General features: G+C 72.4%; 44 protein-coding genes, 3 tRNA genes and 1 pseudogene (1 of these 48 only partly in view). 27 read left to right on the forward strand and 21 right to left on the reverse strand.

What is annotated here, in order from left to right; translation table 11 throughout:
- Positions 1–107: 107 nt before the first annotated feature.
- Positions 108–473 (forward strand): annotated as a pseudogene (locus ACFV2J_RS12145) (TetR family transcriptional regulator C-terminal domain-containing protein); the annotation flags it as partial.
- Positions 474–616: 143 nt separating this feature from the next.
- Here ACFV2J_RS12145 and ACFV2J_RS12150 read toward each other — a convergent pair.
- Genes ACFV2J_RS12150 through ACFV2J_RS12160 form a run of 3 tightly spaced genes read right to left on the reverse strand, consistent with a single transcriptional unit; the run spans position 617 to position 2204 of the window.
- Positions 617–955 (reverse strand): YrdB family protein, encoded by a 339-nt coding sequence (locus ACFV2J_RS12150; protein ID WP_385093011.1) that lies wholly within the window; start codon positions 953–955, stop codon positions 617–619.
- Between the two features lie 25 nt (positions 956–980).
- Positions 981–1379: a RidA family protein gene (locus ACFV2J_RS12155; protein ID WP_385093008.1), complete on the reverse strand. Its 399-nt coding sequence runs from the start codon at positions 1377–1379 to the stop codon at positions 981–983.
- 9 nt (positions 1380–1388) lie between these two features.
- Entirely contained in the window at positions 1389–2204 is an 816-nt protein-coding gene (locus ACFV2J_RS12160; protein ID WP_385093006.1) for an NAD(P)-dependent oxidoreductase, read from the reverse strand.
- A gap of 49 nt (positions 2205–2253) precedes the next feature.
- On the opposite strand from ACFV2J_RS12160, the gene ACFV2J_RS12165 reads away from it, so the two are divergent.
- Together ACFV2J_RS12165 and ACFV2J_RS12170 are read left to right on the forward strand one after the other, a co-directional pair.
- Positions 2254–3186 carry a LysR family transcriptional regulator gene (locus ACFV2J_RS12165; protein WP_385093003.1) on the forward strand — a complete coding sequence of 311 codons (933 nt, stop codon included), beginning with the start codon at positions 2254–2256 and terminating at the stop codon, positions 3184–3186.
- A gap of 162 nt (positions 3187–3348) precedes the next feature.
- On the forward strand, positions 3349–4623 hold the full coding sequence (locus ACFV2J_RS12170; protein ID WP_385093019.1) for a pyroglutamyl peptidase: 1275 nt from the start codon (positions 3349–3351) through the stop codon (positions 4621–4623).
- A 48-nt stretch (positions 4624–4671) separates the two neighbouring features.
- Here ACFV2J_RS12170 and ACFV2J_RS12175 read toward each other — a convergent pair whose 3' ends face one another.
- Together ACFV2J_RS12175 and ACFV2J_RS12180 are read right to left on the reverse strand one after the other, a co-directional pair.
- Positions 4672–5487, reverse strand: a complete 816-nt coding sequence (locus ACFV2J_RS12175; protein WP_385093001.1) for an EI24 domain-containing protein — start codon at positions 5485–5487, stop codon at positions 4672–4674.
- 74 nt (positions 5488–5561) lie between these two features.
- Entirely contained in the window at positions 5562–6425 is an 864-nt protein-coding gene (locus ACFV2J_RS12180) for a hypothetical protein (protein ID WP_385438396.1), read from the reverse strand.
- Positions 6426–6700: 275 nt separating this feature from the next.
- Between ACFV2J_RS12180 and ACFV2J_RS12185 the strand changes: the two genes are divergently transcribed.
- Positions 6701–9268, forward strand: coding sequence for a M14 family zinc carboxypeptidase (locus ACFV2J_RS12185; protein ID WP_385438399.1), 2568 nt, complete (start codon positions 6701–6703; stop codon positions 9266–9268).
- Positions 9269–9370: 102 nt separating this feature from the next.
- On the opposite strand, the gene ACFV2J_RS12190 is transcribed toward ACFV2J_RS12185, so the two are convergent.
- Positions 9371–9790, reverse strand: coding sequence for an organic hydroperoxide resistance protein (locus tag ACFV2J_RS12190; protein WP_385098022.1), 420 nt, complete (start codon positions 9788–9790; stop codon positions 9371–9373).
- A gap of 105 nt (positions 9791–9895) precedes the next feature.
- Complete coding sequence (locus tag ACFV2J_RS12195; RefSeq protein WP_385098019.1) at positions 9896–10915, reverse strand: NADP-dependent oxidoreductase; 1020 nt, start codon at positions 10913–10915, stop codon at positions 9896–9898.
- A gap of 127 nt (positions 10916–11042) precedes the next feature.
- On the opposite strand from ACFV2J_RS12195, the gene ACFV2J_RS12200 reads away from it, so the two are divergent.
- Positions 11043–11477 carry a MarR family winged helix-turn-helix transcriptional regulator gene (locus ACFV2J_RS12200; protein WP_385098016.1) on the forward strand — a complete coding sequence of 145 codons (435 nt, stop codon included), beginning with the start codon at positions 11043–11045 and terminating at the stop codon, positions 11475–11477.
- A 245-nt stretch (positions 11478–11722) separates the two neighbouring features.
- Here ACFV2J_RS12200 and ACFV2J_RS12205 read toward each other — a convergent pair whose 3' ends face one another.
- Positions 11723–12535, reverse strand: coding sequence for a hypothetical protein (locus tag ACFV2J_RS12205; protein WP_385092102.1), 813 nt, complete (start codon positions 12533–12535; stop codon positions 11723–11725).
- Between the two features lie 265 nt (positions 12536–12800).
- On the opposite strand from ACFV2J_RS12205, the gene ACFV2J_RS12210 reads away from it, so the two are divergent.
- From ACFV2J_RS12210 to rox, 9 genes are all read left to right on the forward strand, one after another.
- The gene (locus ACFV2J_RS12210; RefSeq protein WP_356804896.1) at positions 12801–13958 is read left to right on the forward strand and encodes a mandelate racemase/muconate lactonizing enzyme family protein; all 1158 of its coding nucleotides are present in this window, start codon (positions 12801–12803) and stop codon (positions 13956–13958) included.
- Entirely contained in the window at positions 13955–14959 is a 1005-nt protein-coding gene (locus ACFV2J_RS12215) for a zinc-binding dehydrogenase (protein ID WP_385092098.1), read from the forward strand. The genes ACFV2J_RS12210 and ACFV2J_RS12215 overlap by 4 nt, the downstream gene beginning before the upstream one ends.
- A gap of 116 nt (positions 14960–15075) precedes the next feature.
- The gene (locus ACFV2J_RS12220; RefSeq protein WP_385092096.1) at positions 15076–16044 is read left to right on the forward strand and encodes a hypothetical protein; all 969 of its coding nucleotides are present in this window, start codon (positions 15076–15078) and stop codon (positions 16042–16044) included.
- Between the two features lie 139 nt (positions 16045–16183).
- A complete protein-coding gene (gene chvE / locus ACFV2J_RS12225; RefSeq protein WP_385092093.1) occupies positions 16184–17302 on the forward strand; it encodes a multiple monosaccharide ABC transporter substrate-binding protein in 1119 nt (372 codons plus the stop codon).
- Between the two features lie 32 nt (positions 17303–17334).
- Complete coding sequence (mmsA, locus tag ACFV2J_RS12230) at positions 17335–18885, forward strand: multiple monosaccharide ABC transporter ATP-binding protein (RefSeq protein ID WP_385092090.1); 1551 nt, start codon at positions 17335–17337, stop codon at positions 18883–18885.
- Positions 18882–20126 (forward strand): multiple monosaccharide ABC transporter permease, encoded by a 1245-nt coding sequence (gene mmsB / locus ACFV2J_RS12235; protein WP_385438406.1) that lies wholly within the window; start codon positions 18882–18884, stop codon positions 20124–20126. The genes mmsA and mmsB overlap by 4 nt, the downstream gene beginning before the upstream one ends.
- 56 nt (positions 20127–20182) lie before the next feature.
- Positions 20183–21331: an aldose epimerase family protein gene (locus ACFV2J_RS12240; protein ID WP_385092087.1), complete on the forward strand. Its 1149-nt coding sequence runs from the start codon at positions 20183–20185 to the stop codon at positions 21329–21331.
- A gap of 184 nt (positions 21332–21515) precedes the next feature.
- A complete protein-coding gene (locus tag ACFV2J_RS12245; RefSeq protein ID WP_385087880.1) occupies positions 21516–23270 on the forward strand; it encodes a pyridoxal phosphate-dependent aminotransferase in 1755 nt (584 codons plus the stop codon).
- 271 nt (positions 23271–23541) lie between these two features.
- The gene (gene rox, locus ACFV2J_RS12250) at positions 23542–24990 is read left to right on the forward strand and encodes a rifampin monooxygenase (RefSeq protein WP_385087878.1); all 1449 of its coding nucleotides are present in this window, start codon (positions 23542–23544) and stop codon (positions 24988–24990) included.
- 26 nt (positions 24991–25016) lie between these two features.
- On the opposite strand, the gene ACFV2J_RS12255 is transcribed toward rox, so the two are convergent.
- Positions 25017–25496 (reverse strand): ATP-binding protein, encoded by a 480-nt coding sequence (locus tag ACFV2J_RS12255; protein WP_385087877.1) that lies wholly within the window; start codon positions 25494–25496, stop codon positions 25017–25019.
- 126 nt (positions 25497–25622) lie between these two features.
- Here ACFV2J_RS12255 and ACFV2J_RS12260 point away from each other — a divergent pair, with 126 nt between their 5' ends.
- From ACFV2J_RS12260 to ACFV2J_RS12270, 3 genes are all read left to right on the forward strand, one after another.
- Positions 25623–26462: a Scr1 family TA system antitoxin-like transcriptional regulator gene (locus tag ACFV2J_RS12260; RefSeq protein ID WP_385087875.1), complete on the forward strand. Its 840-nt coding sequence runs from the start codon at positions 25623–25625 to the stop codon at positions 26460–26462.
- Positions 26459–26707 (forward strand): DUF397 domain-containing protein, encoded by a 249-nt coding sequence (locus ACFV2J_RS12265; protein WP_385087873.1) that lies wholly within the window; start codon positions 26459–26461, stop codon positions 26705–26707. Before ACFV2J_RS12260 ends, ACFV2J_RS12265 begins: the two co-directional genes overlap by 4 nt.
- A 102-nt stretch (positions 26708–26809) precedes the next feature.
- Positions 26810–29791, forward strand: coding sequence for a beta-galactosidase (locus tag ACFV2J_RS12270; protein WP_385087871.1), 2982 nt, complete (start codon positions 26810–26812; stop codon positions 29789–29791).
- 79 nt (positions 29792–29870) lie between these two features.
- On the opposite strand, the gene ACFV2J_RS12275 is transcribed toward ACFV2J_RS12270, so the two are convergent.
- Both ACFV2J_RS12275 and ACFV2J_RS12280 read right to left on the reverse strand, forming a co-directional pair.
- Entirely contained in the window at positions 29871–30755 is an 885-nt protein-coding gene (locus tag ACFV2J_RS12275) for an SMP-30/gluconolactonase/LRE family protein (RefSeq protein WP_385087869.1), read from the reverse strand.
- The gene (locus tag ACFV2J_RS12280) at positions 30752–31528 is read right to left on the reverse strand and encodes an IclR family transcriptional regulator (protein ID WP_385087868.1); all 777 of its coding nucleotides are present in this window, start codon (positions 31526–31528) and stop codon (positions 30752–30754) included. Before ACFV2J_RS12280 ends, ACFV2J_RS12275 begins: the two co-directional genes overlap by 4 nt.
- A gap of 191 nt (positions 31529–31719) precedes the next feature.
- Here ACFV2J_RS12280 and ACFV2J_RS12285 point away from each other — a divergent pair, with 191 nt between their 5' ends.
- Positions 31720–32325: a hypothetical protein gene (locus ACFV2J_RS12285; protein ID WP_385087866.1), complete on the forward strand. Its 606-nt coding sequence runs from the start codon at positions 31720–31722 to the stop codon at positions 32323–32325.
- Here ACFV2J_RS12285 and ACFV2J_RS12290 read toward each other — a convergent pair.
- From ACFV2J_RS12290 to ACFV2J_RS12300, 3 genes are all read right to left on the reverse strand, one after another.
- Positions 32306–33226: a RimK family alpha-L-glutamate ligase gene (locus ACFV2J_RS12290; protein WP_385087864.1), complete on the reverse strand. Its 921-nt coding sequence runs from the start codon at positions 33224–33226 to the stop codon at positions 32306–32308. The two genes, ACFV2J_RS12285 and ACFV2J_RS12290, sit on opposite strands and share 20 nt — an antisense overlap.
- Positions 33227–33312: 86 nt before the next feature.
- On the reverse strand, positions 33313–34527 hold the full coding sequence (locus tag ACFV2J_RS12295; protein WP_385438415.1) for an MAB_1171c family putative transporter: 1215 nt from the start codon (positions 34525–34527) through the stop codon (positions 33313–33315).
- A gap of 6 nt (positions 34528–34533) precedes the next feature.
- Positions 34534–35073: a toxin-antitoxin system, toxin component family protein gene (locus tag ACFV2J_RS12300; protein ID WP_385081794.1), complete on the reverse strand. Its 540-nt coding sequence runs from the start codon at positions 35071–35073 to the stop codon at positions 34534–34536.
- A gap of 791 nt (positions 35074–35864) precedes the next feature.
- Between ACFV2J_RS12300 and ACFV2J_RS12305 the strand changes: the two genes are divergently transcribed.
- Both ACFV2J_RS12305 and ACFV2J_RS12310 read left to right on the forward strand, forming a co-directional pair.
- Complete coding sequence (locus tag ACFV2J_RS12305) at positions 35865–37433, forward strand: acyl-CoA synthetase (protein WP_385081789.1); 1569 nt, start codon at positions 35865–35867, stop codon at positions 37431–37433.
- Positions 37426–38766, forward strand: a complete 1341-nt coding sequence (locus tag ACFV2J_RS12310; RefSeq protein ID WP_385081787.1) for a carboxyl transferase domain-containing protein — start codon at positions 37426–37428, stop codon at positions 38764–38766. Before ACFV2J_RS12305 ends, ACFV2J_RS12310 begins: the two co-directional genes overlap by 8 nt.
- A 64-nt stretch (positions 38767–38830) precedes the next feature.
- Here the strand turns inward: ACFV2J_RS12310 and ACFV2J_RS12315 are convergent, their stop codons facing one another.
- The gene (locus ACFV2J_RS12315) at positions 38831–42463 is read right to left on the reverse strand and encodes a S8 family serine peptidase (RefSeq protein WP_385081786.1); all 3633 of its coding nucleotides are present in this window, start codon (positions 42461–42463) and stop codon (positions 38831–38833) included.
- 615 nt (positions 42464–43078) lie between these two features.
- Between ACFV2J_RS12315 and ACFV2J_RS12320 the strand changes: the two genes are divergently transcribed.
- From ACFV2J_RS12320 to ACFV2J_RS12330, 3 genes are all read left to right on the forward strand, one after another.
- On the forward strand, positions 43079–44116 hold the full coding sequence (locus tag ACFV2J_RS12320) for a rod shape-determining protein (protein ID WP_153290745.1): 1038 nt from the start codon (positions 43079–43081) through the stop codon (positions 44114–44116).
- A gap of 57 nt (positions 44117–44173) precedes the next feature.
- On the forward strand, positions 44174–45640 hold the full coding sequence (locus ACFV2J_RS12325) for a GAF domain-containing protein (protein ID WP_385081783.1): 1467 nt from the start codon (positions 44174–44176) through the stop codon (positions 45638–45640).
- Positions 45641–45816: 176 nt separating this feature from the next.
- A complete protein-coding gene (locus ACFV2J_RS12330; protein ID WP_385081782.1) occupies positions 45817–46566 on the forward strand; it encodes an SDR family NAD(P)-dependent oxidoreductase in 750 nt (249 codons plus the stop codon).
- 428 nt (positions 46567–46994) lie between these two features.
- Here ACFV2J_RS12330 and ACFV2J_RS12335 read toward each other — a convergent pair.
- From ACFV2J_RS12335 to ACFV2J_RS12345, 3 genes are all read right to left on the reverse strand, one after another.
- A tRNA-Ile gene (locus ACFV2J_RS12335) sits at positions 46995–47068 on the reverse strand.
- A 165-nt stretch (positions 47069–47233) separates the two neighbouring features.
- Positions 47234–47306, reverse strand: a tRNA-Asn gene (locus ACFV2J_RS12340).
- Positions 47307–47311: 5 nt separating this feature from the next.
- Positions 47312–47384: transfer RNA gene (locus ACFV2J_RS12345), tRNA-Asn, on the reverse strand.
- Between the two features lie 145 nt (positions 47385–47529).
- Here ACFV2J_RS12345 and ACFV2J_RS12350 point away from each other — a divergent pair.
- The 4 genes from ACFV2J_RS12350 to ACFV2J_RS12365 all read left to right on the forward strand — a co-directional run bounded on the left by ACFV2J_RS12350 (position 47530) and on the right by ACFV2J_RS12365 (position 53307).
- Complete coding sequence (locus ACFV2J_RS12350) at positions 47530–47835, forward strand: YtxH domain-containing protein (protein ID WP_385081780.1); 306 nt, start codon at positions 47530–47532, stop codon at positions 47833–47835.
- A 152-nt stretch (positions 47836–47987) separates the two neighbouring features.
- Positions 47988–49442, forward strand: coding sequence for an FGGY family carbohydrate kinase (locus tag ACFV2J_RS12355; protein WP_385081779.1), 1455 nt, complete (start codon positions 47988–47990; stop codon positions 49440–49442).
- Between the two features lie 203 nt (positions 49443–49645).
- The gene (locus ACFV2J_RS12360; RefSeq protein WP_385081777.1) at positions 49646–51379 is read left to right on the forward strand and encodes an ABC transporter ATP-binding protein; all 1734 of its coding nucleotides are present in this window, start codon (positions 49646–49648) and stop codon (positions 51377–51379) included.
- Positions 51379–53307, forward strand: a complete 1929-nt coding sequence (locus tag ACFV2J_RS12365; RefSeq protein WP_385081776.1) for an ABC transporter ATP-binding protein — start codon at positions 51379–51381, stop codon at positions 53305–53307. The genes ACFV2J_RS12360 and ACFV2J_RS12365 overlap by 1 nt, the downstream gene beginning before the upstream one ends.
- A 160-nt stretch (positions 53308–53467) precedes the next feature.
- Here the strand turns inward: ACFV2J_RS12365 and ACFV2J_RS12370 are convergent, their stop codons facing one another.
- From ACFV2J_RS12370 to ACFV2J_RS12380, 3 genes are all read right to left on the reverse strand, one after another.
- The gene (locus ACFV2J_RS12370) at positions 53468–54766 is read right to left on the reverse strand and encodes an RNA polymerase sigma factor (RefSeq protein ID WP_385081774.1); all 1299 of its coding nucleotides are present in this window, start codon (positions 54764–54766) and stop codon (positions 53468–53470) included.
- A gap of 247 nt (positions 54767–55013) precedes the next feature.
- On the reverse strand, positions 55014–56924 hold the full coding sequence (gene dnaG, locus ACFV2J_RS12375; RefSeq protein WP_385081773.1) for a DNA primase: 1911 nt from the start codon (positions 56922–56924) through the stop codon (positions 55014–55016).
- 46 nt (positions 56925–56970) lie between these two features.
- On the reverse strand, positions 56971–57671 hold the 3' portion of the coding sequence (locus ACFV2J_RS12380; RefSeq protein WP_385081772.1) for an NAD(P)/FAD-dependent oxidoreductase. It continues 565 nt past the right edge of the window; the window shows 701 of its 1266 coding nt (coding positions 566–1266); its start codon lies off the right edge, out of view; it ends in the stop codon at positions 56971–56973.

Genomic DNA, 57671 nt, shown 5'->3' on the forward strand with positions numbered 1-57671 from the left:
GGACGCGCGGCCCCCGCGCGGCGCGGGGGCGCCCACCCCCCCCGCGGGCTCTACACAACCCCCCCCACCCCCCCCCCCCCGGCGGGGCCGCCCCCCCCCCCCCCCCCCCCCGGTGGGACGCCGTGCCCGACAGCCAGTGGCGGCTGGACCTGCTGGCCTCGCTCGCCGACTACAACGCGATGCGGCCCGGCATCGTGCAGACCTTCTCGGCGCTGCTCGGCGAGAGCGTCACCGAGGGGCATCCCGCGCGCGAGTTCTTCACCCGGCGGTACGTCGCCGTGCGCGCGAGCATGGCTCAGGTGCTGCGCGCCGAGTACGGGGAGCGGCTGCCGAGCGGGCTCACGCCGGAGCGCGCCGCCCCGCTGCTGGTGGCGGTGATGGACGGGCTCCAGTACCAGTGGCTGCTGGACCCGGAGTCGGTGGACATGCCCGCCGCGTTCCGTGACTTCCTGGTCCTGCTGGGCGAGGCCTGAGCCCCGGCCGCGAACAGGTCGGCCCACCGCCGACGCCCCGCCGTCATCGGCTCACCGTCACCGCCCCACCGCGTCGCCCCACCGCGTCGGCCCACCGCGTCGGCCCACCGCGTCGGCCCACCGCGTCGGCTCACCGCGTCGGCTCACTGGTGCCAGACGACCGCCAGGGTCTTGCTCACCACGCAGACGGCGGCGAGGGCGACGGCCCAGCCCGGGGCCCCGGCGAGGGCCAGCGCGGCCACGCCCGCCCCGAACCAGAGCAGTTCGAAGCCGGCGCGGACCGCGCCACGGGTCTTGTGGCGCGACTTCGGGGAACCGAACAGCGCCCACAGCACGATCAGTACGGCCGGGGCGCCGATGCCGAGCAGCCAGGTCACCGGCGCCGCCGTGTCCCCGCTGAACCCCCCGTACCCGGCGGCCGCGAGGACGGCGAGCTCCAGCAGGAACAGGACGCCGAGGTTCGCCGCCTTGATGACCTTCATGCGCGGCAGTATCACCCGGAAGGAATCACTCCGGCCCCCGGGCGGCGGGAACGGCGGCCACGACCTCGATCTCGACGAGCGCCTCCGGCACGAAGAGGCGGGAGACCTCGAAGGTCATGCTGGTGGGCGGGGTGCCGGTGAGGTACCGGGCGCGTACGGCGCCGTACTCGGGGAGCCCGGTGATGTCCGTCAGATACGTACGTATGTTGATGACGTCGGCGAGCGTCGCGCCGTGTGCCCTCAGCAGCGCGTCGATCGTCTCGAAGACACCCCGGCTCTGCTCGGCCAGGCCGGCACCGTCGGCGACCTGACCGGAGAGGTACAACAAGGCACCGCCGCCCGCGAGTTCGACGCGCGCCACCTGGGAGTAGTAGCCGTTGGCGGGCCCGGGCGCGCCGGCCGGGTTGTCGAGGGTGATCCGCACGTGGTCTCCTCAGGCCGAATTCCGGCGGATGCGTTCGACGGCCTGCGCGATGTCCGCGCCGGCCACGGCGGGATCGGCCGCCGCCTGCCGGTAGTGGTCCAGTACCGCCTCCATGGCAGGGAGCCGGGCGGTCTTCGTGGCGAGGGCGACGTCCTTCACCGCGAGCGAGGTGCCGAAGTGCACGTCCTCGGCGAAGGCGCGGCCGACGGCGCCGCCGAGCGGACCGCCCGCGAGGGAGGCGCGCACGGTGTCCTCGTCGAGGCCGAGCGCGTCCGCGAGGACCATGGCCTCGGCGACGAGGGCGACCCCGCCGAGCACGGCGGTGTTGACGACGAGCTTGAGCGCGGCGCCGGAGCCGGACGGGCCGGTGCGGGTGACGGTGCCGAGAGGGGCGAGCACCCGCTCGACGCCGGCCACGTCACCGCCCGCGAGAATGCCGAGCTGCCCCGCGGCCGCCTTGTCCGTGCTGCCCGCCACGGGCGCGTCGACGAGCCGCACGCCCTCCCCCAGCCGGGCTGTGAGCTCCTTGACCACGTCCGGGCCGACGGTCGACATCTCCACCCAGTACGTCCCCGGGCGCAGCTGCGGCACGACGGCGTCCGCGACCTCACCGAGCGCGGCGGGGTCGGCGAGCATCGTGATCACCACATCGGCGTCCCGTACGGCCTCGGCCGGGGACGCGGCGAGCGTGGCCCCGGCGGCGACCAGCGGCTCCGCCTTCGCGGCGGTACGGTTCCAGACGGTCAACGGGTGCCCGGCGTCGAGGAGTCGGCGCGCCATCGCGGCGCCCATGTGACCGAGTCCGAGGAATGCGATCTTTTCCATGGCCTCGACGCTAGGCGCGCCCGGTCGATGCGGCAAGCGAATGTCTAGCATGGGTCCCATGCCCAACCCGCATGACGTACCCGGCCTCTCGACCACCTGGCTGCGCGTCTTCCTGGAGGTGGCCGGGCACGGCTCGTTCACCGTGGCCGCGCGGACCCTGGGGTGGACGCAGTCCGCGGTGTCCCGGCAGATCTCCTCCCTGGAATCGGCGCTCGGCGGGGCCCCGCTCTTCGACCGGCTGCCCCGGGGCGTCCGGCTGACGGAGGCGGGACGGGTCCTCGTGCCGCACGCCGAGACGGTGGTCGAACGGCTGCACGGCGCCGGACGCGAACTGGCGGCGCTGCGCGAGGCGGCGGCCGGGCGGCTCCGCTTCGGCGCCTTCGCCACGGCCGACGCGGCGCTGGTGCCGCGTGCCATCGCCGCCTTCCGCACCCGCCGTCCGGAGGTACGGCTCAGCCGCGAGGAGGGACTGACCCCCGCCCTCCTGGACCGGCTGTCGGCGGGCCGTCTCGACCTGGCGATCGTCTCGACGACGGGGCGCGCCCCCTTGGAGGCCCACGCCCTGCACCACCTCCTCGACGAGTCCCTGTACGTCGCCGTGCCCGCCGGTCACCCGCTCGTCGCCGAGGCCTCGGTGCGGTTGCCCCAACTCGCCGACGCCGACTGGATATCCGGCTCCGGCCGCCCCGAGGGGACGCTTCTGGAGGCGGCCCTGCGGCACGGTTTCCGTCCGCGCGTCGCGCATGTCGTGGCAGAATGGACCGCCAAACAGGGGTACGTCGCCGCCGGCCTCGGGGTGACCCTGGTCCCGGCGCTCGCCGCCGAGTCCGTGCGCCCGGACGTCGTCCTGCTCCCGCTCCGCGACGAGGAGGCGCCGGCCCGGGCGGTGTACGCGGCGACGGCACGGGGCCGGTCCCTGACACCGGCCACGGAGGCGTTCCTGGGCGCGCTGCGGGAGGCGGCGGCACGCATCCCCGTATGACGGAGGTGCCGTACGACCGCCGCACCGCGCGTCACCGCTCATGGCGTACGCCCCCTCCGGCACGCGATACTGCGGCCGTCCGGCAGCACCCCACGGCGACGGAAGGCATGAACTCCCTTGACCTACACAGGCGTTCGGATCGGCTTACTCGCACTGACCCTGATGGCGGGTTCGGCGGCGGTCCCCACCGCGTCGGCCGCCGCGCACCCCCGCACCGCGGGCCCCGGCATCACGGACTCCGGTATCACGGGCTCCCGCACCGTGGAGGAACAGCGTCTCGACCAGGCCGCGCCCCAGGAGATCCTGCGGCGTTCCGGATTCGACACGGTGGCACCGGAGTTCGCCCGGGTGCTGGAACGGTCGGGCTCGTACGCGCGGGCCGAGCAGGTGGTCGCCCGGCAGGGTGCGCGGCTGTGGCGGCGGGCGGTGGACCGGGCGCAGGGACGCGGCCCCGCGGGCGGCGACCTGAGCCGCGACGACGACCGGCCGCTGTACTGGGCGCGGCTCGGAATGACCCGCGAAGTGCGGCAGTGGGCACCCGGGTTCGGGCTGACGGACACGCAACGCACCCGCCTGCTGGATGCGTTGGAGCGGACCTCGCGCGGCGGGCAGGACATCCACTTCCCGCGCGCCAAGGGTGTCAAGCGCATCCTGGTCACCGGGTTCGACCCGTTCACCCTCGACCGGGACGTCCGGATCTCCAATCCGTCCGGGGCCACGGCCCTCGCGCTCGACGGCACCACGATCCGGACGGCGGACGGACCCGCGCGGGTCGAGACCGCCGTCTTCCCCGTCCGCTGGCAGGACTTCGCCGACGGCACGGTGGAGCGGACGCTGCGGCGGCAACTGCCGCGCGTGGACCTGTTCACGACCGTGAGCCAGGGCCGCGTCGGCCGCTTCGACGTGGAGCGGACCAACGGCGCCTGGCGGGGCGGCTTCCCGGACAACGAGAACGTGTCCCGGACCGGGACGGTCCCGGTCACCGATCCGGCCTCGCAGCCGCAGTGGACGACGACGACCCTCCCGTACGCGCGGATCGTGGCCGCGGACACGGGCCGTTTCCCGGTGTACGACCACACGTCGGTGACCGAGGTCCCGGCGGGAGGGACCGATCCGGTCGTCCGCCCGGACGGGCCCACCCCGGGCTCGACGGCGCGTGCCGGGGGCGGCGGGGACTACCTCTCCAACGAGATCGCCTACCGCGCGACGCTGCTGCGCGACCGCCTCGGTCTGCACGACAGCCTGCCGGGCGGCCATGTCCACACGCCCGTGCTCGAGTTCGGCACCGGCAACACGGACCCGGCCACCGGGACGGTCACCGATCCCGGATTCGTACGCAACCGGCTGGACATCATCGCCCAGGTCCGCTCGATCCTGACGGTGGCCGCCGACGCGGGCGCACCGGGTGTCAGTGGGACGGCGCGAACGCGAGACTGACGCCGGGACCGGCCGGGACGGTGATGACGGCTGCCGGGAGGACCCGGTTCACGCCGTGGCCCCCAGCTCACGGTCTTCCTGGTCCCCCCGGTCCGCCCGGTCCGGGTCCGGCTCGCCCGTCTCCTCGCCCAGCAGGTCGCGGGCCATCAGCGTGGCGCCCGCGACGGCGCCCGGCATCAGGAAGACGGCGACGACGGGGACCAGGAAGGCGAGGCCCAGCGGGGTGCCGAAGCCCCAGACCAGCATCTTGCGGGAGCGGAGCAGGGCGAGGCGGGCACGGAGTTCGACGCGGCGGCGCTGGAGGGCCACCGCGGTCAGTTCCTCGGTGAGGAAGAAGCCGGTGACGAAGAAGCCGATCACCGGGACGACCGTCTGGCCGACGACCGGGACGAAGCCGAGGGCGAAGAGGAGGACGCCCCAGACCAGTGCCCGTACGAGGATACGGAGGCTGTCGCGTGCGGAGATGAGAAGCTCCCGCCAGAGCGGCAGCCCGGATTCGGGGGCGGTGCCGTCCGGGGAGACGTCACGGTCGACCCTCTCGGACAGCGACTCGTAGAAGGGCTGTCCGACGAGGAGTGTGACCGCGGTGAAGGTGATCACGGCGAGCAGGAGGGCGAGGGCGAAGAGCACGGCGGTCAGGAGTCCGCGGAAGACGCCCTGCCAGGGGCTCGTCCAGTGGTCCGCGAAGGGGGTGGCCCAGATGACGAAGTCCTCGCCGTAGAGGGCGAGGGCGATGAGTGCCGCCGCGTACAGCACGAGGGTGATCAGCCCCGGAAGCAGGCCGAACCCGTACTGCTTCCCGTGCCGCGCCACCCATCGCTGGCCCTGTATGAGGTAGTTGAAGCCTGCCCCGAGATCACGCATGCGGGCCACCTTACCGGCGCTCCGGCCGCCTTCCCCCGTCCCGGCGTCCCCGGACGTGTGGGCCCCTGGCGGGCCTACGCCGGCGTCACCGCCACCACCACGCCTCCGTCCGCCGCGGGCGACACCGCCGCCGACACCCGGACCGCCGCCGCCCGCGCCAGCCGCCCCGCCCTTGACGCCGAGGCCAGCAGCAGCGGCTGGAGATGTTCGAGGCCGGAGACGAGGAGCTCCTCGCCGGCGACCAGGACCGGACGGACGGCGTCCGTCGCGGCGGCCGCCGCCTCCGTGAGGTCGGCCAGCGGCGGCAGCGCGGCCCGTACCACCCCCGCCCCCACCGTGGCCGCCCGCTCGGCGAGCGCCACCTGCGGCGGCAGCAGCGGAGCCGCCGCCGCGGTCAGCGCGTCGGCGATGCGCCGGAGTTCCGGGGACGAGTCGCGCAGGACGTCGGCCGCCGCGCGGATCGCCGGCGCCGACACCAGCAGCATCCCGGCCACCACTCCCGCCGCCGCCGGCAGCAACGGCGACCCCGCCTCCAGCAACTCCCCCAGCGCGGCGGCCGCCTCCTCCACCGCCGGCTCCACCGCGTCGAGGACCGGCAGCAGGCTGTCGCCCACCGCGGCCAGCAGCACCCGCGCCGGTTCGCTGACGGGATGCGTCGCCAGCGGCGCCCCGGTCGTCCCCAGTCGCGTCAGCGTGTCCACGGCCCGGTAGAAGGCCGCCTGCGCCTGCGGCGACGCGCTCGCCTCGGCCAGTTCCGCCGTGGTCTCCCGGAGCACCCGCAGCGCCTGCGCCCCGGACCCGTCCCGGGGGTCGAGGGTGTTGAGCGCGATTCTGGTGATGTTCCCGGCCGTGTCGAGGAGTTGGCCGGTGATGTCGGTCGTCGTGCGCGCCATGCGCAGCACGTCGTCCCTGCTGGGGAGCGACGGAATCGGGGACATGGGCCCTCCTCGCCACGCGCGGCACATCGGCCGGGAGCCCGCACGGCCCTCCGCCGCGCCGGCGCCCACCTCCAGCATGCCCGCTGCGACCCGCCGGGGATGCGCCATCCGTGGCATTGGTGACGGCGCGGCCCCCTCGGTACGGGAAGGTCGGGCGGATACGCCTCGCCCCACCGACCCGTAGGCGTTTCCGAAGAGCCCGTCCCCGAAGAGCCCGTCCCCGAAGACCCCTTGCGCCGGGCCGGTCCCCGGCTCCCCCCACGGAGGTACGACGCGTGCGCCCACCGAGACCCGTCCTGATCGCCGTCGCCGGCGTCACCGTGACCGGATCGCTTCTCCTCGCCCCGCACGACGCCCTCGCCGGCCGCAGACCCCCGGTCCGCGAAGGGTCCGCCCGCGACCGCGGCGCCGCCGCGACCCCCCTGAGCGCGGCCCGGCAGGCCCTGACGGCCCCGGTCACCGCCTTCCCGTCCGGCCTCTCCTCCGGCCTCCCGCCCTCCGCTTCCTCCCCTCGGGGCTACCCCCGCGAGCAGCTGCTCGCCCCGGACCCGGAGAACCCGAGGGACAAGTCGATCAAGCTGGGGCTCATCCCGTACCACGCCGTCGCGCCGCGGCTGAACGCCCTACAACGGCTCGGCGACCGGGTGAGCGTGGAGGTCACGGGCCGTTCGGCCGGCGGCCACCGGCTCTACCTCGTCACCGTCACCGCTCCCGAGTCCGCCGGCCGGACCCGCGCCCAGGAGCGGATGCGCGCGCTCATCGAGAACGCGCCCGCAGCGGCGGCCGCCGACCCCGCGGTCAGGACGGACTACAAGATCCCCGTCTTCTTCGACAGCAACATCCACGGCGACGAGTGGGAGGGCGCGGACGCCTCGCTGCGGCTCATCGAGCGGCTGGCGAAGGCGAAGGACCGTGCCACCGCCGACCTGCTGGCCCACAGCCGCCTCTATTTCGACATCACCGCCAACCCGGACGGCCGCATCGCGGGCACCCGCGCCAACGCGAACGGCTTCGACCTGAACCGGGACTTCGTCACCGCCTCCCAGCCCGAGGTGCGCGCGGTGCGGCAGACCGAGATCGACAAGCAGCCGGCGGTGATGCTCGACCTGCACGGCTACGTCAACGGCACCCTCATCGAGCCGGCCACCCCGCCGCACGGCGAGAACTACGAGTACGACCTCTTCCTCAAGAACACCTACGCCAACGCCCTCGGTATGGAGGCCGCCGTCAACGGCCTCGGCCGCACGGCCGCGAAGGACGGCGTCGAACCCGCCCAGATCCCGTTCCGCGACCAGCGGGAGGGCTGGGACGACTGGCCGCCGGTCTTCGCACCGCAGTACGCGGCCTTCCACGGCGCGGTCGCCGCGCACACGGTCGAGCTCCCGCTGGCGGTCGGCAACGCGGCGTACGCGTCACTGCCGGTCCGTGAACTGCGCCGCCGCGCGGCCGTCAACGTGGACGTGGCGGAGGCGGCGATGCGCGCGACCCTCGCCTTCGCGCGTACCCACCGCACCGCGCTCGTCGCCGACCAGATCGAGGTCTTCCGGCGCGGTGCGAGCGGCGCCGCGCAGGTGCCGGTCTCCGCCGCGACGGTGCCGGGCGTCGCGGGCATCGGGCCGAAGGACGTGTACACCACCGACTTCCCCCGCGCGTACGTGATCCCGGCCGGGTCCGCGCAGCGCTCCGCCACGGCCGCCGCCCGCCTCGTCGGCCATCTGCTCGCCAACGACGTACGCGTCACCCGCGCGGCCCACGGCTTCCGGCTCGCCGGACGGTGGTACGCGCCCGGCTCGTACGTCGTCGACCTGCACCAGCCCAAACGCGGTCTGGCGAACGTGCTGCTGGCGGACGGCCGGGACATCAGCGACAAGGTCTCGACGATGTACGACATCTCCGGCTGGAGCCTGGGGCGGCTGTGGGGTGCCTCGGTCGTACGGGTGCGGGCCGGCGACCTGCCGGCGGCGACCGCGGCCGGCGCCGCCCGTACGGTGCGCGCGGCCGCACCGACCGGGTACGTCGCCCCGCACGGCGACCTGCGTCTGGGTCTCGACACCCCCGAAGCGATCGCGGCGCTCAACTCCCTGCTCCGGCAAGGGGTTCCGGTTCGGCGGCGGGCGGACGGCAGCGCGGTCGTGCCCTCCTTGGCACGGTCGCGCGCCGCCTCTCTCGCCCGGAGGTACGGCGTCGCCTTCGACGCGGCCCCGGACGGCCGGGGAACTCCGCTGCACCGGGTCCGGGTCGCCGCGGCGGTCACGCCGGGTGAGCTCTTCGCGCTGCGCGAGATGGACTTCGACGTCGTCCCGGTCTCGACGGCCGTCCTCGACGCGGGCTTCGACTGGTCCGCGGCGGACGTCCTGTTCGTGTCGGCGGGACTCGATCACGCCCGTCTGAACCCGGCCGCGCGGGCCGCTCTCGACGCCTTCCTGGGCGCCCACGGGCTGGTCGGACGCGGCGTGTCCGGGGCCGCGCTCAACAGCGCGACGGGCCTGCTCACGGCAGAACCGGTGGAGGGCGACGAGGACGCCAACGGCGTGGTGCGCGTGGTGAATGCGGGGAACGGCGGCATCACGTCCGGCGCCCCGGACCACAGCTTCGTCTACGCGCCCGTCTGGTTCACCGGCCTCGGCCCCCACGTCCGCGTCGAGCAGGCGTACGCGCCCGGCGACCCGCTCCTCTCGGGCCACTGGCGGCCGACGGCGGGCGGCGGCCCGAGAGCGGCCGGCGGTCACGCCTGCGTCATCAGCGGGCCGCACGCGGTCCTCTTCGGTACCGAGCCCCTCTTCCGCGACCACCCGAAGGGCGAATTCCCGCAAGTGGCACGGGCGTTGCTGTCGGTGTCCTGAGGCGGTGCGAGGTCGCCCGCCGCCCGCCCCAGCGCGGCGCGGGCCGCGCCCCGTTCCCGGGCCCCGCCGCCCCCCCCCCCCCCCCCGCGGTCGGTGCGCCCGTCAGGCGAGCGTCACCGTGACGTCGCCGCGGGTCGCCTTCGAGTACGGGCAGACCCGATGGGCCTGTTCGAGCAGGTCCCGCGCCGTCTCCGCGTCCACGGCCGGGATGGTCGCGGAGATCTCGACGATGATGCCGAACCCGTCGTCGTTCTTGCCCAGACCGACCCTGGCGGTGACCGTCGAGCCGGTCAGGTCGGCGTTCCGGCCGCGGGCGACGACGCCGAGCGCGCCCTGGAAGCAGGCGCTGTACCCGGCGGCGAAAAGCTGTTCCGGATTGGTCCCGGCGCCGCTCCCGCCCAGTTCCTTCGGCGGGTTCACCACGACGTCGAGCCTGCCGTCGTCGGTGGCGACACGGCCGTCACGGCCGTTGTGCGCGGTGGCGACGGCGGTGTAGAGGACATCGGACTGCTGGATGGACATACGGTGCGTTCCTCCCTGGTCCGCCGCGACTCGCGCCCACGATCGCGACGACTTCGGAAAGAAGTTACCGTATGCCGGAAGTCCAGCAGAAGCCCCGACGGAACCTCAGACCTTGACGATCATCTTTCCGGTGTTGTCGCCGCGCAGCACGCCGAAGAACGCCTCCAGGTTGTTCTCGATGCCCTCGACGACGGTCTCGCTGTACTTGAGGTCACCGGAGCGGACCCAGGCGCCGACCTCCTGGACGAACTGCGACTGCAGGTCGTAGTGGTCGCCGACCAGGAAGCCCTGGATGCGGCCACGGGTCTGGATGAGACGGGCGAGGTTCCGCGGGCCGGGAGCGGGCTCGGTGTTGTTGTAGACGGAGATCATGCCGCAGACCGCGATGCGGCCGTCCCGGTTCAGCCGGCCGATGGCGGCCTCCAGGTGGTCGCCGCCCACGTTGTCGAAGTAGACGTCGACACCGTCGGGGGCGGCCTCGCGCAGCTGCTCGGCCACCGGGCCGTTCTTGTAGTTGAACGCGGCGTCGAAGCCGTACTCCTCGACGAGCAGCTTCACCTTCTCGTCGGAGCCAGCCGACCCGATGACCCGCGAGGCGCCCTTGAGCCTGGCGATCTGTCCGACCTGGCTGCCGACGGCGCCGGCCGCACCCGACACGAAGACGGAGTCGCCCTCCTTGAAGGAGGCGACGCGCAGGAGGCCCGCGTAGGCGGTGAGACCGGTCATGCCGAGGACACCGAGGTACGCCGAGAGCGGCGCGGCCTCGGGGTCGACCTTGACGGCCTGCTTGGCGTCCACCACGGCGTACTCGCGCCAGCCGAGGAAGTGCAGGACGTGGTCACCGGCCTCGATCCCCTCGGCGCGGGACGCGACGACCTCGCCGACCGCGCCGCCCTGCATGACCTTGCCCAGCTCGTAGGGGGCGGCGTACGACTTGGCGGCGCTCATCCGGCCGCGCATGTAGGGGTCGACGGAGACGTACTTGTTGCGGACGAGGACCTGACCCTCTCCGGGCTGCGGAACCTCGGCCTCGACCAGGGCGAAGTCCTCGGGCTTCGGCCAGCCGACCGGGCGGGCGGTCAGGTGCCATTCGCGGCTGACGGAGGGGAGCTGGGTGTCGGTCATGAGGGTGTGTGCCTTTCCTGCATGCATGCACGCTTGCCTGCGCACTACGGCTCTAATGCTTCACTACCTGAAACAACCATGCTCCTGAATATTTCATGATGTCAAGTAAGGGAGTAGCCTGGAGGCCATGGCCACCCAGAAGACGCACCGGATCGACCCTCTCACCATGGAGGTCGTCGACCTCATCGGCACGGTCGTGGCCCGCTACCACGAGGACTACGAGGACGCCGCCGCCGAGCACACCCTCACCGGGGCGCAGGCGCGGCTGCTCGGTCTGCTGTCCCTGGAGCCGCTGCCGATGCGGAGGCTGGCGCAGAAGCTCAAGTGCGAGCCGTCGAACGTGACGGGGATCGTGGACCGGCTGGAGGCGCGGGGGCTCGTGGAGCGGCGGCCGGACCCCTCCGACCGGCGGGTCAAGCTGGCGGCCGCGACCGAGGAGGGGCGGCGGGTGGCGCACTCCCTGCGGGAGTCACTGCGATTTGCCCGGGAGCCGTTGGCGGGGTTGTCGCGTGAGGAGCGGGTGTCTTTGCGCGATCTGCTCCAGCGCATGCTGACGCCGTAACCGCCGGTTCCTTCGCCCCCGCCGCCCCTACCCGACCCATCCCTGGGGCTCCGCCCCGGACCCCGCCAAGGGGCTGCCGCCCCCTGGACCCCCCCCATCGCCCGAAGGGCTCGTCCTCAAACGCCGGACGGGCTGAGGATCTCCGGCGCGGGCCCGCACCATCAGCCCGTCCGGCGATTGAGGACAAGGCCCTCAAGGCCGGACGGGGGTCTGGGGGCGGAGCCCTCAGGTAGGGGCGGGAAGACCTACGTGCACCACCACAGGAAACGATTGCACGTGTGCGTCGGCGAAGCCGTCGGAGTCGCCGGTGCCGACGTCGGCGCGGCCGGCGGAGTCGTGACGGACCGCGTCGGCTCCGAAGAGGCGGGCGCCGACGCCGGGGCCCCACCCCCCGTCCCCGCCGTGGCCGACTGCCCCTGAGTGCCCTTCTTGTCCCCGTCCTTGGACTTGTCCCCCTTGGCGGACTCGGACGCGGAAGCGGAGGGCGACGCCGAGGCACTCGGCGAGCCCGTGGCGGTGGGCGCGCCGCCCCCGGAACCCCCGGTGTCACCGGCCGGCGCCGAACTCTCCGCGGAGGTGCCCGACCCGCCGTCGGCGGACGCGTCCGCACTGGCCGCGTGCGGAGTCACCCCGGGCGCCTCGATACCGAGTTCGGCGAGGCTCAGGCCACCCGCGGCGAGCAGCAGTCCCGCCCCGGCGAAGAGCACCCTGCGGCGCCTCCTGCGGTGCGCGGCGGCCTTCCGGTCGCGCCGGCTCGCCCCGCCCGCGGCGGCTCCGCGTCCGCGCCGCCGGCCGCCGGTCCGGCGACCCCGACGACCGCCCTCGCCGTCGTCCTCGTCGTCCTCGCCGTCGTCACCTTCCTCGTACGCGTCCTCGCTCCCGTACGCGTCCTCGCTCTCGTACGTGTCGTCGGAGTCGTACGGGTTCGTACCCGCGTCCGGTTCCGGGTGCGCCCCGGTGCGGCCCGCGGAGGGGCGGAGCTGTTCGGCTGAGGTGCCGCACCCCGGGCAGGCAAGGGCGCCGTTGAGGTGCCTTCGGCACGGGTCGCAGTAGTCCATGACGCCGGAAGACTAAGTTCCTCATGCGTCACGTTGATAGTCACGGCTGTGAAAGTTGTGTGGTGAACCACCCGTTCCGGCGCGTCGCGCGCCCCGTTCACAGCGGCACGTGTGCGACGACCCGAGGCATACCGCCAAAATCCGCCGCCGGGCATCGCGTTCGAACCATTGACACTCCAGGGCCCGCGTCCTTACTGTCACGCCAGCATTTCGAACGTGTGACGAAATTTCGAACAGAGTCGCAAGAGCACAGGGGGCAACTGCCGTGCGCATCACGGGAATCAGCACACACGTGGTCGGGACGCCCTGGCGGAACCTGACCTACGTCCAGGTGCACACCGACGAGGGCCTGACCGGAGTCGGCGAGACCCGCATGCTGGGCCACACCGACGCGCTGATCGGCTATCTGCGGGAGGCGGAGGCCAATCACATTCTCGGTTCCGACCCGTTCGCTGTCGAGGACCTCGTCCGGCGCATGAAGTACGGCGACTACGGGCGCGCCGGCGAGATCGTGATGTCGGGCATCGCCGTCATCGAGATGGCCTGCTGGGACATCAAGGGGAAGGCGCTCGGCGTCCCCGTGTGGCAGCTGCTCGGCGGCAAGGTCACCGACCGGGTCAAGGCCTACGCGAACGGCTGGTACACGACCGAGCGGACCCCGGAGGCCTACCACAAGGCCGCTCAGGAGGTCGTCGCCCGCGGGTACCGTGCCCTCAAGATCGACCCGTTCGGCACCGGCCACTTCGAGCTCGACCACGAGGCCACGCTCTACTCCGTCTCGCTCATCGAGGCGGTGCGCGACGCGATCGGCCCCGAGACCGAACTGATGCTGGAGATGCACGGCCGGTTCTCGCCCTCGACCGCCGTCCGGCTCGCGCGCGAGCTGGCGCCCTTCAAGCCCGCGTGGCTGGAGGAGCCGGTGCCGCCGGAGAACCTGAAGGCGCTGGAGAAGGTGGCCGCCAAGGTCGACATCCCGGTCGCCACCGGCGAGCGGATCCACGACCGCATCGAGTTCCGCGAGCTGTTCGAGAGCCAGGCCGTCGACATCATCCAGCCCGACGTCGGTCACCTCGGCGGGATCTGGGAGACCCGGAAGCTGGCCGCGACCGCCGAGGCCCACTACGTGCTCGTCGCCCCGCACAACGTCGGCGGGCCGGTCCTCACCGCGGCCTCCCTCCAGGTCGGCTTCAGCACCCCCAACTTCAAGATCCTGGAGCACTTCAACGACTTCGCGGACGCGGAGATCAAGAAGGTCGTGAAGGGCGCCCCGCAGGTCGTGGACGGCTACTTCGAGCTGTCCCACGAACCCGGTCTCGGTGTCGAGCTGGACGTCGACGCGGCGGCCGAGTTCCCTCAGCAGCAGGCCCGCTTCGACCTCTGGGCGGACGGCTGGGAGCAGCGCAGGCCGAAGGGGGCGCAGTGAGCACCGCGGTCGTCGTCGACGCGCCGGGCGAGCACCGGCTGACCGCCCACGAGCCGGTGTCGCCGGCCGCGGGGGAGGCACTGGTCCGGGTGCACGCCGTCGGGATCTGCGGCAGCGACCGCGAGGTGTACCAGGGCAACCGGCCCGAAGGGTACGTGCGTTATCCCCTCACCCCCGGCCACGAGTGGTCCGGGACGGTGGCGGAGGTGGGTGCCGGGGTGCCCGCGGGTCTCGTCGGCCGCAAGGTCGTCGGCGAGGGTTTCCGCAACTGCCAGGTCTGCGACCGCTGCCACGCGGGCGAGACCACGCTGTGCACGGCGGGGTACGAGGAGACGGGCTTCACCCAGCCGGGTGCGATGGCCACGACCCTCACCCTGCCCGCCCGGCTGCTGCACGTCCTGCCGGACGACGCCGACCTGACGGCGGCGGCCCTCCTGGAGCCGGCCGCCTGCGTCGCGGCGGCCGCCCTCAAGGCGAACGCGCTCCCCGGTGAACGGGTCGCGGTGGTGGGCACGGGGACGCTCGGGATGTTCGCCGTCCAGTTCCTGCGGGCGGGTTCGCCCGGGGAGCTGCTCGTCGTGGGCACCCGCCCCGACCGGGACAAGCTCTCGCGGACCTTCGGCGCCACCGACTTCCGCACGAAGGACCAGGAACTGCCCGACGACTTCGACGTCGTCATCGAGACCGCCGGGTCCGCGTCCGCCGCGCGCACCGCCGCCTCCCTGCTCAGGCGCGGCGGGCGCCTGGTCCTCACGGGCATCCCGGCGCCGGGCGCCGAGGGGCTCGACCCCACCGATCTCGTCGTACGGCAGCTGGAGGTGCACACCGTGTTCGGGGCACCGCCGGCGGCCTGGGCGCACACGGTGCGGGTGTTCGGCGCGGGGCTGCTCAGCCCCTTGCCGCTGGTCACGCACGAACTCCCGCTCACGGGGTTCGCCGAGGCCATCGAGTTGGCGGGGTCCGGTGATCCCGCGGTCGGCAAGGTCCTGCTGCGTCCTTAGCCGTACGCCGGTACGGAGTCACCTGACGGCTCCGTACCGGCGTACCACCCGGCCGCCGCGCACCCCGAGCCGCGAACTCCGTCCGAAATCACGAACATGAACATGAAGGACAGCCAGTGACCGACCCCTCTCCCACGGTTCCCCGTCGACCCGGTGAGCAGGCACTCGCCGCGCTCGGCCTGGGCGCGCCCGCCCTCTCTCCCGCCGACGCCTCGCCGCACAGCTTCCCGGAAGGCGGTCGCTGGCGCACCGAGGTCCCGTCCGTGGAGGGTCCCGAGGCCCTGGCCGTGGTCCTCAAGGAGTCCTCGCGGCTCGATGTGCCGATCCACCGCATCAGCCAGGGCAGCGGCGTCTGGATGCTGACCGACGCCGAGATCACCGAGATGGTCGAGGCCACGGCCGCGCGCGACATCGAGCTGTGTCTGTTCACCGGTCCACGCGGCACCTGGGACATCGGCGGGTCGGTACGCTCCGACTCCCGCGGCGGCGGACTGCGCGCCCGTGGCCACGACGCGGTGGCCGGCTGCGTCGAGGACGCCGTCAGGGCGACGGAGTTGGGCGTCAAGTGCCTGCTCGTCGCCGACGAGGGCGTGCTGTGGACGCTGCACCGGGCACGCGTGGCCGGGATCATCCCGGCCGACACGACCCTCAAGCTCTCGGCACTCGTGGGGCCGGTCAACCCGGCCTCGTACGCGGTATACGAAAGGCTCGGCGCGGACTCCGTCAACGTGCCGAGTGATCTGACGCTCGATCACCTCACGGAGATCCGTCGGGTTTCGGCCGCACCCATGGACATGTACATCGAAGCCCCCGACGATCTCGGCGGGTATGTCCGGATGTACGAGGTGGCCGAGCTGATCCGGCGCGGCGCACCGATCTATCTGAAGTTCGGCCTGTCCAAGGCCCCCGGGATCTATCCGTACGGTCACCACCTGCGGGACCTGACCCTGAACACCGCCCGGGAGCGGGTGCGGCGCGGCAGGCTCGCCCTGGACCTGCTGGCGCGGCACGGAGCGGACGGCGACATGGCGCCGCTCGGCTCGCGAACTCCCGGTCCGATGTCGCGTTTTGACACCTCCTCATAACGTTCCGACCAACTCCCCTTCACAAAAGCCGACACGGCCGCGCACAATCCCACACACCTCTCCTCGGTCTTTTCTTCGCACCGCCCCGCGGAGCGTCCCCGCATCGCGAGCCCGAGTCCGGTCCACGACATCAAGGAAGATGATCATGCGCAATCGCAGAGCCGCCCTCACCGCCATAGCCGGCGCCGCGTCCCTCGCCCTGTCCCTGTCCGCCTGCGGCCAGAGCAGCGACGGAGGCAGCAAGAGCGACAGCAAGGACATCAAGGGAGCCACCATCGGCATCTCGATGCCGACGAAGTCCTCCGAGCGCTGGATCGGGGACGGCAACAACGTGGTCAAGGACCTCAAGTCCAAGGGGTACAAGACCAAGCTCGCCTTCGGTGAGGACGACCCGGACCAGCAGGTCTCGCAGATCGAGAACATGATCACGCAGGGCGTGAAGGCGCTGATCATCGCGGCCATCGACAACAAGTCGATGAACAACGTGCTCCAGCAGGCCGCCGACGCCAAGATCCCGGTCATCTCCTACGACCGCCTCATCCTCGGCACCAAGAACGTCGACTACTACGCGTCGTTCGACAACACCAAGGTCGGCGAGCTGCAGGCCGGTTACATCGTCGACAAGCTCGGTCTGAAGGACGGCAGCAAGAAGGGCCCGTTCAACATCGAGCTGTTCGCGGGCTCGAACGACGACAACAACACGAAGTACTTCTTCCAGGGCGCGATGAACGTCCTCCAGCCGTACATCGACAAGAAGCAGCTCGTCGTCAAGTCCGGCCAGACCCAGCTGACGCAGGTCACCACGCTGCGCTGGGACGGCGGCACCGCGCAGAAGCGCATGGACGACATCCTCACCTCGGCGTACAAGACGGCCCACGTGGACGCGGTGCTCTCGCCCTACGACGGCATCTCCATCGGCATCCTCTCGTCGCTGAAGTCGGACGACTACGGCTCCAAGAGCAAGCCGCTGCCGATCGTGTCCGGCCAGGACGCCGAGCTCGCCTCGGTGAAGTCGATCATCGCGAACGAGCAGACGATGACCGTCTACAAGGACACCCGCGAGCTGGCCAAGGTGGCCTCGAACATGGTCGACGCCGCGCTCAAGGGCAAGAAGCCCGAGATCAACGACGACAAGACCTACGACAACGGCACCAAGGTCGTCCCCGCGTACCTGCTCCAGCCGGTGAGCGTCGACAAGACCAACTACGAGAAGGAACTGGTCGCCACCGGCTACTACAAGGACAGCGACCTCAAGTAACCGCCACCTCCTAGTGATTGGAAGGCACGACCATGGCGGGACCCGTCCTGGAAATGCGCTCGATCGTCAAGACCTTTCCCGGCGTCAAGGCGCTGTCGGACGTCACTCTGACCGTCCAGCAGGGCGAGGTCCATGCCATCTGCGGGGAGAACGGCGCCGGCAAGTCGACCTTGATGAAGGTCCTCTCCGGCGTTCACCCGCACGGGAGTTACGAAGGGGACATCCTCTTCGAGTCGGAGGTCTGCACGTTCAAGGACATCAGGGCCAGTGAGCAGCACGGCATCGTGATCATCCACCAGGAGCTGGCCCTGGTGCCCTACCTCTCCATCGCGGAGAACATCTTCCTCGGCAACGAGCACGCCACCCGCGGGCTCATCAGCTGGTCCGAGACGCTGCGGCACGCGTCCGAGCTGCTGCGGCGGGTCGGGCTCGACGAGAACCCGCAGACCCGGGTCGCCGACATCGGCGTGGGCAAGCAGCAGCTCGTCGAGATCGCGAAGGCGCTGTCGAAGAAGGTGAAGCTGCTCATCCTGGACGAGCCGACCGCCGCCCTGAACGACGAGGACAGCGGCAAACTCCTGGATCTCATCCTGGAGTTGAAGAACCAGGGGATGACCTCGATCATCATCTCCCACAAGCTGAACGAGATCGAGCGGGTCGCGGACTCGGTGACCATCCTGCGCGACGGGCGGACCATCGAGACGCTCGACGTGAAGGCCGCGGAGACCACCGAGGACCGGATCATCAGCGGCATGGTCGGCCGCGACCTGGAGCACCGTTTCCCGGAGCGGACCCCGCACCACCCGGAGGAGGGCGCCGCGCCCGCCCTGGAGATCCGCGACTGGACCGTGTTCCACCCGATCGACCAGCAGCGCAAGGTGGTCGACGACGTGTCGATCTCCGTACGGCGCGGTGAGATCGTCGGCATCGCCGGGCTCATGGGCGCCGGGCGCACCGAACTGGCGATGAACGTCTTCGGGCGCGCCTACGGCCGCTACGCGAGCGGCACGGTGCTCAGGGACGGCAAGGAGATCCGGACGAAGACCGTGTCCGAGGCGGTCGGGCACGGGATCGCGTACGTCACCGAGGACCGCAAGCACTACGGCCTCAACCTGATCGACACGATCAACCGCAACATCACGCTCAGCGCCCTGGACAAGGTCTCCAAGCGCGGGATCGTCGACGAGCACGAGGAGCGGCAGGTCTCCGAGGGCTTCCGCAAGTCCATGAACATCAAGGCGCCGACCGTCTTCGAGCCGGTGGGCAAGCTGTCGGGCGGCAACCAGCAGAAGGTCGTCCTCAGCAAGTGGATCTTCGCGGGCCCCGAGGTGCTGATCCTGGACGAGCCGACCCGCGGGATCGACGTGGGCGCCAAGTTCGAGATCTACACGGTCATCGACCGGCTGGCGGCCGAGGGCAAGGCGGTCGTCTTCATCTCCTCCGAGCTGCCGGAGCTGCTCGGCATGTGCGACCGCATCTACACGATGGCAGCGGGACGGCTGACGGGTGAGTTCTCGCGGGCGGAAGCCTCGCAGGAAACGCTGATGCGTCAGATGACAAAGGACAAAGAGGTAACCCGATGAGCACGGATGTGACCGCCAAGACGCCGGCCCCCGCGCCGGCCGGGAAGAGCGGCTCGGACACGGGAGAGAGCCTGCTCCAGCTGATGCTGGACGGCATGCGCCGCAACATGCGGCAGTACGGCATGCTGTTCGCCCTCGGTCTGATCGTGGTGCTGTTCGCCGTGTGGACCAACGGCGACCTGCTGCTGCCGCGCAACGTCTCCAACCTGGTGCTGCAGAACAGCTACATCCTGATCCTCGCGATCGGCATGATGCTCGTCATCATCGCGGGCCACATCGACCTGTCGGTCGGCTCGCTGACGGCGTTCGTGGGCGCGATCGGCGCCGTACTGATGGTCAACCACGACCTCGCCTGGCCGCTCGCCCTGGTGCTGTGCCTGGCCATCGGCGCGGCCGCGGGCGCGGCGCAGGGCTTCCTCATCGCGTATCTCGGCATCCCGTCGTTCATCGTGACCCTGGCGGGCATGCTGACCTTCCGCGGTCTGACCGAGATCTTCCTCAAGGGCCAGACGATCGGCCCCTTCCCCGAGGGTCTGCAGAAGGTCGCCAACAGCTTCCTGCCCGAGGTCGGGCCCGACACGAACTACCACAACCTCACGCTGCTGCTCGGCATCGGCCTGATCGCCTTCGTGGTGTTCCAGGAGGTCCGTGACCGCAAGCGGCAGCAGGAGTTCTCCCTCGACGTCCTGCCCAGGAACCTCTTCCTGCTCAAGCTCGTCGCGCTGATCGCCGCCGTGCTCACCGTCACCATGCTGCTCGCCAGCTACAAGGGCGCTCCGGTCGTCCTGCTGATCCTCGGTGTCCTGGTCGCCGGCTTCGGCTACCTGATGCGCAACGCGGTCATCGGCCGCCACATCTACGCGATCGGCGGCAACCTCCCGGCGGCGAAGCTGTCGGGCGTGAAGGACAAGAAGGTCACCTTCCTGGTCTTCCTGAACATGGGCATGCTCGCGGCCCTGGCGGGTCTGGTCTTCGCCGCCCGCTTCAACGCGGCCTCGCCCAAGGCCGGTCTGAACTTCGAACTCGAAGCGATCGCGGCCTCGTTCATCGGCGGCGCGTCGATGAGCGGCGGCGTGGGCACGGTCCTCGGCGCGATCATCGGTGGTCTCGTCCTGGGCGTGCTGAACAACGGTATGAACCTCGTCGGCATCGGCAGCGACTGGCAGCAGGTCATCAAGGGTCTGGTACTGCTGGCCGCGGTCGGGTTCGACGTGTGGAACAAGCGCAAGGTCGGTTCGTAAGTCGCTAGGGCCCCCACTTCGGTGGGGGCCTTCAACTTCCACTGCAGGAGCCGTATATGGAAACCAGCAGACGAACGATCATCGCCGCGGCCGCAGCCGCGGGTGTCACCGCCGCCACCGTCGGCACGGCGCACGCCGGCACCGGGGGCGGGAAGCCGGTCAAGGAACTCTTCGGCAGGCTCGCCGACGGCACGAAGGTCCACCGCTGGTCGCTCGCGAACGGCGGCACACGTCTGAAGGTCATCTCCTACGGCGGGATCGTCCAGTCCCTGGAGATCCCCGACCGGCACGGCCACTACGCGAACGTCTCCCTGGGATACGACGACCTGGCGTCCTACGTAGCCGGTACGACGTTCTTCGGTGCGACGATCGGCCGTTACGGCAACCGCATCGCCGGCGGGCGCTTCACGCTCGACGGCAAGACCTACCAGCTCTCCGTCAACGACGGCGTGAACAGCCTGCACGGCGGGGCCAAGGGCTTCAACACCAAGGTCTGGGACGTCGAGGGCTTCACCTCCGGCTCCGATGTCGGCCTGCACCTGCACTACACCAGCATCGACGGCGAGATGGGCTACCCGGGCACGCTCCGGGTGAAGGTGACCTACACCCTCGACCGGCACGGTGACTGGCGCATCGACTACGAGGCCACCACCGACAAGGCGACGGTCGTCAACCTCACCAACCACACGTACTACAACCTCGCCGGTGAGGGCCGCGGCGGCATCTACGACCACGAACTCACCCTGGCCGCAGGGCGCTTCACCCCCACCGACGCCGGCCTGATCCCCACCGGTGAGCTGGCGAAGGTCGCGGGCACCCCCTTCGACTTCCGGCGTGCCAAGCCGGTCGGCCGCGACATCCGGGCCGGCCACCCCCAGCTGGTCACCGCCAAGGGCTTCGACCACAACTGGGTGCTCGACAAGGGCGTCACCGCCCGGCCCGAGCACATCGCCACCCTGCGCGATCCGGACTCCGGCCGCACCCTGAAGATCGCGACCGACCAGCCGGGCGTGCAGTTCTACTCGGGCAACTTCCTGGACGGCACCCTGGTGGGCACCTCCGGACACACCTACCGGCAGGGCGACGGCATGTGCCTGGAGACCCAGCACTTCCCGGACTCGCCGAACCAGCCCTCGTTCCCCTCGACGGTGCTGCGCCCGGGCCGGACGTACCGCACGACGACGGTGCACTCCTTCAGCGCCTGAACCAGCGCCTGAACCAGCGTCCAACGCCCCCGGAATCCAGTGCCGGACGCCGTCGAAGGCCTTGAGGTTGCCCCGGTGCGCGGACCCTCACCGGATCCTCACGAGTTGAACAGCGCCACCCCCGTCTCCGTATGAGAGGGCGGCCCGTGCTCCCCCGCACGGGCCGCCCAGAGACGGAGGTTCCATGGCCGACAACGTCGCCTCGCTGTTCCGCGGCACTGCGGCGCACAGCCCCTCGATGGCTGCGCTCGCCCGCGAGAGCGATGGAGTCGGCCCGATCGACTTCTGCATCCCGTGCAACCCGTACTTCCCCACGCCCGGCATGTTCGACGAACTGGCCGGGCGGCTGCGCGAGATCATCACGTACTACCCGAGCAGCGCCGACACCATCACGGCCGAGCTGTGCGCGCTGCTCCAGCTCCCGCCGAGCTGTGTCGCCATGGGCAACGGTTCCACGGAACTGATCACCTGGATCGACCACCTGCTGGTCCGCGAGTCCCTCGCCATCCCCGTCCCCACCTTCGGCCGCTGGACCGACCAGCCGATGGAGACCGGCAAGCGCGTCGACATGTTCCCGCTCCAGGAGTCGACGGGCTTCGCCCTGGACCCCGCGAAGTACATCCAGTTCATCCGCGCCCGGGGCACCCGGGTCGCCGTCATCTGCAACCCCAACAACCCGGACGGCGGCTTCCTGAGCCGGCAGACGGTCGTGAACTTCATGGACGCGCTCCAGGACCTGGACCTGGTGATCATCGACGAGTCGTTCCTGGAGTTCGCCGACGCGGAGAACGAGCCGAGTGTCGTCGAGGAGGCGGTGCTGCGGCCCAACGTCATCGTGCTGCGCAGCCTCGGCAAGAACTTCGGCCTGCACGGCATCCGCTTCGGCTACCTCGTGGCCAACCCCGCGCTCGCGGGCAAGATCCGCTCCATGCTGCCCAAGTGGAACCTCAACTCCTTCGCGGAGACCGTGGTCTTCATGCTCAAGGAGCACGGCGCCGAGTACATGGAGAGCCTGCACCTGGTGCGTCGCGACCGGCTCGACATGGCCCGTCAGCTGACCGCGCTGCCCGGCCTGACGGTCTACCCCTCGCAGGGCAACTTCCTCTTCGTACGGCTGCCCGTGGGTGCCGAGGGCACCGTCGTCCGCGACCGGCTGCTCACCGAGCACCGGATCCTGGTCCGCGAGTGCGGCAACAAGATCGGTTCCTCCAGTCGCTTCCTGAGACTCGTGGTGCGCCCCCAGGTGGACGTGCGTCGCCTGGTGTCCGGCCTGGAACAGGTGCTCTACGGGTCCAGGAGGGGAGCCGTCGTGTCCGAGCCGAGCACAGGGACCGGCTACAGCTCGGGCACGGCGGCGGTCGACCGCCTGATCAGCGAGACGAACGGGGTCGGCATGCCGCTGGCCGCGCAGGCCGCCGCGATGCCCAGCCTGCCGCCCGCGCAGACCTGGCCGGGCCCGGCGCAGGCTCCGGCACAACTGCCCGGCGGTATGCCCGACGGTATGCCCGGTCTGATGCCCGCCCCGGCCGCCGCCATGATGCCCGCCCCGGCGGCCGCCATGATGCCGCCCATGGCCCCCATGCCCCCGGCCGCCCCGCCGCAGCAGCAGCCCATGCCCGCGGTCGCCCAGATGCCGCCCCCGCCGATGCCCGCGGTCGCCCAGATGCCGCCCCCGCCGATGCCGGCGGTGGCCCAGATGCAGCCCCCGCCGATGTCCGCGCCGCCCATGCAGGGCATGCCCGGCGCACCCGGCATGCCTGGTATGCCCGGCATGACCCCGGCGCCGGCCACCGGGCTCGGCCAGACCGGAATACCGGGCCTGCGCAACGGCGGGCTGACCGCCGCCCAGGTACGGGGCCGCACCCAGCCGGAACCGGAGCCCGCGCCGCAGCCGACGGGCTGGCCGGCCGCCGGTGCGATGTACAACCAGGTCGGCTAGGGCGGACACGGGCGGCGGGAGATCCTCCCGGGCCGCGGGGACGACGAAGGGCAAGGAGAACTCCCGCTCCTTGCCCTCTTCAACGTATAGCGCGCCAGGGGGCTTGCGGCAAGGCCCCGGTCGTACCGCAGAATCGTCGACCGGGGCCGGAACCTGCGTAAATGCCCACTTCACGACGTACGTGCGCTGTTGCCCGCGTATGACGTCGGGTTGCGCGCGGGCTCGCGCACGGAGCGGCCGGCCGACATCCCCTCGTTGAACGGGCGTCCTGATGATTGACGTGATCGTGGTCGGCGGCGGGCCGACCGGGCTGATGCTGGCCTGCGAACTGCGGCTGCACGGTGTGCGGGTGGTCGTGCTGGAGAAGCTGTCCGAGCCGACCACGGAGTTCCGCGGGCGCGGCCTGCACACGCGCAGCGTCGAGATCATGGACCAGCGCGGTCTGCTGGACCGGTTCCTCGCGGTCGGTGAGACGTTCCGGGTCGGCGGTTTCTTCGGCGGCATCCACAAGCCGTGGCCCGACGGGGTGGACACGGCGCACCCGTACGGCCTCTCCACCCCGCAGCCGGTCGTCGAGCGCCTGCTCCACGAGCGCGCCCTCGAACTCGGCGCGGAGATCCGGCGCGGCCGCGAGGTGGTCGGGCTGAGCCAGTACGACGGGAACGGGGACGGGGACGGCGCCGGCGTGAGTGTCGATCTCGCGGACGGCACCCGGCTGCGGGCGCGGTACGCCGTCGGGTGCGACGGCGGGCGCAGCACGGTGCGCAAGCTGCTCGGTGTCGGTTTCCCCGGCGAGCCCGCCAAGGTCGAGACACTGCTCGGCGACGTGGAGATGACCGAGGACCGGGCGACGGTCGAGGCCGTCGTCGCGGAGGTCCGCAGGACCCAGCTGCGGTTCGGCACCATCGCCAACGGGGACGGGACCTACCGCGTCGTCGTGCCCGCCGAGGGCGTGGCGGAGGACCGTGCGAGCGAGCCGACCCTGGAGGAGTTCAGGCAGCGGCTGCGGGCGGTCGCGGGCACCGACTTCGGCGTGCACTCGCCGCGCCGGCTGTCGCGGTTCGGCGACGCGACCCGGCAGGCCGAGCGCTACCGGGTCGGCCGGGTCATGCTGGCCGGCGACGCGGCGCACATCCACCCGCCGACCGGCGGCCAGGGGCTCAACCTCGGCGTCCAGGACGCGTTCAACCTCGGCTGGAAACTGGCCGCCGAGGTCCGTGGCTGGGCGCCGGAGAGCCTCCTGGACAGCTACCACGCCGAACGCCACCCGGTGGGCGCCCGCGTGCTGGACAACACCCGCGCGCAGATCACACTGCTGGGGACCGACCCGGGGGCGACCGCGCTGCGCGAACTGTTCTCGAAGCTGATGGACTTCGAGGAGGTGAACCGGTACGTCACCGAGATGATCACCGCGGTCGGGGTCCGCTACGACTTCGGCGCGGGGCACGACCTGCTCGGCCGGCGGATGCGGGACGTGCGGCTGGAGCGGGGCCGTCTCTACGGGCTGATGCACGCCGGCCGCGGGCTGCTGCTCGACGGGACGGGCCGGCTCCGGGTGACGGGCTGGGCGGACCGGGTCGACCACGTCGTCGACACCGGCGGGGAACTGGACGTGCCCGCCGTCCTGTTGCGGCCGGACGGTCATGTGGCCTGGGCCGGCGAGGACCAGAAGGATCTGCTCGACGTGATGCCGAGGTGGTTCGGCGCGCCCGCAGGCTGACCTCGCGGTGGGGGGCTCCGTCCCGTTCACGCCCCGTCCGCCCGTCCGGTCCGGGCCGGCCGGGCCGGCAGGTCGATCTCGGCGCGGACCGTCTTGCCGGGCGGTTCCCGGTCCAGCACCTCCCAGCGGGCGGCGAGCGCCTCGACGATGCCGAGCCCGCGCCCCTGTTCGCCGAGCGGGTCCGCGGGCGGCAGGGCGCCCGGTCCCGGCGGACGCGGCCCGTCCCGCGTGTCGCTCACCTCGACCCGGACACCGCCCGTGACGAGGGAGAGCCGCAGCTCGAAGTCGCGGCCGGGCACCCGGCCGTGGGTCACCGCGTTGGCGGCCAGTTCGGCGACGATCGCGGCGGCGGCGTCGGAGGCGTCCGTCCCGTGCGGGATGCCCCAGGCACGGAGTTGTTCCAGGGCGAGGCGGCGGGCGAGGCGGGCGCCGCGCGGAGTGGCACTGAGACGCTGCGTGAACACACGTACGGTAACCGGGCGCCGGGGGGTGGGTGGTGCGGTCATGCCCCCAATCTGCCGGTCGCCGGGGGCACTTCACCAGGTCGGCGCCGCGTACGCCGGGGAAGCGTACGCGGTGACGGGGTGGACAGTACCGGTCACGGGGCGTGACCATGGCCACGGGAGGTGACCATGGCGGTCGAGGGTGCGGTGGGGACGGGTGGCGAGCCGGAATCGTCCGACAGTCTGCGGACGTTCGGTGCGGTCGTGCAGGCGTTGCGGGAGCACGCGGGGCTGAGCCGGGAGGAGTTCGGCGAACGGGTGCGGTTCTCCAGACACACGGTGGCGTCCGTGGAGTTGGGGCGCCGCATGCCGGACCCGACGTTCGTCGAGCGGGCGGAGGAGGTACTGGGGAACACCGGGGCGTTACGGAAGGCGGCGGGGCATCTGGCACGGCAGCCGGGGCTCGCGGCGTGGTTCCGGCGATGGGCACGGTTGGAGGCGACCGCGATCACCCTCTATACGTACGAGTGCCGGTTGATTCCGGGGTTGTTGCAGACGGAGGCGTATGCGCGCACGTTGTTCACGAACCAGCTGCCCCCACTGGACGACGCACAGATCGAAGCGCAGTGGACGGCCCGGGCGGAACGCCAGCGACTGCTGCGGGAACGGCCGAACACGGCCTTCGGCTTCATCCTGGAGGAAGGCGTGCTCCTGCGGCGCACGGGCGGGGTGGAGGTCACACGAGGACTCATCGATCACGTCCTGGAGATCGCCCAGCTGCGGAACGTCGAGATCCAGGTCATGCCGCAGGTACGGGAGACACATGCGGGGCTCGACGGTCCGATGAGGTTGCTGGAGACACCCGACAACCGCTGGTTCGCCTACTGCGAGGGGCAGGAGAGCGGCCAGCTAATCGCCGATCCGAAGGTCGTCAGCATGCTCCAGATGCGGTATGCCAGGATGCGTTCACAGGCTCTCACTCTCGAAGACGCCCTGAGCCTCTTGCAGCGCATGCGAGGAGACCTATGAGCACCAGCGGACTGGCGTGGTTCAAGTCGAGTTGCAGCAGCGGCGGCTCCGGCGACTGCGTCGAAGTAGCCCTTTCCTGGCGCAAGTCCAGCTACAGCGGTGGTTCCGGCGACGACTGCGTAGAGGTCGCCACCTCCCCCCGCACCGTCCACGTCCGCGACTCCAAGGACCCCCAGGGCCCCCACCTCACCCTCTCCCCCGTCACCTGGTCCGACTTCCTCACCTACGCCGTCACCCGCGCCTGAGCCCGCCCACCCTTGCCGCGCCGGGAACCTCATATGACCGGAATAGGACGAATCGCTGTGGACAATGATCACAGCGACGCCGCTGTCCCTGGGAGGCCCCGCATGGTGTTGAGCAGACGTACCTTCAGCGCACTCGCCGGCACCGCCGCGCTGGGCCTCACGCTGGGCGGCAGCGGTGGCGGCGGCGCGTACGCGGCCGGCACCGTGCCCACCGGGCCCGCGCCCGGACCGCCCCGCGCCGACGGACGGCGGCACACCATCGGGTTCGACAAGTACTCCCTGCTGATCGACGGCAGACGCGTGGTGCTGTGGTCCGGCGAGGTCCACCCCTTCCGGCTGCCGAGCCCCTCCCTCTGGCGCGACGTGCTGCAGAAGCTGCGCGCCCACGGCTACAACACGATCAGCGTCTACGTCTCCTGGAACTACCACTCGCCCGCCCCCGGGCACTACGACTTCACGGGCGTCCGCGACCTCGGCCTGTTCCTGCGCACGGCGGCCGAGACGGGTCTGTACGTGATCCTGCGGCCCGGCCCGTACATCAACGCCGAGGTCGACGCCGGCGGCTTCCCGGGCTGGCTGACGGCCACCCGGGGCACCGCCCGGACCTCCGACCCGACCTATCTGTCGCACGTCGACGAGTGGCTGACCGCCGTGAACCGGGTCGCGGCCCGGCACCTCCACACCGACGGCGGCGGCACGATCGTCCTCTACCAGCTGGAGAACGAGTACGCGAACAACGTCACCAGTCCGCGCGGCCGCGACTACATGGCCCACCTGTACGCCAAGGCCCGCGCCGACGGCATCGACGTACCGCTGTTCCACAACGACAAGGGCAGGAACGGTCACTGGGCACCCGGGACCTTCGACACCCATGGCGAGAAGGGCCGTTACCTGTACGGGTTCGACGGCTACCCGTCCCCTGCCGAACCGCCGCCGGACTGGGGCTACTACGGCGTCGGCGGGACGAAGGGCGGCTCGACCGCGAGTCCCGGGACCCCGGGGTTCCTGGCCGAGTTCGGCGGCGGCTGGTTCGACCCGTGGGGCGGGGTGGAGTTCGACGGCAAGGGGTACGCGGAGTCGGCCCGGACCCGGGACGCGGCGTACGAGCGGCGCTTCTACCTCACCAACATCGCCAACGGCATCAAGATCCACAACGTCTACATGACCTTCGGCGGCACCTCCTGGGGCTGGCTGCCCGCGCCGGTCGTCTACACGTCGTACGACTACGGTGCCGCCCTCGACGAGGCCCGCAGGCCGACCCCGAAGCTGGTCCCGATGCACCAGATCGGGCAGCTCCTGCACTCCGTGCCCGACCTCGCCAGACTGGACCGGGCGCCGGCCGTCGCGGTCGGCGACGGCGGCGGGTCGCGGGCCCTCGCCGGGATCACGGCGTACCACCTCGTCAATCCCGACACCAAGGCGCACTTCCACGTGCTGCGCAACGACCGGCCCGCCGACGTCGTGGCCGCCGTCACGCTCGCCGGGGAGAGCGTCCGGGTGCCCCTCCCCGGTCTCGACGCCCGGCTGCTCGCCACCGGACTCTCCCTGGGGCGGCGGACCCTGCGGTACTCCAGCGCGCAGCCCATGCTGCGGCTGGCCGCCGGACGGCAGGACATCGCGGTGTTCACAGGGCGGCGAGGTGAGCCGACCTGGACGGTGCTGGAGTGCGCGAGCGCGCCGAAGGTCACCGTGCTGGAGGGCAGCGCGCGCCATGAGCACGCACACGGCCTCCTGCGTATCGACGCCGAACTCAAGGGCCTGACACGCGTGTTGGTGGAGGGCGGCGGCGACACGGCGCCGCTCCTGCTGCTCCTCGCCGACGACGGGACGTCCGCGCGGCTGTGGCGTCACGACACCCCGTCGGGCCCGGTCCTGGTGCGCGGCCCGGCCCTGGTGCGCACCGCGGACCTGCGCGGCACGACCGTCCACCTCACCGGGGACACGGTGACGGCCGCGGACCTGGAGGTGTGGGGGCCGCGCGGCGTGGACGGCGTGGTCTGGAACCAGGGCGCGGTGCGCACCCGCGCGACCCCGTCCGGCAGCCGGCTGGCCGAGCGGCGGCTGCCCGGCGTACCAGCCGTCGCGCTCCCCGCGCTGCGGAAGTGGCGCCATCACACCGAGAACCCGGAGTCCGCCGCCCGGTTCGACGACTCGGCCTGGCGGACCGCCGACCGGACGTCCTCGCACAGCGTCACCCCCGTACCGGCCGGGCAGCCCGTGCTGTTCGCCGACGACTACGGCTTCCACTACGGGGACGTCTGGTACCGGGGTCATTTCGCGGACGCGGCCGGCGCGGAGTCGGTGTCCCTGTCGTACGTCACGGGCACGCAGGGGCTGCTGATGGCGTGGCTGGACGGCAAGCCGCTGGGCACGCACCGGATGCCGGTGCCGGACAAGAAGACGGTCCGGCAGGGGACCTGGGCCGCCAGGGCCACCTTCCCCGTCCCGTCGGAGGTCCGCCGGGCGAAGGGGCCGCACGTGCTGTCGGTCCTGGTGCGGCGGATGCAGCACGACCAGGACGGCACGGCCAAGGACACGCACAAGGCGGCCCGCGGGCTGACGGCCGTGACCTTCGGTGGCGCCGCGCCCGCGCTCTCCTGGCGGATCCAGGGCGCGGCGGCCCCGGACCCGGTGCGCGGGCCGCTGAACCACGGCGGTCTGTACGGGGAGCGGCAGGGCTGGCATCTGCCGGGGTTCGCGGACGGCGGCTGGAAGGCCGTGGAGTTCCCGCAGGCGCGGCGGGGCCAGGGGGTCTGCTGGTACCGCACCGGGTTCCGGCTCGCGGTCGACCCCGCCGTGGACGCCTCGATCGGGCTCACCCTCACCGACGACCCGTCCCGCGCCTACCGTGTCCAGATCTTCCTGAACGGCTGGAACCTGGGCCAGTACATCAACGACGTAGGTCCTCAGCACACCTTCGTGCTGCCGAACGGGGTGCTGAACACACGGGGTGCCAACACCTTGGCCCTCGCCGTGCTGGCGGACGGGACCACGCCCGCGGGTCCGGGCACGGTGCGGCTGACCCTCATGGGCAGTGCGGCCGGTGGGGTGCCGGTGACGCCGGTGGCCTCTCCCGGCCGGTGATCGCCGGCCGGGCCTGATCGTCCCCGTCCGGTCGGTGACTGGGCGGGGACGTCGGGGGGATCGGGTTTCCGGGAAGCCGTCAGCCGGCGAACGCGGGCTGTGCCAGGCCCTTCCCGGCGCCGGGGACGACGAGGACCGAGCCGGAGAGGGGGTGCGGGGCGACCAGACCGGTTCGGGCCGTGGTGATGTACAGGTCGGTCAGGTCGGCGCCGCCGAACGCGCAGGCGGTGGGGCGGCGGACCGGGAGGGCGATCACGCGGTCGAGACGGCCGTCGGGGGTGTAGCGGCGGACCGCGCCACCGTCCCAGAACGCCACCCAGACACAGCCCTCGGCGTCCACGGTGAGCCCGTCCGGGTAACCCTCCACGGCATCGATGGTGACCAACGCACGCCTGTTGCACGGCAGTTGGTCCTCGCCGACGTCGAAGACGTCGATCCGCCGGGTCGGGGTGTCGATGTAGTACATCAGCCGCCCGTCGGGGCTCCACCCCGTGCCGTTGCTGACGGTGACGTCGTCCAGGACGGTGTGCGCGGTGCCGTCGGCGGCGATCCGGGACAGCGCGCCGCCGCCCCGGCCCTCGTCGTAGCGCATGCTGCCGGCCCAGAGCGCGCCGTCGGGGGCGACCGCGGCGTCGTTGCCCCGGCGGCCGGGGACGAGTTCGCGGTGCAGCCAGCGGAACCCCCCGGGCGGACCGGACGGGCCGGACTTATCGGACGCGACCGTCGGACCGTACAGCCCCACGCCGTCACGGAGGTTGACCACCAGGCCGCCGCCCACGCGAGGCTTGGCCGCGCCCACGTGCTGCTCGGTGACCATGACCGTACGGCGCCCGGAGAGGGGATCGTAGGTGTGGACGCGGGAGCCGAGGATGTCGACCCAGATCAGCCGCTGCTCGCGGGCGTCCCAGGTCGGACCCTCACCGAGGGCCGCGTCGGCGCGTATCGCGACGTCGAAGCCGGTCATCCGACCACGCTCCGGTGACCGAGCCGCTCGGAGAGCTCGGCGGCGCCCTTCGCCGCCAGCTGCTCCAGCTCGGCACGGCGGTCGTCGCTCCAGCGGATCATCGGTACGGAGATGGACAGCGCCGCGACGACCTGCCCCGTGCGGTCGCGCACCGGGGCGGCCACACAGCTCACGTCCGGGTTCGACTCACGGCTCTCCACGGCGACGCCGCGGCGGCGGATCTCCGCCAGGGCCTCGCGCAGGGCACCCGGTTCGGTGATGCTGTTCGGTGTCATCGCGACCAGGTCCGCGTCGTCGGGGACACGGGAGGCCAGCTCCGGACCGGGCAGCGAGGCGAGCAGCATCTTGCCCACGGAGGTGCAGTGGGCGGGGAGCCGGCGACCCGCCGCCGACACCATGCGCACGGCGTGCGTGGAGTCGACCTTCGCGATGTAGATGACGTCCGTGCCCTCCAGGATCGCCACATGGACCGTCTCGTCGCAGGTCTCGGCGACGGAACGGGCGACCTGCTGGCCCTCCGCGGCGAGGTCCAGCTGCTCGGCGTAGCGGCTGCCGAGCTGGTAAGGCCGCACACCGAGGCGGTAGCGTCCGGGCTGGCCCGGTATCTGCACGATGTACGAGCGGGCGGCGAGCGTGGTGACCAGCTCGTGCACCGTCGTCCGAGGCAGTTGCAGCCTGCGCACGATGTCGGGGGCGGAGAGCGTGCCGTCCCCGTCGAGGAAGAGCTCGAGGATGTCGAGAGCCCGGGTCACGGCAGGTACGAGGCGTCCCACAACCGGCCCCCTCCCTATGTTCGAAATTTCAACAGACGATCGGCATGACGAACACAGGCTACTCATGGTGGTCTTGGAGGGGCAATGGGTGGGCGACAGTGAGGTGCCGGGGGCTGGTTTCGAGTGGTGGGGACGGCGAGGCGTACGACCTTCCGCGCGACGCCGCCCGTGCGCCGGCCCGATGCGCGATCATGGGCCCCATGCCCGCCAAGCGACCCGCAGGACCCTTCACCCCGCTCGACTTCCAACTGGTCCTGCTGCGCCGCATGGCCGACCACAACCCGGACCTCGTCGACGACGCCCGTCGTGAACTGGGTGTCTCCCTCGCCGACATGCGCGAGGCCAACCGGCGCTGGCAGGCGATGCTGCACGCCCCGCGCTCCCGCTCCGCGGCCCACCGCTACCGCTCGGTCCTCGGCGCCCCGGAGTCGGCCGGACCGCGCCGGATCGGCGACCTCACCTGCGAGGCCCTGCTGTGGCCCGTCCCGCTCTGGCCCGGCCTGCGCTTCGAGGTTCTCGCCCTGCCGAACGGGGTGGTCTGGAACGAGTGGCTGGTCCGCGCACCCGGTACCGCCGGTCCGGCGCTGAGGACCCTCGACGACCTGACCCCCTGGTCCTGCACGGTCGACGAGGCCGCCCGCGCCTTCGCCCCCGCCCGGCCACTGGAGGGCACCGCCCCCACCCGCTGGGGGCTCGCCTTCACGGCCCCGGACGCGTCGGGGGTACGGCGGGAGTGCGCGGCCGAGTTCACCTGGGGGCTGCTCCAGCGGGTGGCCGTCAGCGGGCGGCCCGGATGACCGCCTCCGCGACGACGGGCACCGACTCCGGGTGCAGCCACAGGAAGAGGTTGGGTTCCACCAGTTCCAGTTCCATGACGCACGGCTGCCCGTCGTCGCCGTCGACGACGTCGACCCGGGCGTAGAGCAGGGCGTCCCCGTCCGTGCCGTGCGCTCCGTGCGGTACGGCGGCCAGCGCGCGCTCGGCGAGGGCGAGTTCGGCCGGGGTCGGCTGCCAGACCTCGAGCCGGGGGTGCGGGACCTTGTCCGCGTCGTACGCCGTCCCGGGTTCGAGGACCGCGCCCTTGCGGGCGGCGTGCAGGAAGCGTCCGCCGAAGAACTGAAGCGCCCGCTCGCCGGAGGTGTCCACGCCACGCAGGTAGGGCTGGACCATCGCGGTCAGCCCCCGCTCGTGCATGCGGGCCAAGTGCCGCAGCGCGGTCTCCCGCTCCTCGGGCCGGTAGCGGGCGGCGAGCCGCGCGCCCGCGCCCGACGTGGGCTTCACGACGTACTCGTGGTCGTCCGGAAGGGCGGCGGGGTCTCCGGGCGCGAGGTACCGGGTCGGCACGGTCGGCACCCCGGCCCCGGCCAGTTCGCCGAGGTACCGCTTGTCGGTGTTCCACCGCACGACCGCCGCCGGATTGGCCAGCCGGGTGAGCTTCGCGACCCGCTCGGCCCACGCCACGAACTCCGCGACCCGCCAGCTGTAGTCCCAGGTCGAGCGGATGAGGACCAGGTCGAAGTCCGCCCAGTCGACGGCCGGATCGTCCCAGTGCACGATCCCCGCCCGCGCCCCGGCGTCCTCCAGGGCTCCCTCCAGCACGGGCAGGTCCCGGTCCGCGCTCGTCGTGCCCTCCTCCGGCCGGTAGGTGGCGAGTGCGATGCGGGGGCGGGCGGCGGTGCGGGCCACGGCGGACTCCATCCTCGTAACGTCTGATCCCCGGGGAGGCTACAACCGGCCGTGCCGGCCCGGCTCGCGCGGGCCGGACCGGTGCGCGGGACGGGCGCTCATCGGGCCGGGACGCGCGCGGCCGGGACGGCCGCGACGGCGCGCACCGCCCGCAGGTCCGCGGGGTGGCGCAGGGCCCGGGACACGGCCTCGATCTCCGCCAGCAGGTTCTCGGTGTCCGGGTCCACGAGGGGTGCCGTGACGTCGTCCCGCCGGGTGCGCCTGCCGGTCTCCACGGCGTCCTGGACCGTCACCGCGTGGGCGAGCGCCCGCGCCCGGCCGGCCTCGAACCCCAGGCCGACCGCCGCGTCGTACGCCGTGTGCCGCAGGTCCTCGTCGAGGAACCGGGCGAGGTGCAGCAGCGCGTCCCGGATGAACGTCTCGCGGCGCATCAGGCGCAGTTCCGGGGTGGCCCGGAGTCTGACGGGGACGCGCCCGCCCGCGGCCGTCCGCATCAGCCGGTACAGGGGCCGCAGCCGCCAGAGAGCGAGCCGGGTGCGCGCACGCCGCTGAAGGAACTGGCCGGCGTGCGGCAGGATGAAGCCGACCGCGATCAGGACGGCGGAGAGGGAGGCGACCGGCGGGGCCAGGTCGGTGCTGAGCGGGTCCAGGTCGTGACCGCTCCAGCGGGCGCCGACGGCGCAGAGCTTCGCGGCGTCGTAGACCAGGTTCACCGTGTAGCCGACGCCCAGGAACTTCAGGCCGCCGCGCAGCCATACGTCGAGCCCGTCCGTACGGATCCAGTTCCAGACCAGCTTGGACGTGATCAGACAGGCCACGGTGTGCGCGAGCAGGTAGAGCACGATCAGCTCACGCATGAACGGCGTGCGGGCGTAGTACGTGTCGAGGTCCCGGATCCGCTCGGCGGGCGCGTCGGCGAACGCGAACAGCACCCACAGCGCGACGATCACCCCGGCGTAGACGGCGACGACCCAGCGGGTGGCACGGCGGGTGGCCGCGCGGCCGGTGATGCCGTTGCGCCAGGTCGTGATCATCAGCAGGCAGGCTCCGCTGAAGGCGGTGACCAGGCTGTAGAGCAGGGGCGCCGCGATGTTCGGTACGCCGGTGAAGCGGTTGGCCCAGGCGATCGTCGGCGGCGCTGCGGAGACGAAGACGGCGCAGGCGACGACGAGGAGGCCGCCGACGGCTCGAAGGAGCGGGTCCTTCCAGAGCTTGACGATGCTGGGCAGCTTGATGGCGAGGGCGGCGGTGAGGACCGCGATCGGTATCCAGAAGGAGATGTAGATCCCGGCGAGGAAGTGGGAGAGGCCCATCGCCGGTCAGTCCCGGGGGCCGCGGTAGCCCAGGGAGGCCTGGATGGCGCGTCCGACCGGGTCGGCGGGGCCCTGCGGGCGGGAGCCGGTCACCCAGGAGCGGAAGACGCTCGCGAGGTGGAGGCCGAAGTCCTCGGCCTCGGCCTCGTCGGCCTCGTGCGAGCCGTTGCGGGCGGCGACGGTGAGCGCGATCTCCTGCCAGCGGGGGTCGTCCGACAGGGCGCGGGCGGCGGCCGCGCCGGCGAAGTGGTGGTGGGAGTGCGCGTGACCGGCCGACATGTGCCACAACTCGTGCCCGAGGATGACGAGTTGCTGGACCGTTTCGGCGCGCTCCTCGACGATGACGAGGTCGAAGTCGTGGAACTCCATCCACAGTCCGGTGACCTCGATCTCGTCGGGGAAGCGTTCGAAGCGCAGCTGGACGGGCCGGCCGTCCCGGCGCCGGCTCATCTCCTCACAGAGCGCGCCGGCCAGTTCCCGTACGTCGACGGGCGCGTCGAGGCGCTTCCGCAGGGACCGGGAGAGTTCGACCGCGAGGGCGCGCATCTCGGAGTCGGCTCTGCGGGAGAACAGGGCCGCGGCGCGCTTCCAGACACCGCCGGCCCGTCCGGCCGTCCTGCCCGTCACACCGCTCGCCGCACTCCGCGTCACTCCGCTCTCCGCCCCGCTCCTCGCTCCGTCGCGCAGCCGGACCCGTCGCCCCGTGCTGTCGTCGTGGCGGTTGACCCGTCAAATTGTCGCGCCGTGGGCGAGACTACGGGCCCGGATCGCCCCACGCCATGGTTTTCCGCGCGGTCGTTCCCGGTTCGGGAGCGGCGCGAGCACCCGCCGCCCGCACGCCCCTCGGGTACCTGCCGGTAGGCGCCGCCGGGCGGGGCTCAACGCGCGTCCTCGTGCGGGTCCCTGACGGTGGCCGTACCGGAGCGGGTAAGCGGTGCCGGTGCCGGCATGCGGTGACCGTGCCGGAGGCGGGGGGCGGTGCCGGTCCCAACGGGCGGGTGGCCGTGCCGGGCCGCCGGGCGGCTGGCGGTGCCGGTAAGCGGGGGCCGTCCCGGTGCCGGGGGCGGGAGCGGTGCCGGTAAGCGGGGGCCGTCCCGGTGCCGGGGGCGGGAGCGGTGCCGGTAAGCGGTGGCCGTCCCGGTGCCGGGGGCGGGAGGCCATGCCGGTCCCGGCGGGCGGTGGCCGTCCCGGTGCCGGCGGGCGGGAGGCCGTGCCGGTCGGTGTGATCTGCCTCGCGCTCCGCGGGTCGCGGGCTCCGGCAGGTTTCCCACGCCCTGGTGTAGGAACGGTTCTGACTGTCACCGGCAGAACGTCCCTACTGGCAAGGAGCACCCCGCGTGTCCTCCCTCTTTCCGGCCCTGGTCAGCGGTTCGACCGCACGGCGGCCCGCCCTTCGCTTCGGCGACCGGTCCCTGACGTACGCGGAACTCGCCGCCTCGGCGGGCGCGCTGGCCGCACGACTCGAAGGCCGGGAACGGATCGCCGTGTGGGCGACGCCGTCCCTGGAGACGGCCGTCGGGGTGGTGGCCGCGCTGCTCGCCCAGGTGCCCGCCGTGCCGCTCAACCCCAAGTCGGGCGAGGGCGAGCTGGGGCACATCGTGTCCGACAGCGCTCCGTCGCTGGTGCTCGCCGGGGAGGGGGACGACCTGCCCTCGCCCGTACGGGAGTTGGAGCGCATCGACGTCGTGACGCGGCACACCGGCGGGATCGTGCCGGAGCCCCCGGCCGAGCCGGACGACCCCGCCGCACCCGCCCTCGTCGTCTACACCTCCGGCACCACGGGTCCGCCCAAGGGTGCCGTCGTCCCCCGCCGCGCGATCGCCTCGACCCTGGACGCGCTGGCCGACGCCTGGCAGTGGACGGGCGACGACGTGCTCGTGCACGGGCTGCCGCTCTTCCATGTGCACGGGCTGATCCTGGGCATCCTCGGGCCGTTGCGGCGCGGCGGGGCCGTGCGCCACCTGGGGCGGTTCAGCGCGGAGGGCGTGACGCGCGAGCTGAACGCGGGGGCGACCATGCTGTTCGGGGTGCCGACGATGTACCACCGGCTCGCCGAGGCGCTCGCCGAGGACGCGGAGCTGGCCAAGGCGCTCGGCCGGGCGCGGCTGCTGGTCTCCGGTTCCGCCGCGCTGCCGGTGCACGACCACGAGCGGATCACGGCGGCGACCGGGCGGCGGGTCGTCGAGCGGTACGGCATGACCGAGACGCTCATGAACACCAGCGTCCGGGTGGACGGCCCGGCGCGGCCGGGGACCGTCGGGGTGCCGCTGCCGGGCGTCGGGCTGCGGCTGGTCGAGGAGGACGGTTCGACGCTCGCCTCGTACGACGCGGACGGCACCCCGACCGGCTCGTACGACACCGAGGGCAACCCCACCGGCGCCTACGACGGCGAGAGCGTCGGCGAGATCCAGGTGCGCGGGCCGAACCTGTTCACCGAGTACCTGAACCGGCCCGACGCCACGGCCGCCGCGTTCACCGCGGACGGCTGGTTCCGCACCGGTGACATGGCGGTGCGCGACGCCGACGGCTGCGTACGCATCGTGGGCCGCAAGGCCACCGACCTGATCAAGAGCGGTGGTTACAAGATCGGCGCCGGTGAGATCGAGAACGCGCTGCTCGAACACCCCGCCGTGCGCGAGGCCGCCGTCACCGGGGAGCCCGACGACGACCTGGGCGAGCGGATCGTGGCCTGGGTGGTGGCGGTGGACGCCCCCGCCGCGGGCCTCGACCGCGAACTCGCCGACCACGTGGCCCGCCGGCTCGCCCCCCACAAGCGCCCGCGCACCGTGCGCTTCCTGTCCGCCCTCCCCCGCAACGACATGGGCAAGATCCTGAAGCGGGCGCTCCCGGACGCCCTCGCGGACTCCCGGACGCCCACCCGCGCGAACGACGCCACGCATGACTGAGCGCCTCCCGGCCCGTGAGGCCATCGCCCTCGCCACCGACGAGTTCACCGAACTCCGGGTACCGATAAGACATTTCGAGCCGGACGGTCCGCTGTCCTGGCAGGGGTACGACGACACCCGCTCCCGTGCCGCGGCCCGCACCGGCGAGGACGAGTCCGTGGTCTGCGGCACCGCGGTCGTCGGCGGCACCCGGGTCGCGCTGATCGCCTTCGAGTTCGGCTTCCTCGGCGGCTCGCTCGGCGCACGCACCGGCGACCGTCTGGAAGCCGCGTACGCCCATGCCCGGGAACACCGGCTGCCGGTCGTCTCGCTGGTCGCGACGGGCGGCAGCCGGATGCAGGAGGGCATGCTCGCGCTCACCCAGCTCCAGCGGGTGGCACGGCAGTCGGCGCTGACCCGGGAGGCCGGGCTGCCGCAGATCGCGGTGGTGCGGGATCCCACGACGGGGGGCGGCTGGGCCACGCTGGGCGCGGGTTCCGACGTGACCCTGGCGCTGCCCGGCGCCCAGGTGGGCTTCGCCGGCTCCCGGGTCCGCCCGCCCGGCGCGGACCCGGCGGCGTACACGGCCGAGGCCCAGGTGGCGGCGGGCGCGGTGGACGCCGTCGTACCGGAGGGGGAGCTGCGGGAGACGCTGGCGCTGTGGCTGGCCCTGCTGAGTGCCCCCTCCGCCGAGGCCGCGCCGGTACCGGGTGCCCTCGGCGCGCCCGGCCTTCCCGCCACCGGCTGGGACGCCGTCGACCGGGCCCGTTCTCCCGAACGTCCGCGTGCGAAAGCCTACTTGGACGCCTACTTCAGCCGTCGTGCGGCGATCAGCGGTGACCGCTGCGGCGGCACGGACGCCGGTCTGCTGTGCGGGTTCGGCTCGGGGCCGCAGGGGCGGACGGTCGCGTACGCGGCACAGTGCGGGACCGCCACCCGTCCCGCCGGATACCGCACCGCGGCACGGCTGATCCGTCTCGCGGGCCGGCTCGGCATCCCGGTGCTGACGCTGGTGGACACCCCGGGCGCCGCCAACGACGCGGAGGCCGAGCGGCAGGGCGCGGGCTCCGCGATCGCGGACCTGTTCGCCGCGGTGGCCACCGCCCGCACCCCCGTCACCACGCTGGTGATCGGCGAGGGCGGTTCGGGCGGCGCCCTCGCCCTGGCCGCGCCGGGCAACACCTGGGCCACGCCGGACAGTTACTTCTCCGTCATCGCGCCGGAGCTGGCGGCGGCGATCCTCAAGCGTCCCGCGAGCGAGGTGCGCGCCACCGCGGACCAGCTCCGCATCCGGCCGCAGGACCTGCTGGACCTGGGGGTCGTACGGGGCATCGCGGAGCGCCGGGGGGAGTGAACGCGCGGGCGGCGCCGGCTCCCCCCTCCCAAGGGGAACCGGCGCCGCACGTACCGGGGGCCGGCTACCGCACCCCCACCGCCCGGACGGTCTCCTGGCTCACCGAGCCGCCCCGGTCGTCCCGGGCGAAGGCCCGCAGCGAGATGAACCGGGCACCCCGGGGCACGTCCAGCGTCCCCTTCCAGGAGGCCTGTCCACCGGTGAGCCGGACCGTCCGCCAGGTGGTCCCGTCGTCGTACGACACCTCCAGCCTGCCGCCCCCGAGGGTCCCGGTGTCCGTCGCGCCCGCCACGTACGCGGCGTGGATCCCGACCGGCACCCGGCCGCCGCCGCGCACCGATCCGGCGAGGTCGGTGTCGACGTCGTAGGCGAGGTTGATCAGCGGCAGGAAGGTCCAGCGGTCGTCGGGGGTGGCAGCGGACCGTACGGTCCACTCGGAGTGGCCCTTCGTCGACAGGGTCCAGCGCGCGGGGTCGAGCGTGGTGTCCGTGACGACCTTGTAGGTGTGGGTGTCGGCGGGCGCGTCCCAGACGTAGGCGCCCGAGCTCGTTCGCCGGTCCACCAGGGTGCCGTCCTGGTACACGCCGGTGGTCTGGGTCATCCCGGTGTCCTCGCTCCACACGTCGCCGAAGCCGGTGTGGTCGGGCCCCGAGTCGCCCCAGCCGGGGGTGTTGAACTGGATGACGTTGCCCGAGCGCTGCTGGCCCCAGCCGAGGCCGGTGCCCAGCCACGGGTGCAGGACGGGCTTGAACCAGTTCAGCGTCCGGTGGGTTCCGCCCCGGTAGCGGATCAGGCCGCTGCGCTCCTCCAGCGCGCCGGCCCCGAGGTTCACCGACTCGTGCCACAGCTGGCCCGCCTCCGTGGAGACGTAGTCGGTCCGCTCGGCCGGGTAGTCGATCCGCTCCTGGAAGCCGATGCCGACGGGGAAGGTGTCGGTGACCGAGTACCGGAACTCGCTGCCGGACGCCGGCCGGGCCCCGTGGAACCGGGTGTCCAGCACGGCGAGTTCACGCGCGGCGGGCCGGTAGGTGAGGTCCCCCCGCGGGACGGCGCCCGGGTGGCCCTGCGCGAGGTCGTACACGTAGGGCGTGTTGCGGGTGCCGGTCATCCCGACGTGTCCGAGCGCCCGCAGCCGGGCCGCGTCCGCCGTGTTCACCGTGGCGATCTGCAGGGGCCGGTCCGCGTTGTCGTCCGTCCCGAACCAGGCGTTGAGCCTGCCGGCCGCGTCGTCGGTCACGAACAGCGCCCTGGCGCCCGCGTCCTGGGCGGCCTGGGCGAGCGCGGCGGGTTCGACCCCGTCGCCGAGCCGCGCGAGGACGGCCTTGCCGCGCACGCCCGTGAACGGCCCGGTCCCGGCGTCGACCAGGGGCAGCCTGCTGCGGCCCTCGATCAGGGTGCCGCCGGGCTGGACCACGGCCTCACGCACCCCGTCGACCTCCAGCAGCGGCTTGCCCAGCCGCCACACCGTCCGGTACTCGAAGCCGCCCTGCGTCACCTTCCGCGTCGGCGCGGCGAACACGCTGTCGTATGCGAGGGGTACCTGGACGGCGCCGGACAGATCGGAGCCGCCCGCGTTCCGGTCGTACTCCATGAGCAGTTGCCGGGTCTCGGTCCGCCGGCCGACCTCCGCCCTGATCTCCCGCAACTGCCGTCCGTCGAGGGTGACTTCACGATCCCGGTCGAGGGTGATCTCCGGCGCCGCGAGGAAGCCGAGACCGAGCGAGTCGGCGCCGTGGGCGCCCCGCACGTCGAGGAAGGACGTCAGACCGTACGTCCCCGGCACCAGCCGGAGCTTCAGGGTGCCGGAGTCGCCGACCGCGGCGGGGTAGGGGTCGACACCGGCGGCGAACCGCTGCACCGCGAGGTCGGCGGCCGTGGGGGCTCCGTCCCGGTCCTTGACGTGGACGGTGAGCGTGTACCGCTCCTCCTCCTTGACCAGCCCGAACACGGTGTGCGCGACGGGCGCGCCGTCCGCCGACGCGACGATCTGGCCGGAGGTGTCGCCCACCGGGGCCTTCGAGCCGTCGCCCGTCACCGTCGTGGCGGCGGTCCCGTGCGCGGGCACGGTGAGCGTCGAGTCGGCGAGGGTGGCGACCCCGTCGGCCGCGCCCCGCACGGAGAGGCTCAACTTCACGTCCGTGTCGGAGGAGTTGGTGTACGTCACGGTCTTCGTGACCGGCTCGTCCGTGTCGTAGGGCCAGGCGTGGAAGCCCAGGTCGGCGCTTCCGGTGGCGGTGACCCGGGCGTCCACCGCGTCCGGCACGCTCACCCGGCCCGCGCCCAACAGGTACGCGGACGCGTCGAGTTGCTTCGACGTCGACATCAGCGCGTCCTTGAGCCGGGCGCCGGACCAGTCGGGGTGCCGTTCGGCGAGCAGCGCGGCCACCCCCGCGACGTGCGGCGTCGCCATCGACGTACCGCTCATGGAGGTGTAGGGGCCTTCGCCGTCGACGAGCCCGGAGCGGGCCGCGAGGATGTCGACGCCCGGTGCGGCGAGGTCGGGCTTGAGGGCGTTGTCGCCGTGGCGCGGCCCGCCGCTGGTGAAGTAGGCGGGCCGGTCGCCGGAGTCCACCGCGCCGACGGTCAGCGCGGCGTCCGCGGCGCCGGGCGAGCCGATGGAGGAGGGGGCGCCGGTGTTGCCCGCGGCGACGACGAAGAGCGCGCCCGTCTCCTCGGAGAGCGTGTCGACCGCCTGCGCCATGGGGTCGGTGCCGTCACTGGGCTCGGTCGAGCCTAGGCTCATGGAGATCACCTTGGCGTGCACGTCCCGGGCGGCCCACTCCATGCCCGCGATGATCTGCGAGTCGCTGCCCGAGCCCTGGTCGCTGAGCACCTTGCCGACGGCGAGCGCGGCACCGGGGGCGACGCCCTTCTCCTTGCCGTCGGAGGCCGCGCCGCTGCCGCCGGCCGTCGAGGTCACGTGCGTGCCGTGCCCGTTGCGGTCGGCGACCTCCTGCCCGTCGACGAAGCTCTTGGTCGTGAAGACCCGTCCGGCCAGGTCGGGGTGGGTGACGTCGGCCCCGGTGTCGAGGACGGCGACCGTGACGCCCTTGCCGGTGAGCCCGGACTCCCAGGCCCGCTCGGTGCCGATCTGCGCGTTGCTCTCGGCCATCTCCGCCCGGACCCGCCCGTCGAGCCAGACCTTGCCGAGGCCGGACTGCCGGGTGAGGGACTCCCAGAAGGTGCGCCCCCTGTCCGCGGTGAGGGCGGCGCCCCGGATGCTGGGCAGCGCCCGCGTGCGCTGCGAGCCGCGCGGGGCGGCCGTACGCGCCGCCTTGTCGTAGGTCTTCGCGTCGTAGGTGACGATCAGCGGCAGTCGGTGCGTCGTACGGTCGGTGAGCCCCTGCCGTATCAGCTCGCTGACGTCGAACAGGCGCCGGTCGAGTCTGCCCGCCCGCAGGTAGGGCAGCGCCTCGTCGGGTACGACGGTGACGGCGCCGTTCGCCACCTGGGTGCGCACCGCCCCGGTGGCCCCCGCGGGCCGCTCGACCGTGACCGTCCGCTTCCCGCCGCCGAGGTCGGTGACGGTCACCCGGTCGCCGGTGACGAGGGTGACGGTCCGTACCGTGGCGGGGCTCTTCGGCGGGGTCCCCGTCCCCGCCGCGTCCGCCGCGTCCGCCGGCCCCAAGGGCAGCGCGGCGAGCACGAGTCCGGCCGACAGCAGTGCCGCCCCGCGTCTGACTGGTCCTCTGGTCATCGATGCCCTCTCCTCGTCGGCACGTGCCGGCTCCGGTGCTGCGAAGAGTGTCGGGGGGCCGGTGCGGCGGGAGAGCCGACGGGACCTGGCGGGAAGGTGCCCTGGCGGCTTCCCGCCAGGACGGGCCGGGACGGCCCGGGGCGAGCCGGGACGAGCGGCGGAAAGCGGGACATCGGACCGGCTTTGCGAAGACCCGGCGAGCGGCACGGGTTGCGGGGACCGGGGGCATCTGCGGGTCTCCGGGCCGCGGGACCGGACCGTGCGGGTCCGCTCCCCCGGCCCCGTCCGCTCCCGTCGGCCGACCCCCTGTCCGCTCCCCCGACGGCCCTTGCGCCGCCCTGTCGCCGCGCCGGTCTCCCCGTCTCCCCTCGGTCGGTCGGGCGAGCCCCCGGTGACGCTCCGCAGGGCCGTCCCCCGCTGTACCGGTCGGATCCTCCGGACCTCCGGTCATCCCGCCGGCCGGGCCGCCTTCTCAAGGAAACCGCCGGGCGTCACCCGTTCGGCGGTACCCCGCCCGGCCCCCTTCGGAAGGCGCCCCGGTCCTCTTGAGCGGACGATGCGAGAAGGGACCGCCACGAGGCGGAGCCCGACGGTCTGCTCTCGGGAGGACCCGCCATGACCGCCAGTCTGGAGCAGCTGCGCCGCTGCCACTTCGCCGTCGACCTGGGCGCGGCCAGGACACGTGTGTATGTGAAGGGCGCGGGACTGGTCGTCGACCAGCCGAGTGTCGCCGCGATCAACACGAAGAACGGCGCGCTGATCGCGGTCGGTGAGTTCGCGGAGAAGATGACGGGCCGCACCCCCGACTACATCCGGGTCATGCGGCCGGTGTCCGGTGGCACGGTCGTCGACATCGAGATGGCCCAGCGCATGCTGCGCCAGCTGCTCGGCGACAAGGTGCGCCGCACGCTGCGCCGCAAGCCGAGGCTGCGCGCCGCCGCCTGCACCCCGCACGACGCGGACCCGCTGGCGCAGCGCGCGACGATCGAGACGCTCGTCGGACTCGGGGCGAGGCGGGTGGAACTGGTCGACACGCTGATCGCCGCGGCGGTGGGCTGCGGGCTGCCGGTCGAGCGGCCGGAGGCCACCATGATCATGGTGTGCGGTGCCGCCGCCACCCAGGTCGCCGTGCTGTCCCTGGGTTCCATCGTGACCGCCGAACGCATTCCGGTGGGCGGCGAGGCCGTCGACCGCGCGATCGTGCAGCACCTGCGCCACCAGCACGAGCTGATGCTTCCGTCGCAGTCCGTACGGCCCCTGCAGCTCGCCCTGTCCGGGAACGGGCTCACCCCGCACGGACCGACGTCCACGGAGATCCACGGGCGGGACGTGGCGACCGGCCTCGCCCGTTCGGTGCAGGTCGACACCGCCGCCGTACGCGACGCGATCCAGACCCCGCTGACCGCCGTGCTCGACGGGATCGGGAAGGTGCTGCGGGCCTGTCCGCCGGATCTGGTGGCCGACCTCGCCGACCGCGGGATCATGATGGTCGGCGGCAGCGCGCTGCTGCCGGGGCTCGACCAGATGCTGCGGCACGCGACGGGCATGCCGGTGCACATCGCCGAGCGGCCGGACGTGTGCGCGGTGCAGGGCCTGGGCTACATGCTGGAGGGCAAGATCGAGCCGCTGACGCTGGAGCCGCTGCCGGGCTGACGGCCGGCCCACCCGGGACCGGCCGATCCCCGTCCTCAGACCTCCGAGGGGGCCCGTATGACCGACCCCGTCCCCCGTCTGCCGGCCCTCCTGGAAGCCGTCCTGTGCGTCGGGTCCGACCTCGAACTGCGGGCCACGCTCCAGCACATCGTGGATGCCGCCGCCGAACTGACGGGGGCCGGGAGCGCGGCGCTGGACCTGGCCGATCCGGGCGACGACGGGCTGATGGAGATCCGTACGGCGGGACCGCCGGGGGCCGGCCCCGCCCGGCACCCCCGTGAGCGGCCCGACGACGCCCTGGGCGTCCCGATCCTCGTCGACGACGCGGTGTTCGGGAACCTGTACGTCGCCGGGAAGCGCGGCGGTCCGTTCACGGACGAGGACGGGCAGCTGCTGCGGATGCTGGCGACCCAGGCCGGCGTGGCGATCGGCAACGCCCGGCTGTACGAGACCTCCCGGCAGCGCGAGCGGTGGATCGAGGGCGCGGCGGCCGTGACCACCGCGCTGCTCACCGGGGAGGACGCCGCCGACGCGCTGATGACCGTCGCCGAACGGGCCCGGATGCTCGCCGACGCCTCGGCCGGCCTCATCCTGCACCCCACGGCGGAGGGCGGCATGAGGATCGTGACCGCGGCCACCCCCGACGGGCCGGCCGCCCCCGACGACATGGTCGGCACCACGATCGAGCCGGGCAGCCCGCTGCTGGAACAACTCCTGGGCGGTGAACCGGTGTTCATCGAGGACTCGGCGACCGACCCGCGGCTGACCACGCACGTACGGCACCGGTTCGGGCCGAGCATGATGCTGCCGCTCCAGTCGGGGGGCCGTCTCATCGGCACACTCGTGCTGCCCCGGGACCGCGGCGGCCGCCCGTACCGGGCGGCGGAACGGCTGCTCGCCGCGCAGTTCGCCTCGCAGGCCGCGCTGGCGCTGGTCCTCGCGGACGCCCAGCACAGCCGGGAGCGGCTCGCGGTCTACGAGGACCGCGACCGGATCGCACGCGACCTGCACGACCTGGTCGTCCAGCGGCTCTTCGCCACCGGCATGATGCTGGAGTCCACGCAGCGGCGCAGCACCGGGGAGGCCGACGCGGGGGTACGCGAGATCCTGGGCCGGGCCGTCGACGAACTGCAGTCCACCGTCCAGGAGGTACGCACCGCGATCTTCACCCTCCAGCAGCCGCCCGCCGACGCCCCCACCACCCTGCGCGGCAAGGTGCTGCGCGAGACGGCGGGCACGGCGGCGGCCCTGGGGTTCCAGCCGTCCACCCGTTTCACCGGCGCGGTGGAGGCACTCGTGCCCGAACCGGTCGTCGGCCACCTGCTCGTGGCCCTCCGCCGGGCCCTCGCGGCCACCGTTCGCCGCGCCGGGGTGTCCCGCGTCGAGGTCACCGTGGACGCGACGACGAGGCTTCCGGACGGGCGGCCCGGGGTGCGGCTGACGGTGTTCGACGACGGCGGCACGGCGGAGGGCGACACGGGGGGCGGTGCGGGGACGACGGTCGTGTGGCAGTCGCCCCTGTGAACGCCGGGCAGGTCACCGGTCACGTCAACTTCCGCCCTTCTCTGCCCACTTGACGCCTCCTCCCGCCCTCCGTACCGTCACCTCTCGCATACGCGGACATGACTGTCATTCACATCCGCGGACATGCGGGCGACAGGGCGAGCAGAAGACGGGACGAGGGTGAGGACGGGGTGGCCATGACCCAGCGGCGTGTGGTGGTGTCCGGTGGCGGCACCGGGATCGGCCTGGCGACGGCGGAGGCGTTCGCCGCGGACGGGGACCGGCTGGTGCTCCTCGGCCGCCGCGAGGAGGTGCTGCGCAAGGCGGCCGACGCGCTGAACGGACGGTTCGGGGAGTCGACGGCGACCTGGTGCGCGGCGGACCTCTCCGACCCCGAACAGGTCGGCACGGTGCGGGACTTCGTGACGGCCGACGACACCCCGGTGGACGTGCTGGTGGCCAACGCGGGTGGGAACGTGGCCGCCGCGCACGACGGCAGCCTCGCCTCCATCGCGGACGGCTACCGCCGCAACTTCGACGCCAACGTCCTGACCGCCGTGCTGCTCACCGAGGCCCTGCTCCCCCACATCCGCAGGCCCGGCGGCCGCGTCGTGCAGCTCTCCTCCATCGCCTCGCTGCGCGGCCCGGGGTCCTACGGCGGCTCCAAGGGCTGGATCAACACGTACACGTACGACCTCGCCCAGCGCGTCGGCCCCGAGGGCATCACCGTCAACGCGGTGGCCCCCGGCTTCGTCGGCGACACGGAGTTCTTCGGCGACCGCGCGACCCCGGAGTTCGTGGCGTCGCGGGTCGCGCAGTCCCTGACGGGGCAGCCGGGGCACCCCTCGGAGATCGCCGCGGCCGTCCGGTACGTCGCGTCGCCCGAGGCGGCGTATCTGACGGGGCAGCTGCTGCACGTCAACGGCGGGGCGGCGCTGGGCCGCTAGGGCGTGTTGCGGTGAGTCCCGCCTGCCTCGCCGGGCGGCCGGTGAGGGAACTCCGGCGCTCCCGGACCGGCACCGGGACGGACCGGCACCGGCGTCCGCCGCGGCGTTCCGGGAATCGTGGTCCGCGTTCACCGGTTGGGGTGAGCCCCCGGACAGGTCGCCCCGCCCCCTCGGAGAGAGCTCGGCGGCCCTCTGGGCGGCCGGGGAGGCGCGGGGGTCCTGATCACCCGGCCGGTGTCCCGTACGCCGCTGTCGACGGCCGCGTGGCCCCTCGGCGGGAGTCCGACGGACCGTCGGCCGGCCGTCCGTGCGCGGCGGGGGCACCTGGTCCTGGTCCGGATGGATGAATGCGGACCGCCGCCTCGGGGCTGCGCCTGCCGTTACCGCGTTTCCACAGATAGAAACGGTTCTGCTACGCCTGCACTGGGTGGGGCGGGTGGGACTCGAACCCACGGCCGACGGATTATGAGTCCGCTGCTCTAACCGGCTGAGCTACCGCCCCTTACGGCGCGTCGCGCACATTTGTGCGCGCCGTCTGCCGCAGCATAGCCGCTCATACGATCTCCTGCTTCGGATGGTCGGCAACGCATGACCATGAGGACTTCGGCGCCGGCCACGCGGTTCCCCCGGACATGAAAAAGGACCCCTGAGGGGTCCTCTTCCGTTGCTCTCCCGACTGGACTCGAACCAGTAACCTGCCGGTTAACAGCCGGCTGCTCTGCCAATTGAGCTACAGGAGATCGCGCTCCCCCGACTGGACTCGAACCAGTAACCTGCCGGTTAACAGCCGGCTGCTCTGCCAATTGAGCTACAGGGGATTGCCTCGTTGCATCGAACGCACCTACCTGGGTATTCGCCAGGGGGCGTGCGCTCGCTGCGACACATACATTAGCGCAAGCAGGGGGGTGCTCCGCCAATCGGTTCCCCCCGCACCGATGCCGAGGCAAGGGAAGGGTGGCCGTCATGCGCTACCGGCTCACATTCGTCGCCGGACTGGCCGTGGGTTACGTGCTGGGCACACGCGCCGGGCGCGAGCGCTACGAGCAGCTGAAGAAGTCCGCGCGGCAGCTCGCGCAGAACCCCGTGGTGCGCAACACCGCCGAGACCGCCGCCCAGCAGGGGCGCCAGGCCGCGGGCAAGGCGTACCACGCGGTGAGCGAGAAGATGGGTGACCGTGTGCCCGACTCCGTGACCCAGCGCGTCCGCTCCCTGCGCGAGCGGAACACCAACGGCACCGGCGAGGACGACTGGGGCACGACCAACACCTGAGTCTCCGGATGGCCGAATCGCCCCGAAGGCCCGGCGCGAGAGGCGTCGGGCCCCTGGCACCAGGGCCTCAGGGGCCCCCGGGCACTCGTGCTCACCAGGGGTGACACCCGGCCCGGCGCGCTCGCCTCCCCCGGTACGGCAGAATTTCCACCATGGGGATAGTCGCCGGGTTGGACAGTTCACCCGATTTCACTCGCATCGTCGTCTGTGACACGGACACGGGTGCCGTGCTCAGGCAGGGTTATGCGCCGCACCCGGTGGAGAGCACCGAGGGCGGCGGTCGTCCTTCCGATGTCGATCCGCAGGCCTGGCTGCTGTCCCTGGGCGAGGCCGCCGGCGGAGGCCTGCTCGAAGGCGTGCAGGCCATCGGCGTGTCCGCGCAGCAGAACGGGCTCGTCCCGCTGGACGCGCAGGGCAACACGGTGCGCCCCGCCCTCGTCGGCGGTGACAAGCGGGCCCAGGTGGCCGCCGCCGACCTGGTGGACGCGCTCGGCGGACGCGAGGCGTGGGCCCAGGCCGTGGGCTGCGTCCCCCAGGCCGCGCAGCCGGTGACCAAGCTGCGCTGGCTGAACCGGACCGAACCCGACGCGGCCCAGCGCACCGCCGTGCTGCTCCAGGCCCACGACTGGCTGGTCTGGCAGCTGCTCGGCCGGCCGCTGCGCCGGACCACCGACCGCGGCGGGGCCTCCGGCACCGGCTACTGGTCGGCGGGGACCGGCGCCTACCGGCCCGATCTCGTCGAGCTCGCGCTGGGCCACCAGGCGACTCTGCCCGAGGTGCTCGGCCCGTCCGAGGCCGCGGGCACCACTCCCGAGGGGCTGCTGATCTCGGCGGGCACCGGCGAGACGATGGCCGCGGCGTTCGGGCTCGGCATCGGGCTCGGGGACGCGGTCGTCTCCCTCGGCGCCTCCGGGTCCGTGATGGCCGTGCACACCGAGGCGCTGGCCGACCCCTCCGGCATGATCACCTCCCTGGCGGACGCGACCGGACTCCATCTGCCGGTGGTGACGACCCTGAACGCCGTACGGACCCTGCGCGGCGCCGCCGAACTGCTCGGCCTGCCCGACCTGGAGAGCCTGTCCGACCTGGCGATGAAGTCCACGCCGGGCTCGCACGGACTGGTCCTGCTGCCCTATCTGGAGGGCGAGCGGACCCCCAACCTGCCCCACACGGCGGGCACGCTCTCCGGGCTGCGGCGCGAGTCGATGCGGCCCGAGCACCTGGCGCGGGCCGCCTTCGAGGGCATGCTGTGCGGACTGGCGGACGCGCTCGACGTGCTGCGCGGACGGGGCGTGGACGTCCGGCGGGTCTTCCTGCTCGGAGCGGCCGCGGAGTTGCCGGCCGTACAGGCCGCGGCGCCCGCGCTGTTCGGCGCGCAGGTCGTCGTGCCGCAGCCCGCGGACTACGCGGCGCTCGGCGCGGCCCGCCAGGCGGCCTGGGCACTCGGCGTGTCGCAGGGCACCCTCGACCCCCGGCTGCCACCCGTCTGGCAGGGTGCGGTCGCCCAGGTTCTGGAGCCCGGTGAGGAACTGGCGGTGGGCCAGGCCGTACGACAGCAGTACGTCTCCGTACGGGAGCAGACGCATCCTGGGGCGTTTCGCGCATAGCGGCGCGCAGGGGGGCATATGGGGGAAACGGGGCGGCCGGGGAAGTCCCGTGAGGGCCACGGACGTACGTCGGAGGTCCGGTCCGGGTCGGCTCTTGGTCCGCTCTTGGATTAATCGATTGGGGTAACGCGGGCGGAGTGTCCGACGATAGGGGGTGGTGCACCACCGACCGCACTGCCGTCGCCGACTCCGAGAGAAGCCGCGTGCTCATACGACTGCTTCGGACCCACCTCAGTCCGTACAAGAAACCCATCGCCCTCCTGGTGTTCCTGCAGTTCCTGCAGACCTGCGCCACCCTCTACCTGCCGACCCTGAACGCGCACATCATCGACAACGGCGTGGTCAAGGGGGACACCGGATACATCCTGTCCTTCGGCGCCCTGATGATCGGGATCTCGCTGGTCCAGGTCTTCTGCAACATCGGAGCCGTCTACTACGGCGCCCGGACGGCGTCGGCCGTCGGCCGGGACATCCGCGCGGCCGTCTTCGACCGGGTGCAGTCGTTCTCCGCGCGCGAGATCGGCCACTTCGGCGCCCCGTCACTGATCACCCGCACCACGAACGACGTCCAGCAGGTACAGATGCTGACGCTGATGACGTTCACCCTGCTGGTATCGGCGCCGATCATGTGTGTGGGCGGCATCGTGCTCGCCCTCGGCCTGGACGTGCCGCTGTCCGCGATCCTGGTCGCCGTCGTGCCCATCCTCGGCATCGGCGTGACGCTGATCGTGCGCAGGCTGCGCCCGCTGTTCCGGACCATGCAGGTGCGCCTGGACACCGTGAACCGGGTGCTGCGCGAGCAGATCACCGGCAACCGCGTCATCCGCGCCTTCGTCCGGGACGACTACGAGAAGGACCGCTTCCGGGGCGCGAACACCGAGCTGACCAAGATGTCCCTGGCCACCGGCCGGATGCTCGCACTGATGTTCCCGATGGTCATGACCGTCGTGAACCTCTCGTCGATCGCCGTGGTCTGGTTCGGCGCCCACCGCATCGCCAGCGGCGGCATGCAGATCGGCGACCTCACCGCGTTCCTCGCCTATCTGATGCAGATCGTGATGTCCGTGATGATGGCCACCTTCATGTTCATGATGGTGCCGCGCGCGGAGGTCTGTGCCGAGCGCATCCAGGAGGTCCTGGACACCTCCTCCAGCGTCGTGCCGCCCACCGCGCCCGTCCTGGAGCTGCGTCGCCACGGCCATCTGGAGATCCGCGGCGGCGGGTTCCGCTACCCGGGTGCCGAGGAGCCGGTGCTGAAGTCCATCGACCTGGTGGCGCGGCCCGGTGAGGTGACGGCCGTGATCGGGTCGACGGGCAGCGGGAAGTCGACCCTGCTGGGTCTCGTCCCCCGGCTGTTCGACGCCACCGACGGCCAGGTGCTGGTGGACGGCGAGGACGTGGCGACCGTGGAGCCGCAGCTGCTGGCCAGGACGGTCGGGCTCGTCCCGCAGAAGCCGTACCTCTTCGCGGGAACGGTGGCGAGCAACCTGCGCTACGGCAATCCGGACGCGACCGACGAGGAGCTGTGGCACGCGCTGGAGGTGGCGCAGGCCAAGGGCTTCGTGGAACAGCTGGACAACGGCCTGCAATCGGCGATCGCACAGGGCGGCACGAACGTGTCGGGCGGTCAGCGCCAGCGCCTCGCGATCGCGCGCACCCTCGTGCAGCGCCCGGAGATCTACCTCTTCGACGACTCCTTCTCCGCCCTCGACTACGCGACGGACGCGGCGCTGCGGGCCGCGCTCGCCGAGGAGACCGCCGAGGCGACCGTGGTGATCGTCGCCCAGCGGGTGTCGACCATCCGTGAGGCCGACCGCATCGTGGTCCTCGACGAGGGCCGGGTCGTCGGCACCGGACGCCACCACGAACTGATGGCGGACAACGAGACCTACCGGGAGATCGTGCTCTCCCAGCTGACGGAAGCGGAGGCCGCCTGATGGCCGGGCCCATGGGACGCATGATGGCCGGGGGCGGCCCCGATCAGCGCTCGCTGGACTTCAAGGGATCCGGGAAACGGCTCCTGGCGCAGTTCAGGCCGGAGCGCGTCACCCTGTACGTGATGCTGTGCGCCGTCGTGCTGAGCGTGGGGCTCTCGGTGATCGGGCCGAAGATCCTCGGCAAGGCCACCGACCTCGTCTTCGCGGGGATCATCGGCCGGCAGATGCCGGCCGGCGCCACCAAGGCCGAGGTCCTCGCGGGCATGCGCAAGCGGGGCGACGGCGGCATGGCCGACATGCTCTCGGGGACGGACTTCACCCCGGGCAAGGGCATCGACTTCGGCGCCGTCGGCGACGTACTGCTGCTCGCGCTCTGTACGTTCCTGGTGGCCGGTCTGCTGATGGCGGTGGCGACCCGTCTGGTGAACCGGGCCGTCAACAAGACCGTGTACCACATGCGCGAGGACCTCCAGGCGAAGCTCTCGCGCCTGCCGCTCTCGTACTTCGACAAGCGGCAGCGCGGCGAGGTGCTCTCGCGCGCCACGAACGACCTCGACAACATCCAGCAGACGCTCCAGCAGTCGATGGGCCAGTTGGTCAACTCGCTGCTGACCATCGTGGGTGTGCTCGTGATGATGTTCTGGGTGTCGTGGCTGCTGGCGCTCGTCGCGCTGGTCACCGTCCCGCTCTCGTTCTTCGTCGCGACCCGCATCGGCAAGCGCTCGCAGCCGCACTTCGTGCAGCAGTGGCGCACCACCGGCAAGCTCAACGCGCACATCGAGGAGATGTACACCGGGCACACGCTGGTGAAGGTGTTCGGACGCCAGGAGGAGTCGGCCGCGCAGTTCGCGGAGCAGAACGAGAAGCTCTACGAGGCGGGGTTCAAGGCGCAGTTCAACAGCGGGGTCATGCAGCCGCTGATGATGTTCGTGTCGAACCTGAACTACGTGCTGGTGGCGGTGGTCGGCGGCCTGCGGGTCGCGTCGGGCTCGCTGTCGATCGGTGACGTGCAGGCCTTCATCCAGTACTCCCGGCAGTTCTCGATGCCGCTGACGCAGGTCGCGTCGATGGCGAACATGGTGCAGTCCGGAGTCGCCTCCGCCGAGCGTGTCTTCGAACTGCTGGACGCGGAGGAGCAGGCGGCGGATCCCGTGCCGGCGGCGCGTCCGGACGAGCTGCGGGGGCGGGTGGCGCTGCAGAACGTGTCCTTCCGCTACGACCCCGAGAAGCCGCTCATCGAGGACCTGTCCCTGAAGGTGGAGCCCGGACACACGGTGGCCATCGTCGGCCCGACGGGTGCGGGCAAGACCACGCTGGTGAACCTGCTGATGCGCTTCTACGACGTCACGGGCGGCCGGATCACGCTCGACGGCGTCGACATCGCGTCGATGTCGCGGGACGAACTGCGGTCGGCGATCGGGATGGTGCTCCAGGACACCTGGCTGTTCGGCGGCACCATCGCGGAGAACATCGCGTACGGGGCCTCGCGCGACGTGACGCGCGGGGAGATCGAGGAGGCGGCGCGGGCGGCGCACGCGGACCGGTTCGTCCGGACGCTGCCGGACGGCTACGACACCGTGATCGACGACGAGGGAAGCGGGGTCAGCGCGGGTGAGAAGCAGCTGATCACCATCGCGCGCGCGTTCCTGTCCGATCCGGTGATCCTGGTGCTCGACGAGGCGACCAGCTCCGTCGACACCCGTACCGAGGTGCTGATCCAGAAGGCGATGGCGAAGCTGGCGCACGGGCGCACGTCGTTCGTGATCGCGCACCGGCTCTCCACGATCCGGGACGCGGACACCATCCTCGTGATGGAGAACGGGTCGATCGTGGAGCAGGGCGCGCACACGGAGCTGCTCGCGGCGGGCGGGGCGTACGCGCGGCTGTACCAGGCGCAGTTCGCCCAGGCGGTGGCCGAGGTCGACTAGGCGGTCAGGCGGTTCAGGGGACCGGGGAGGGGTGCTCGCCGCAGCGACGCCCCTCCCCGCTCGTCCGGCCCGCTCGTCCGGGTGCTCCGTCCGGGCGCCAGGTCCGGGCGCTCCGTCCGGCGGGCGGCGCGCCCCGGCCGGCGCCGGCGGAGCGGTCGCCTCAGTCGAGGTAGCCGCGCAGTTGGTCCGCGAAGGCGTGGTCCCGCAGCTTGTTGAGGGTCTTGGACTCGATCTGGCGGATGCGCTCGCGCGTCACCCCGAAGATGCGGCCTATCTCCTCCAGGGTGCGGGGGCGGCCGTCCGCCAGACCGTAGCGGAGCTGCACCACCTTGCGTTCCCGCTCGCCGAGCGTGGACAGGACCGCCTCCAGGTGCTCGCGCAGGAGCAGGAACGCGGCGGACTCGACGGGCGACGCCGCGTCGCCGTCCTCGATCAGGTCGCCCAGCGCGACGTCGTCCTCCTCGCCCACGGGGGCGTGCAGGGACACCGGCTCCTGGGCCAGCCGCAGGACTTCGCTGACCCGCTCGCTGGGGAGGTCGAGGTGGGCGGCGACCTCCTCCGGGGTGGGTTCGTAGCCGCGCTCCTGCAGCATGCGCCGCTGCACCCGGACCACGCGGTTGATCAGTTCGACGACGTGGACGGGGACCCTGATGGTCCTGGCCTGGTCGGCCAGCGCCCGCGACATGGCCTGCCGGATCCACCAGGTCGCGTAGGTGGAGAACTTGTACCCGCGGGCGTAGTCGAACTTCTCGACCGCGCGGATCAGGCCCAGGTTCCCTTCCTGGACGAGGTCGAGCATGGTCAGGCCGCGGCCCACGTAGCGCTTCGCGACCGAGACCACGAGCCGGAGGTTCGCCTCGATCAGCCGGCGCTTGGCCATGCGGCCCATGACGACCAGTTTGTCGAGGTCCAGGGCGAGTTGGCTGTCGAGGTCGGAGGCGAGCCGCAGCCTCTCCTCGGCGAAGAGCCCGGCCTCCACCCGGCGGGCGAGTTCGACCTCCTCGGCCGCGGTGAGCAGCGGGATGCGGCCGATCTCGCGCAGGTACTGGCGGAACAGGTCGGAGGAGGGGCCGCCGGTGTCCGCGGTGCGGGTGCGCAGCGGCTCCACGGGTTCGGGGGCCTCGGTCTCGACGTCGACCGCGTCCGCGGGCGGGCCGTCCGGCTCGGGCGGTGCCTCCTCCGGTTCCGCCTCGGGGTGGTGCGCGGCACGGCTCTGCGGGGGGAGCGCCGCGCCGCCGCCGGGCTCCGCGTCGGTGTCCGTGGGGCTGTCGGTCTGTGTGAGGGTCTGGGTCTGCACGGGGGCGACCTCCAGGAATGTCGCTGCTGAGACGTGCGGCAGCGGTACGTCGGGGATGGGGTCGGCGGCCTCGCCGCTGTCCATCCCGTAGTCGTTTGGCGGAACGGCGGGTATCGGGAACCCGCCGCGTGCGGGTCGGCCGCGCTCCGAGGACTCAGGCACCGGAACCCAGTGTGGAGTACGACACATCGCCGCCACGAGGGGCGTGCGGTGACTTTTTGCGTCCGGTCCGTGACCGCGTGATTACCCTCGTGCACGAGTGCGCAGGACCGGGCGGCCGAAACCTGCGGAAAGGCGCATGTGGGGGCGGGCGTCCCGGGGACGGCGTGCGCGCCGGGGCCCGGTCGGTGGTGTGCGGGCCCCGGACGCGGGACCCGTGCGGTGGCGGCGGCCCGGTCCGGGCCGGGCCTCAGAGCGCCTCCGCGCCCCGTTCGCGCAGCGCCTGCCCGTACTGCTGGAGAACCCACAACTCGTTCTGCACGGCGGCCAGCTGGGCCGGGTCGCCGTGGGCGCTGGCGCGGGCCAGGGCGCCCTGGACGTCCACGACGCGGCGCTCGACGGCACGGCGGCGGACCATGACGAGCTGGTCGCCGGCGTAGGTCTCGTCGACGGTCTTGCGCATGATGGCCTCGACGGCCAGCTCGGTGACCATGGCGCGAACCGTGTTGTCCGGGGCGGCCTCGCGGACCAGGACCAGGTACTCCTGGGGGTCCTGCGCCCCGTACTCCGCGCCGCCCGCCTCCATGATCGCCTGGCGTACGGCGGCGTACGGCGGGGCGGTGAACTCGTCGGTCCCGTAGGCGTCGAAGGCCGGGGAGACCAGCTCGGGGCGCTGGAGGGCGAGCTTGAGCAGCTCGCGCTCGGTGGCGAAGACGGGGTTGCGGAGGTTGAGGGCGGGGCCGCCGTGAGGGGTCTGGGCGGCGGCGTACGCCTGCTGGGGCCGCTGTCCGGCGGGGGCCGGTCCCGCCGGGCCCTTGCCGCCGCGGTCGCGGGCCCAACGGGCCAGCTGGGCCACCCGCTTGACGACGAACTGGGTGTCGAGGATGCCGAGCATGCCGGCGAGCTGCACGGCGACCTCGTGCTGGGCGCCGGTGTTCTTGATGCGGGCGACGACCGGGGCCGCCTCGTCGAGCGCGGACGCCCGTCCGGCCGGGGTCTCCAGGTCGTAGCGGGCGACGATGTGGCGCAGCGCGAACTCGAAGAGTGGGGTGCGCGGTTCGACGAGGTCGGCGACGGCCTCGTCGCCCTTGGCGAGGCGCAGGTCGCAGGGGTCCATGCCGTCCGGGGCGACCGCGATGTAGGTCTCGGCGGCGAACTTCTGGTCGTCCTCGAAGGCGCGCAGGGCCGCCTTCTGGCCGGCCGAGTCGCCGTCGAAGGTGAAGATGACCCGCGCCGAGCCGTTGTCCATGAGCAGCCGGCGGAGGATCTTGATGTGGTCGCCGCCGAAGGCCGTGCCGCAGGTCGCGATGGCGGTCGTGATGCCGGCCAGGTGGCAGGCCATGACGTCGGTGTAGCCCTCGACCACGACCGCGCGGCTGGTCTTGGCGATCTCCTTCTTGGCGAGGTCGATGCCGTACAGGACCTGGGACTTCCGGTAGATCGCCGTGTCGGGGGTGTTGAGGTACTTCGGGCCGTTGTCCGCCTCGTACAGCTTGCGCGCGCCGAAGCCGACGACCTCGCCGCCGATGTCGCGGATCGGCCACATCAGGCGTCCGCGAAAGCGGTCGATGGGGCCGCGGCGGCCTTCCTGGGAGAGGCCGGACAGGAGCAGCTCCTTGTCGGAGAAGCCCTTGCCGCGGAGGTAGCGGGTGAGGTGGTCCCAGCCCTGCGGGCTGTAGCCGACGCCGAAGTGCGCGGCGGCGGCCTGGTCGAAGCCGCGCTCGGCCAGGAACTTGCGGCCGGTGTCGGCCTCGGAGCTGGTGTCGAGCTGCTCGATGTAGAACTGTGCGGCGATCTTGTGGGCCTCGACCAGGCGGATGCGTTCGCCGCGCTGGTGGGACGGGTTGTACCCGCCCTCCTCGTAACGGAGTGTGATGCCCGCCTGTCCGGCGAGGCGCTCGACCGCCTCCGAGAAGGAGAGGTGGTCGACCTTCATCACGAACGTGATGGTGTCGCCGCCTTCCTGGCAGCCGAAGCAGTGGAAGAGACCCTTGCTCGGGCTGACCTGGAAGGACGGTGACTTCTCGTCGTGGAAGGGGCAGAGGCCCTTGAGATTGCCGCCGCCCGCGTTGCGCAGCTGGAGGTACTCCGAGACGACGGCGTCGATCGGGACCGCGTCCCGAACAGCCTTCACGTCCTCGTCGTTGATCCTTCCAGCCACGCGTGAATTCTACGGGGGCGCGGTGACAGCCGAGCGCCGCCGTGGGTCACGGGAGCAGACTGTCCAGCGGGACGTGCGGGTCGGCCAGTGCCTCGGCGTCCACCCGGGCCCGGGATCGGATCAGCTGCTGGATCGGCTCCGTGACGTCCCACACATTCACGTTCATCCCGGCCAGCACCCTGCCCTCCTTCAGCCAGAAGGCGATGAACTGCCGTTTGCCCGCGTCTCCCCTGATCACCACCTGGTCGTAGGTGCCCGGGGGCGCCCAGCCCGAGTACTCGAGTCCGACGTCGTACTGGTCGGAGAAGAAATAGGGCACGCGGTCGTACGGCGTCTCGCGGCCCAGCATCGCGCGGGCGGCCGCCGGTCCGCCGTTGAGGGCGTTGGCCCAGTGCTCGACGCGCAGCCGGGTGCCGAAGAGGGGGTGGGGGAAGGCGGCGACGTCACCGGCGGCGTGGATGTCGGGGTCGGAGGTGCGCAGCCGCTCGTCGACGGCGATGCCGCCGCCCTGTGCCCGGGGGGCGATCTCCAGGCCCGCGGCCTCGGCGAGCCCGGTGCGCGGTGCCGCTCCGATGGCCGCCAGGACGTCGTGGGCGGGGTGTTCCTCGCCGTCGTCGGTGCGGGCGGCGAGGACCATGCCGTCCTGGCCGACGATCTCGGTGAGGCGGGCGCCGAAGTGGAAGCGGACGCCGTGCTCGCGGTGCAGGTCGGTGAAGAGCTGTCCGAGCTCGGGGCCGAGGACCGAGT

The sequence above is a fragment of the Streptomyces sp. NPDC059668 genome, assembly GCF_042734135.1.
Lineage (GTDB): Bacteria > Actinomycetota > Actinomycetes > Streptomycetales > Streptomycetaceae > Streptomyces.

What these genes read in the sequence shown, in the direction of transcription:
- ACFV2J_RS12150 (WP_385093011.1), bottom strand. Translation starts at nt 955, where the DNA reads ATGAAGGTCATCAAGGCGGCGAACCTCGGCGTCCTGTTCCTGCTGGAG.
- ACFV2J_RS12160 (WP_385093006.1), bottom strand. Translation starts at nt 2,204, where the DNA reads ATGGAAAAGATCGCATTCCTCGGACTCGGTCACATGGGCGCCGCGATG.
- ACFV2J_RS12165 (WP_385093003.1), top strand. Translation starts at nt 2,254, where the DNA reads ATGGGTCCCATGCCCAACCCGCATGACGTACCCGGCCTCTCGACCACC.
- ACFV2J_RS12170 (WP_385093019.1), top strand. Translation starts at nt 3,349, where the DNA reads ATGGCGGGTTCGGCGGCGGTCCCCACCGCGTCGGCCGCCGCGCACCCC.
- ACFV2J_RS12175 (WP_385093001.1), bottom strand. Translation starts at nt 5,487, where the DNA reads ATGCGTGATCTCGGGGCAGGCTTCAACTACCTCATACAGGGCCAGCGA.
- ACFV2J_RS12180 (WP_385438396.1), bottom strand. Translation starts at nt 6,425, where the DNA reads ATGTCCCCGATTCCGTCGCTCCCCAGCAGGGACGACGTGCTGCGCATG.
- ACFV2J_RS12190 (WP_385098022.1), bottom strand. Translation starts at nt 9,790, where the DNA reads ATGTCCATCCAGCAGTCCGATGTCCTCTACACCGCCGTCGCCACCGCG.
- ACFV2J_RS12195 (WP_385098019.1), bottom strand. Translation starts at nt 10,915, where the DNA reads ATGACCGACACCCAGCTCCCCTCCGTCAGCCGCGAATGGCACCTGACC.
- ACFV2J_RS12200 (WP_385098016.1), top strand. Translation starts at nt 11,043, where the DNA reads ATGGCCACCCAGAAGACGCACCGGATCGACCCTCTCACCATGGAGGTC.
- ACFV2J_RS12205 (WP_385092102.1), bottom strand. Translation starts at nt 12,535, where the DNA reads ATGGACTACTGCGACCCGTGCCGAAGGCACCTCAACGGCGCCCTTGCC.
- chvE (WP_385092093.1), top strand. Translation starts at nt 16,184, where the DNA reads ATGATCATGCGCAATCGCAGAGCCGCCCTCACCGCCATAGCCGGCGCC.
- mmsA (WP_385092090.1), top strand. Translation starts at nt 17,335, where the DNA reads ATGGCGGGACCCGTCCTGGAAATGCGCTCGATCGTCAAGACCTTTCCC.
- mmsB (WP_385438406.1), top strand. Translation starts at nt 18,882, where the DNA reads ATGAGCACGGATGTGACCGCCAAGACGCCGGCCCCCGCGCCGGCCGGG.
- ACFV2J_RS12240 (WP_385092087.1), top strand. Translation starts at nt 20,183, where the DNA reads ATGGAAACCAGCAGACGAACGATCATCGCCGCGGCCGCAGCCGCGGGT.
- ACFV2J_RS12245 (WP_385087880.1), top strand. Translation starts at nt 21,516, where the DNA reads ATGGCCGACAACGTCGCCTCGCTGTTCCGCGGCACTGCGGCGCACAGC.
- rox (WP_385087878.1), top strand. Translation starts at nt 23,542, where the DNA reads ATGATTGACGTGATCGTGGTCGGCGGCGGGCCGACCGGGCTGATGCTG.
- ACFV2J_RS12255 (WP_385087877.1), bottom strand. Translation starts at nt 25,496, where the DNA reads ATGACCGCACCACCCACCCCCCGGCGCCCGGTTACCGTACGTGTGTTC.
- ACFV2J_RS12260 (WP_385087875.1), top strand. Translation starts at nt 25,623, where the DNA reads ATGGCGGTCGAGGGTGCGGTGGGGACGGGTGGCGAGCCGGAATCGTCC.
- ACFV2J_RS12265 (WP_385087873.1), top strand. Translation starts at nt 26,459, where the DNA reads ATGAGCACCAGCGGACTGGCGTGGTTCAAGTCGAGTTGCAGCAGCGGC.
- ACFV2J_RS12270 (WP_385087871.1), top strand. Translation starts at nt 26,810, where the DNA reads ATGGTGTTGAGCAGACGTACCTTCAGCGCACTCGCCGGCACCGCCGCG.
- ACFV2J_RS12275 (WP_385087869.1), bottom strand. Translation starts at nt 30,755, where the DNA reads ATGACCGGCTTCGACGTCGCGATACGCGCCGACGCGGCCCTCGGTGAG.
- ACFV2J_RS12285 (WP_385087866.1), top strand. Translation starts at nt 31,720, where the DNA reads ATGGGCCCCATGCCCGCCAAGCGACCCGCAGGACCCTTCACCCCGCTC.
- ACFV2J_RS12290 (WP_385087864.1), bottom strand. Translation starts at nt 33,226, where the DNA reads ATGGAGTCCGCCGTGGCCCGCACCGCCGCCCGCCCCCGCATCGCACTC.
- ACFV2J_RS12295 (WP_385438415.1), bottom strand. Translation starts at nt 34,527, where the DNA reads ATGGGCCTCTCCCACTTCCTCGCCGGGATCTACATCTCCTTCTGGATA.
- ACFV2J_RS12300 (WP_385081794.1), bottom strand. Translation starts at nt 35,073, where the DNA reads ATGCGCGCCCTCGCGGTCGAACTCTCCCGGTCCCTGCGGAAGCGCCTC.
- ACFV2J_RS12310 (WP_385081787.1), top strand. Translation starts at nt 37,426, where the DNA reads ATGACTGAGCGCCTCCCGGCCCGTGAGGCCATCGCCCTCGCCACCGAC.
- ACFV2J_RS12315 (WP_385081786.1), bottom strand. Translation starts at nt 42,463, where the DNA reads ATGACCAGAGGACCAGTCAGACGCGGGGCGGCACTGCTGTCGGCCGGA.
- ACFV2J_RS12320 (WP_153290745.1), top strand. Translation starts at nt 43,079, where the DNA reads ATGACCGCCAGTCTGGAGCAGCTGCGCCGCTGCCACTTCGCCGTCGAC.
- ACFV2J_RS12325 (WP_385081783.1), top strand. Translation starts at nt 44,174, where the DNA reads ATGACCGACCCCGTCCCCCGTCTGCCGGCCCTCCTGGAAGCCGTCCTG.
- ACFV2J_RS12330 (WP_385081782.1), top strand. Translation starts at nt 45,817, where the DNA reads ATGACCCAGCGGCGTGTGGTGGTGTCCGGTGGCGGCACCGGGATCGGC.
- ACFV2J_RS12350 (WP_385081780.1), top strand. Translation starts at nt 47,530, where the DNA reads ATGCGCTACCGGCTCACATTCGTCGCCGGACTGGCCGTGGGTTACGTG.
- ACFV2J_RS12355 (WP_385081779.1), top strand. Translation starts at nt 47,988, where the DNA reads ATGGGGATAGTCGCCGGGTTGGACAGTTCACCCGATTTCACTCGCATC.
- ACFV2J_RS12365 (WP_385081776.1), top strand. Translation starts at nt 51,379, where the DNA reads ATGGCCGGGCCCATGGGACGCATGATGGCCGGGGGCGGCCCCGATCAG.